The organism is Streptomyces sp. TAA040, from assembly GCF_000424845.1.
The window spans coordinates 1-56,069 of record NZ_KE384254.1 but is presented as its reverse complement, the minus strand read 5'-3'; the positions used below and the strand labels follow the sequence as shown (position 1 = coordinate 56,069).

Below are 56,069 nucleotides of genomic sequence, written 5' to 3'. Positions count from 1 at the left end.
GATCGGTGGCGGCATCCTGGGGACCTCGGTCGCCTGGCATGCCGCGCAGTCGGGACTGCGGGTGGCGATGGTGGACGCCGGCGACTTCGCCGGCGCCACCTCGTCCGCGTCCTCGAAGCTGGTTCACGGCGGTCTGCGCTACCTGCAGACCGGCTCCGTCAAGCTGGTCGCGGAGAACCACCACGAACGCCGGGTGCTGGCAAGGGACGTGGCACCGCACCTGGTCAACCCGCTCATCTTCCACCTGCCCGTCTACAAGGGCGGCCCGCACGGCGCGGCCAAGCTCGGCGCGGGCGTCTTCGCCTACTCGGCGCTCTCCGCGTTCGGGGACGGCGTCGGCAAGGTGATCTCCCCGGCCCGCGCGGCGGCCCAAAACCCCGGACTGCGGACCGAGAACCTCAAGTCGGTCGCGGTCTACGGCGACCACCAGATGAACGACTCCCGGGTCGCCGTGATGACGGTGCGCGCCGCGGTCGAGTCCGGAGCCGTGGTGCTCAACCACGCCGAGGTCACCGGCCTGCGGTTCACCCGGGGGCGGGTGACCGGCGCCGAGCTGGAGGACCGGCTGGGCGGCACCGCGTTCGGCGTGGACGCCCGGCTCGTCCTGAACGCCACCGGGCCCTGGGTAGACCACCTGCGCAAGCTGGAGGACCCCGGCGCCGACCCGAGCATCCGGCTCTCCAAGGGCGCCCACGTGGTGCTCCGGCGCAAGGCGCCCTGGCGGGCGGCCCTGGCCACCCCGATCGACAAGTACCGCATCACCTTCGCCCTCCCCTGGGAGGACCAGCTGATGCTCGGCACCACGGACGAGGTGTACGAGGGCGACCCGGCGAGGGTCGAGACGACCGAGTCCGATATCCGGCAGATCCTCGACGAGGCGGCGCTGTCGGTCCGGGACGAGCACCTCTCCCGCGACCTGATCACCTACGCGTTCGCGGGCCTGCGGGTACTGCCCGGCGGCCCCGGGGAAGTCGAGTCCGCGAAGCGGGAGACGGTCGTCTCCGAAGGCCGCGGCGGGATGCTGTCGGTGGCCGGCGGCAAGTGGACGACGTACCGGCACATCGGCCGGGCCGTCATGCACCGGCTGGCGAAGCTGCCCGGCGGACCCCTGAACGGGGACATGCAGCCGATCGCCCAACTCCCCCGCCGGGTGCCGCTGCCCGGGGTGGCCAACCCGAACGCCGTCGCGCACCGGCTCCTGGTCGACCAGGGCCCGGACGGGCCGGTCGGTCCCGAGACGGCCGCCCACCTCGCCTCGCACTACGGCTCGCTGTCCTTCGACATCGCGCGGCTCGTGCACGAGGATCCGTCACTCGGGGAGCGCATCCACCCCGACGGGCCGGAGATCCGGGCCCAGGTCGTGTACGCCCGGGACCACGAGTGGGCACGTACCGCGGACGACGTGCTGAGGCGCCGCACCACCCTGACGGTCCGGGGGCTCGACACCCCCGAGGTGCGCGCCTGGACCGAGGAGACGCTGGCGGGGCCGGAGGCCTGATCCGGCGGGGCCGGTCACTGCGGCGCGGCGGTCTTCCGGAGGCCGGCCCCCGGCCCTTCCACCCCGGCGCGCTCCTTCCGCCCGAACCTGGTCGTCCGAGTCACTCGAAGGAGTGATATTCGGAACGGGTGTGCACGGAGCGGGCCGCCCCCTGCCGGACGCGCACCGGCCCCTCCCCGGAAGGGGATGCCCCGTCAGGCGTGCGAGGGCTGCGGCGTGGGCACGGTCACGCCGTAGGCTGGGCCCGCACGCAAGACGAACGGCAGCCGGCGGGGCACAATCCCCGCGGGGCCTGGAAGGAGGCGCTGGGTGATCGAGCTCGAGGAGGTTCCCGAGCTGGTCGACCCGGTCATGGTGGCCGCGTTCGAAGGCTGGAACGACGCCGGCGACGCCGCCTCCGCCGCGGTCGCGCATCTGGACCGGGAATGGAAGGGAGAGGTCTTCGCCGCGCTGGACGCCGAGGACTACTACGACTTCCAGGTGAACCGGCCGCAGGTCTGGCTGGACGACGGAGTGCGCAAGGTCACCTGGCCCACGACCCGCTTGTCGGTGGTCAGAGTCGGCGGGGACAAACCGCGGGACCTGGTGCTGGTGCGCGGCACGGAACCGAGCATGCGCTGGCGCTCGTTCTGCAACGAGCTGCTGGGCTTCGCGCACGAGCTCGGGGTGGAGATGGTCGTGGTGCTCGGCGCGCTGCTCGGCGACACCCCGCACACCCGCCCGGTACCGGTCACCGGCATCACCTCGGACGCGGACCTCGCCCGGACGATGGGGCTGGAGGAGTCGCGCTACGAGGGCCCGACGGGCATCGTCGGCATCCTGCAGGAGGCCTGCGCCCACGCGGGGGTGCCGGCGGTGAGCCTGTGGGCCGCGGTGCCGCACTACGTCTCCCAGCCGCCGAATCCGAAGGCCACCCTCGCCCTGCTGAACCGGCTGGACGATCTGCTGGGAGTCCGTGTGCCCCTCGGGGAGCTGGCGGAGGACTCCCGGGCCTGGCAGGTCGGCGTGGACCAACTCGCGTCCGAGGACACCGAGGTGGCCGAGTACGTCCAGTCGCTGGAGGAGGCGAACGACACCGCCGAGCTCCCGGAGGCCTCCGGGGAGGCCATCGCCAAGGAGTTCGAACGCTATCTGCGGCGGCGAGATGTCCCCGGCGGCGGCGCGGCCGGCGGGAGTCACGCCACCGAGGGGCCGGTGGCCGGAGGCGGTCAGGATGCCGGCAACTACCTGCGGGAGACCGGCAGCGGCCGGACCCGCCCCCGGCGGCGCAAGCCGGGCAGCGGGGAGCACGGCAGCGCGGCCGGGCCACAGGAGACACCCGGGGAGCCCGGCGGCCCGGAGCGGCCGGAGGAACAGGGCCGCCGGGAGGGCCCGCCGGAGGAGACGGGCGGTTCCGAGGGCGGCGAGGCCTGACCGTCTCCCCGTGTGCGGGAAGCCGTCATGCGGGTGGTTGGCGACGGGAGGCGCGCTCCTGCCCGGCGGGCGGTGCGGGGGCGGCCGCCGCCCCCGCACCGCCCGCCGTCACAGAGCGATCCCCAGGAGGGCGTCGGCCGCCCGGGAAACTAGCCCGGGAGCGCCCTCGTCGGTGCCGCCCGCGGTGCGCTGGCGCTCCGCCCAGCGGTCGAGGGCGGCCAGCGCGGACGGCGTGTCGAGGTCGTCCGCCAGGGCGGCGCGCACCTCGTCGAGCATCTGCTCCGCGGGCGGCCCGTCCGGGCGGGAGACGGCGGCCCGCAACCGGGCCAGCCGCTCGGTGGCGGCGTCCAGATCGGCCGCGGTGTACTCCCAGTCCGCGCGGTAGTGGTGGGCCAGCAGGACGAGCCGGATCGCCGACGGGTCGACGCCGTCCCGGCGCAGCGCGGAGACGAAGACCAGATTGCCCTTGGACTTGGACATCTTCTCACCGTCGAGCCCGACCATGCCGGCGTGCACGTAGGCCTTGGCGAAGGAGTACTCCCCGGTGAGCGCCTGAGCGTGCGAGGCGCCCATCTCGTGGTGCGGGAAGGCCAGGTCCGACCCGCCGCCCTGGATGTCGAAGCCCATGCCCAGGTGCTCCAGCGCGATGGCCACGCACTCGATGTGCCAGCCGGGCCTCCCCGGGCCGAGGGAGCCCCCGTCCCAGTGCGGCTCGCCCTCGCGGGCGGCTGTCCAGAGCATCGGGTCGAGGGGGTTCTTCTTGCCGGGTCGCTCGGGATCGCCGCCGCGCTCCGCGGACAACTGCCGCATCGTTTCTGCGTCCAGCCCGGCGACGGCGCCGAAGTGCGGGTCGGCCTCGACGGAGAAATAGACGTCGCCGTCCAGTTCGTAGGCGGCGCCGGCGTCCCGCAGCCGCTCCACGAGCGGCACGATCCGGGGTATGGCCTCCACCGCGCCCACGTAGGCGCGCGGGGGCAGCATCCGCAGGGCGGTCATGTCCTCGCGGAACAGTGCGGTCTCCCGCTCGGCCAGGTCGGTCCACTTCTCGCCGGTGGCGGTGGCGCGCTCCAGCAGCGGATCGTCCACGTCGGTGACGTTCTGGACGTAGTGCACCTGCCGCTTGGTGTCGAGCCACACGCGCTGCACCAGGTCGAACGCGTTGTAGGTGGCCGCGTGCCCCAGATGGGTGGCGTCGTACGGCGTGATGCCGCAGACGTAGATACGGGCGACGGGACCGGGGGCGAGGGTCACGCGCTCGCCGGTCGCGGTGTCGTGAATCCTGAGGTCGCGGCCCTTGCCGGGCAGAGCGGGGACCTCGGAAGCGGGCCAGGCATGCATGACCACGAGCCTAACCGGACACGTGTTCCGGCCACGAACGGGACCTGGGCAGACGGCCGGATCAGCGCTCTTGCACGCCCGGCGGAACCGGAGTAAGGGACTCGCACGGAACGCTCCGGCGCAGTGGAGTCGCACGGGACGCTCGGGAGTCCGGCCGCCGGCCGGACCGGGGCAGCCTCGTGCGCGTCCTCCGCCCGAGCGGCGGAACAGGCCCGCCGGGCGGGAGCAGACCCGGGCCGGCCGGGCAGGACCAGTCAGACGGGCGGCCAGGGGATGGCGGGCCACTCGCCGCCCGGTGCCGGGTGCCGACCGGCAGCCAGCAGCGCTCCGGTGCGCCTGCGCAGCCCCGCCACCTCGGCCGAGGTCAGCAGCCCGGCCAGGCGGGCGGCCAGCGGCCCGCCCTCGATGAGGGCCGCGGCCAGCTCGCGCAGGGGCTCCAGCAGTGCGGCCGGGAGCTCCTCGCCGGCCCAGCCCCACAGCAGGGTGCGCAGCTTGTCGTCGGTGTGGAAAGTCACGCCGTGGTCGATCGCGTACAGCCGGCCGTCGGGCAGCGGCAGCAGGTGCCCGCCCTTGCGGTCGGCGTTGTTGATCACGGCGTCCAGCACCGCGACCCGGCGCAGCCGGGCGTCGTCGGCGTGCACCAGCAGCGCGGTCCGCTCGCCCGGGAAGTGCTCGTCCGCCTCGCCCTCGGTACGGCCACCGTCACCATCGCCGTCCGCGGACGCGCCGTCCGGCTCCTCCGCAGGGACAGCGACCAGCCCGACGGCCTTCCAACCGGGGCCGGGCTCCTCGGTCTCCACCACCGCCAGCAATCCGTCCGCAGCGGTGGGAGGCGGGGCGCCGGTGTCGGGAGTCGGCCCGACCCAGAGCTGGCACATCCCCTCGCCGTACGGGCCGTCGCGCAGCACGGTGGGCGGCACCAGGTCCCAGCCCAGCACACGGCAGACCTCGTACGCCGCCACCTCCCGCTCGGCCAGGGTGCCGTCGGGGAAGTCCCAGAGCGGTCGCTCCCCGGCGACGGGCTTGTACACGCAGGGCACGCTTTCGCCGCCCGCGCCGCCGACCGAGCCGTAGAGCACGGCGTTGGAGGCGCCGCCTATCCGGCCGAGGACCGCGAGCTCGCCGTGCGCGAGCAGTTCGGTGGGCTCGGCGGGTTTCACTCCGCCTCGCGGCGGTATCCGTTCTGGCGCGGACATACGTGTCCCTCCGGGTCGAGCGGCAGGCTGCACAGCGGGCAGGCCGGACGCCCGGCGTTCACGACCTCCATGGCCCGTTTGGCGAAGGCCCTCGCCATCGGCCCGGTCAGCCGCACGCGCAGCATCGGCGGCCCGTTCTCGTCGTCCTGGAGGAGCCGCTCCTCGGCCTCGGCGAGATCCTCGTCCGAATCCGCCTCGACCTCCACCAGGGCCTGCGCCTCGACGACCATCCGCTCGGTGTCGCCGTCCCAGGCCAGGGCCATCGTGCCGACCCGGAACTCCTCCTCGACCGGGCTCTCCAGCGCGTCGGCGTCGGTCAGCTCGGCCGGGGCGACCGCGGGGACGGGGGCGCTGCCCCCGGTGCGCCGGACGACCTCGTCGAGCAGTTCGTCGACCCGCTCGGCCAGCGCCTCGACCTGCGCCTTCTCCAGGGACACCGACGTGGTGCGGCTCCCCTCGGAGGCCTGGAGGTAGAAGGTCCGCCGTCCGGGCAGCCCGACCGTACCGGCGACGAATCGGTCCGGTGGGTCATAGAGGAAGACCTGACGGGACACGTCCTTGCTCCAACGGTTCGACGACGAAGGTCTATGGCACCTTACTGCCCGGACTGATCACCGCGCTCACGCGCCGCCCCCGACGGCGGCGTCCGCTCCTGCCGCCCTCCCCGGAACGGCAGCCGGATCGTTGCCCGGAGCCGCCAGCGCACGCAGGTCGCCGGTCTCTCCGAGCCGGAGCACGAAGGGGCGCAGCGGGGTGTAGCGGATGGCGGTGACGGAGCACGGCTCGACCGAGATCCGCTGGAAGAGGTCGAGGTGCATGCCCAGCGCGTCGGCCACCAGGGACTTGATCACGTCGCCGTGCGAGCACATCAGGTAGACGGCGTCCGGCCCGTGCTCGTCCTCGATACGGCCGTTCCAGTCCCGCACCGCCTCGACGGCCCGGTGCTGCATGTCCCGCATCGACTCGCCGCCGGGGAACCGGGCGGCGCTGGGGTGCTGCTGCACGGTGGCCATCAGCGGCTCGTCCCCGAGGTCGCCGAGCTTGCGCCCGGTCCACTCGCCGTAGTCGCACTCGTTGATGCGCTCCTCCACGACGAGGGGCAGCCCGGGCCTCATCCCCGCCAGCGGCGCCAGTGTACGGCGGCAGCGCAGGAGCGGACTGCGCACCGCGGCCGCCAGGGCGATCCCGTCCAGCCTGCCGGGCAGCGCCGCCGCCTGCGCGGCACCGTGCTCGTCCAGCTCCACGTGCGGGGTGCGGCCCGCGAGCAGGCCGGAGGTGTTGGCGAGGGAACGTCCGTGGCGGACCAGGAGCAGCGTCGGCATGCGGGCCAGCCTAGAGGCTGCGCGCCGACGGCCCGGAAGTGCTCCTCGATCCGGTTCCCCCGCGGGTTGGGGGTCGGGCGCGGCGGACGCGGGCACCGCGAGGCGTTCACCGGCCCCGGGGCAGACGCCCTCTCACCGCTGCACGGGCGGGCCGCACCAGGTGGCGAGGGCTGCCCGCAGCGCGGACGTGTCGGGCGCTCCGGCGGCGGCCCAGGCGACGTGCGGCGGCTGCCGCCACCTCGGCGTTGCCGCGCAGGTCGAGCAGGACGGGGCGAGCGGCGTGCAGAAGCGCGTGCCACACGGGTGGGGCCCCCGGACGCCTTCAGGGCGCCGTCGGGGACCCGACGGCCTGCCAGCACGTGGTCGTCCTCGACCGGGTACCGGATGTCCAACGCGGTGAGCATTCCGCGCAGGAACCGGTTGACGTCGTCGAACACCATGAGAGCACCGAACACCTCGCGCAGCGCATCCGTCTGCGGGCCGGGACGCACCAGGGCCGACTGTGCCCTGGTGTTCTGCAGTACGCGCTCGCCGACGGGGTGGCGCTCGGCGTGGTAGGTGTCCACCAGGCTCTCCGGCGCTCGTCCGCGTACCACCGAGGCGAGCTTCCAGCCGAGGTTGACCGCGTCCTGCACTCCCATGTTCAGCCCCTGCCCGCCGGCCGGGAAGTGGATGTGTGCCGCATCGCCCGCGAGCAGCACCCTGCCCTCCCGGTACCGGGAGGCCTGCCGAGCCGCGTCGTTGAACCGGGAGACCCACCGGGGGCTGTGCCTGCCGAAGTCGCTGCCCGCGACCCTGAGCAGCGAGTCCCGCAGCTGCTCGAACGTGACGGGCCGGTCGCGGTCCACCACCCGGTCGAACTCGGACACGATCACCCGGTACCAACCCGGCTCGAAGGCGATCGCCGAGTAGTCCCCGACCGGGGTGCGCCGCACCCAGACGTAGTCCTCCGGCAGATCGGGGAGTTCGACATCGCCGATCAGCGCGGTCATCGTCGCTTCGGTGCCGGGGAAGCCGATGCCCGCCAGCTTGCGCACCGTGCTCCGCCCGCCGTCGCAACCGACGAGGTAGCGGGCACGCAGCATCGCGGAGTCCGGCCCGGGCCGGCCCAGCTCGACCGTCACTCCGCCCTCGTCCTGGCGCACTCCGCCCACCTCGGACGATCTGAGCACGCGCACCCCGAGCTCGGATGCCCGTTCCTCCAGCAGCCGCTCGATGGCGGACTGCAGGATCATCAGCGGGTAGGGGTGTCGGGATTCGGACGCGTCGAAGTCGAGATAGAGCCCGGAGAAGTGGCCCACCGGCTGCAGTGCGCCCTCCGCCAGGAAGCGCTCCAGGATCCCGCGCTGGTCCAGCAACTCCAGCGTGCGGGAGTGGATTCCGCCGGCGCGCGACTCCCCGGAACGCTGCGCGAGCCGCTCGACCACCGTCACCTCGACACCCGCCAGCCGCAGTTCGCAAGCGAGCATCAGACCTGTCGGCCCGGCGCCCGCGATCACCATCTCCGCGTCCATGCCGGTGAACCCCACGTCGTACCTCCTCGTTGCCCTGCGCTTCCACGCCGGTCGGACCGTCGTCACGTTGGCGGGCCGCGCTCTCGCCGGTCAAGGAGCGCCGATATCGGGACGGGACAGGCCGCGCCGGGCTTGCCCCGTCCCGCCGGCGGGACGAACCTCGCAGGCGGCTCCCACCGGACGAAGCGGCCGCTCACCGGCCGGAAGCCGAACCGCGGCTGAGTCCTCCGGAGTCGAGAGCCGCCCCGCCGTCGGCGGCGGCAGGTTGCGGCGCCGCCCGAACGGGAGCCCTGCTCCTCGCACCGAACAGTGCCGCCCTGCGGGGCGGCGGGATGAATGATTCGGCCCGCCGAAGTTTCCGCTGCCCACGCTCGGCCTTCGTAGATTTGGACCCATGCCGTGATTACTGACCACCGAGAGGTGTGATGTCCGGGTGTTCGTTCCCACCCACTACCGCGAACCGGACGGTTCGTGGATGGCCGACCTGATGCGAGAAAATCCGCTGGCCCTGGCGGTGACCGACGGCGGCGCCGGTGACGGCCCCTTCGCCACGCATCTCCCCGTTGTCCCGGACCCCGGAACGACCGGTGACTGGCCCAACGGGCTGAAGGGCGCCACGCTGCTCGGGCACATGAACCGGGCCAATCCTCACTGGCGGGCCCTGGAGACGGGAGGCGTCGTGCTGCTGGCCTTCACCGGGCCCCACGCGTACGTCTCACCGACCGTGTACGAGGTGACACCGGCTGCACCGACATGGAACTTCACCTCGGTGCACGTACGCGGTGTCGTGGACAGGATCGACTCTCCCGAGGAGACGCTCGACGTCGTACGGACCACGGCACTGGTCTACGAGGCCCGGTTCGGCGCCGGCTGGGACCAGGCCGCATCGCTCGACTACTTCCGGCGGATCGTGCCCGCCGTCGGCGCGTTCCGGATCGCGGTGACCAGCGCCGAGGGCATGTTCAAACTCAGCCAGGAGCAGCCCGCCGAGGTCCGCGAACGGGTGCACAGGTCCTTCAGCGGTCGCGAGTGCGGCCGGCACCGTGACACCGCCGCGCTCATGGAACGGCTGCCGCGGACGGGGGCCGAACCACCGGTGGGGAGGTGAGGGGTCCCGACTGCCCGAACAGCCCGCTGCGGCCCGGCTCCGTTCGGAACCGGGCCGCAGGTCGAGCTCTCCTCACCCGATCACGCACTGCTGCCGACCGGCCCGGGCCAGGCCGCGGCCGGGTTGTTCCGTGATGTTCTCCAGGAGCACTCCGGCCGCGCTGTCAAGCGTGGCGAGTACCCACTGGTCGAGCTCGACCCCCGAGTGTGCAGCAGCCTCGTGCCACCACTGGAGCTGGTCAGCTGGGACGGCCAACTGCCGCGTCGCCTCGGCCCGGGGCGCCTCCTCCCCCTCGCGCGCCACGCGCATCGCCCTGCGCAGCTGCTTGGTGCTCCACCCCCGCTGCCCGGCCCGGTCGAGCCAGCGCTCCTGCTCCGCCACCGGGAGGGAGGCAAGTTCGGCGTGGTGCTGGAAGCTCAGCCCGGCCCGCCGCCGCGACACCTCGAACCGGCGGGACACCCAGGCGTAGTTCCGCAGCGTCTGGTAGCGGAGACCGACGGCGCGGACACCCCGCTCGTACCTGTCGCTGTAGTGGTCCTTCCCGTACACCAGCCAGTCCCCGAGCCACCAGGAGGAGGAGTTGACGATTCCGGAGAGCTGGCACCCGGCGGATTCCCAGCTCTCGAAGGACATCCGGGCCGGCAGCTGCAGACCGACCCGCGTGGTGAGCACCTGGCTCCGCCGACGCTCTTCGGTGGCGCCTCCGCCCTGCCGCGGAACCGTCTCCGCGCTTCTTCGGGAAATCCCGGAGTTCGTTGTGCCGGATCTCGACATGACCAGTCCATCCCCCGTCCGAATCGGCCCTGCTCCCGCTGATCAGCGGAAGCAGACGCCTTACCCGGTGTGATCCTCACGTCCGGTGACGTGATGTACCGGTTGGAGCCCGGCTGAGAGCCCCAAGGCCCCAGGACCCAGGACCCAGTCACTCGAACGGAGAAGGGACATGAGCGACATCGAAAGCCGTATCACTGCCACCATGCTGGCCAAACTGCGGGAGCGCGACCCGTCACTGGGGCCCGACGACCTCGCCCGGCCGCTCGCCGACCTCGACTCCCTCGACCTGGTCGAGCTGCATCAGCAGTTGGAGCGGGAGCTCCAGCTCAAGGGCGAGCTGTCGGACACGGCGGGCTTCGCGTTCCCGGCCGACTTCAGCAGCTACTTCGCGAAGCTGGCGAACCGGGAATGAGCGCGGGGATCGTCGACATCGCCACCGCGAAGCCGGGCCGGGCGATCGGCAACGACCACTTCGCGTCGATCGGCCTCACGGACGAGTGGATCCGGCGCCGCAGCGGCATCGCGTCGCGGACCTGGCTGTCCGACGAGACCCCGCTGGCGGAGGTCGCGGCGGAGGCCTGCGCACCGCTCGTGACCCGGATGGCCGACCCGTCCTCGATCGGCGCCCTGGTCGTCGTGAGCACTTCGGTGCGGCAGCGCGTCCCGGGCATCGCACAGAAGGTGGCACACCTCGTCGGGCTGGGCCCTGCGGTGCTGGCGTTCGACATGAACGCCGCCTGCTGCGGCTTCGTCTACGGGCTGGTCACCGGGCTCTCCCTCTGCGAGAGCGCGCAGGCGCGGTCGGTCCTGGTGTGCTCGGTGGAGGCCATGTCCCGGCTGGTGGACCGCACGGACCGGCAGACGGCGTGCCTCTTCGCCGACGGTTCCGCCGCCGTTCTACTGGAGGACCGCGCGGAGTTCGCGGGTTTCCGCCAGGTCGCGGGCTGCGACGGCTCGCAGGAGGGGCTCATGCAGGAGACCGGGACAGGTGGCATCAAACTCGACGGGGCACAGGTGTACGACCGTGCCGTACGCAGGATGTCGGAGTCGGCGCAGAGACTCTTCGATCACGGGCCCGCGCCGACCGTCCTGGTCGGCCATCAGGCGAACGGCCGCATTCTGGAGCAGGTCCGCGGCTTCACCGCCCCTCTCGACGTGCCCTTCGTGAACCGCATCGAGAACTCCGGCAACACCTCGTCCGCCTCCATCCCGCTGGCTTTCGCCGAGGAGTTGGACGCCTGTTCCCTCCCCGCCGCGGGCCGGCTCGGGGCCGTGGCATACGGCGCGGGCGAGGCGTGGGGCGGTGTCGCGGTGGACTACCGGGTGCCGTCCGGCACGACCCGCTGACCGCCCCGGTGAGCGGAACCGCACTCGATCGCAGGAGGTTGTCATCTACTCACCGGAAGCCTGGGTTCTGCACTCCGGTGCGAGGGCCGGACGGCACGAGGGCGGGCCCGGCGGCGCGCTGCGACGCGAGCGCTTCGCCTTCGGCCCTCTGGAGGAGGGCGAGGCGCTCGTCGAGCCGATCCTCGGCTCCTGGGAGGCCAACGTCGACCACGCGCTGGCGCGATCACCGATCGACGTGTGCAGCAGCCGCGGTGAGGACGCCGTGGTGCTCGGCAATCTGGGCGTGGTGCGTGTGCTCGCGGTGAACGGGAGGAACCACGACGTCCGCGTGCGGGAGGGGGATCTGTGCCTGCTCCTGCCGTTCGGCAGGACCGACCGCTTCGGCTACGCCGAGCTCGCCCACGCCTACGACGCTCCCGGCACCATCGGCCTGCTGGCCGGGCGGTCGAAGATGGACGCACGGCTGCTGCTGCCGGTGCCGGACGGCACGCCGCATGCGCTGGCCCAGTGGGCCACGTACGGTCGGTACTTCACGGCCTGGGACAACTGGCAGAAGGCGCACAGCTGTTGGCGGACGCAGGTCGCAGAGGACGATCCGGCGGACCATCTGGTGTTCGGGTGGGGCGGCGGCGTGGCGTTCGCCGAGCTGATGCTGGCCAGACGGGCCGGATTCCGGGTGGCCATGACGGCGGGCTCGGACGCACGTGTCGCCTTTCTCCGGGAGAACGGCATCACCGCGGTGGATCGCCGCCGGTTCCCCGGCCTCTCGCTGCCCACCCGGCGGGAACAGACCGACCGGGACCGCCATCAGCGGCGCCGGGCGTCGGTCGCGGCCTTCCGGAACGTGATCGACGACCTCAGCGGCGGTCACGGGGTGGCGGTCTTCGTGGACAACATCGGCGAGCCCCTGTACGACGTCACCCTGGCGTCCCTGGCCCGTGAGGGTGTGGTCACCACGTGCGGGTGGAAGGCAGGGATGCGCCTGGCCCACCTGCGCGGCACCGAGTGCATCAGCCGGCACATCCAGGTGAACACGCACGTGTGGCGGCTGCCGGACTCGCCGGGGATCCGGGATTTCCAGGAGGCCGAGGGCTGGATCGCGCCGGAGGGGTCGGAGGTGGTCTACGACTTCGACCGGGTGCCCGAACTGGCCGACGACTACGCGAACGGCAGGATCGGTTCGTACTTCCCGATGTACCGCGTGAACCCGCTCTGACCGCCCCGGCACGGTGTCGGCTTTGCGCCGCCCGCGAGCGGACGCCCGTCGGGCAGCGCCCCCGGACTACTTCGGATCGCGGTCGAACTGCGCCTTCGACCAGAGGTAGCCGAGCACGGTGAGTGCAAGGCACCAGCCGAGCGCGAACCACCCGTTGTGGCCGATCTCGGTGCCGAGGAGCAGGCCGCGCAGGGTCTCGATGGCCGGGGTGAACGGCTGGTACTCGGCGATCGGCTGGAACCAGCCCGGCATCGCGTCGATGGGGACGAAGGTGCTGGAGATGAGCGGCAGGAAGATCAACGGCATCGCGTTGTTGCTCGCGGCCTCGGCGTTCGGGCTCGCCAGGCCCATTCCGGCCGCGATCCAGGTGAGCGCGAGCGCGAACAGCGTGAGCAGCCCGAGGGCCGCGAGCCATTCCAGGGCCGAGGCGTCCGTGGAACGGAAGCCGATCGCCACGGCGATGGCGCCGACGAAGACGACGCTGATGATCGCCTGCAGCACGCTGCCGATCACGTGCCCGATCATCACCGAGCCGCGGTGGATCGCCATGGTGCGGAAGCGGGCGATGATGCCCTCCGCCATGTCGCCGGAGACGGACACCGCGGTGCCGATCGTGGTGCTGCCGATGGTCATCAGCAGGAGGCCCGGAACGAGGTAGGCGATGTACGCGGAACGGTCCGCTCCGCCACCGCCGATACCCGCGCTCATCGTGTCGCCGAAGATGTAGACGAAGAGCAGCAGCATGACCGGCGTGAGCAGCAGGTTCAGCGTGAGGGACGGGTAGCGTCGCGCGCGCAGCAGGTTGCGGCGCAGCATCGTGGACGAGTCGCGCACGGCGAGGGGCAGAGAGCTCATCGGACGGTCTCCTTGGACTGGTCGGTGCCGCCGGTGAGGCGAAGAACACGTCGTCGAGGTCGGGGGTGTGCACGGTGAGCTCGTCCGCCGCAACGCCGGTCGCGTCCAACCGGTCGAGAACGGAGCGCAGAGCACGCTGGGTGCCGTCGCTGGCGATCTGCAGCGTCAGCGCCTCGTCGTCGCGTGTGGTCTCGCGAAGCGCGGAGGCGGCCGACTGGTAGGCGGAAGGGTCGGAGAAGCGGAGCCGGACGTGCCCGCCCGGAATCAGCCGCTTCAGCTCCTCGGCGGTGCCGTTCGCGGCGATCCCGCCGTTGTGGAGGACGGCGATGCGGTCGGCGAGCTGGTCGGCCTCCTCCAGGTACTGGGTGGTGAGGAAGACGGTGACGCCGTCGGATACCAGTTCGCGGATGATCTGCCACATGTTGTGGCGGGAGCGCGGGTCGAGTCCGGTGGTGGGTTCGTCGAGAAAGATGATCCGCGGACTGCCGACGAGAGTCATGGCGATGTCCAGGCGGCGCTTCATACCCCCGGAGTAGCTCTGGGCGGGTTTCCCCGCAGCCTCCACCAGGTCGAGGCGGGCGAGCAGTTCGGCGGTGATCCGCTTTCCCTCCCGCTTGGACAAGTGGTTCAGGTCCGCCGTGAGGAGCATGTTCTCCTCACCGGTGATGAGTCCGTCGACTGCGGAGAACTGCCCGGTGACGCCGATCGCCGCCCGCACCCCGTCCGGCGCCGTGGCGACGTCGTGGCCCGCCACCCGGGCCTGTCCGCCGTCGGCGCCGATCAGCGTGGAGAGGATCTTGACGACAGTGGTCTTGCCGGCGCTGTTCGGCCCGAGAAGCGCGAAGACCGAGCCGGTCGGGATGCTCAGGTCGACGCCGTCGAGCACGGTCTTGTCGCCGAACGACTTGCGCAGGCCGACGGCGGAGACCGCGGTCTCCGGCAGTGGCTCCGCAGCCAGCCTGGGCGTGGGCATGACAGATGGGGGCATGGGGCTTCCCCTTTCGAGGGATGAGGCAGCTGAGGACCGAGGGAGTCGGAAGAGTCGGAGTTCAGGGCCGGGCGCGGCGCACGTCGATGTTGCCCCAGCGGGTGCGGGCGCGAACTTCGACGGCACCCTCGGCACTCCGAGGGGTGTCCGAGGCGGCGAGGGTGTTGCGCACCTGCCCGCACTCGGACCTCACGTCGAGCAGGGCGGCGGTGCCTTCCCGGATACCGACCTCGATGGCACCGTAGTCGGATTCGAGCTGGACGGTGCCGCGCGCGACCTCGGCGACGCGCAGGGCGCCGCGAGCGGTGGTGGCGGTGACCGACGCCTCGGCGCGCCGGATCTCGATGTCGCCGTTGGCGCCGCTGACCCGGAGGTCGCCGGTCGCCGCGCCGACGGTCGTGGTGCCGTGCGAGTTCTTCAGGACGGCGGAGCCGTCGACGAGGCCGACGCGCAGACTGCCGGAACTGGTGGTGATCTCCGCCGGCCCGTCGACCCGGTCCACGGTGATGGAGCCGTGGGAGGCGGTCAACCGCAGCGGCCCGGTGGCGTCGAGACGAACGCCGCCGGACGAAGTCTTCACGTGGACCTCGCCGAGCCGGCCCTCGCCGAGCACCTGCGCCCAGGCACCGGTCAGGTCGACCCGCGAACCCGCGGGCAGTTCGACCGTCACGTCGACAGCTCCGGAACGCCCGAAGAGGTGGCGCTGCTTGGGCGTCCTGAGCGTCAGTACGCCCCCCGCACAGGTGACCTCGGTCTGTTGGACCGCTCGCACGTCCTGGTCCTTCTTCGGGTCGCGAGGGCGCACCTCCACCACGGCGTCGAGGCGGTCGCCCGCGGTCAACCGGAGGGATCCCGCTTCCACGTGCGCCGTGACCACAACCGGTTCGGGTGTGTCGAAAGAAGGCATGGCCGTCCCGTCCTCATGGGTCCTTGGATCGCCCCGCCGACGGGGTCGCCGGGCGGGTGAAGTGGTACGAGCGGGCGGGCTGCGGCTAGCGCACCCAACCCGTGAAGCTCTGCCCGACGGTCCGGGCCCTCGCCGTCGCGCGCGGCACGCCACCACCCTCGGTCGCGGCCGACACGGCCCGCACCAGCCACGCGTTGACCGACATGCCCTCACGACTCGCCGCCTCCTCGGCGCGGGCCTTGAGGTGGGTCGGCAGGCGGAGGTTGACACGAGCGGTGCCGCCCTCCTCGCCGTCGGCCGAGGCCTGCGCCCTGAGCGGCGCGACGGGCGGCGCGGTCCCCGCGGGGCCCTCGGCGGGCGGCCGGGTCACCACGAAACCGGGGTCCAGCCCGCGCAGCCGCACATCGACCGAACCGGGTGCCAGCTCACGTGTGATCTCGTCCATCGCGGCGGAGAGAACGTTGAGCATCGCCAACCGGGTCGCCGACTCCAGCGGGGCGGTGAGCCGCCCGGCCAGCTCACGGGCGTCCTCCCCACCGGCCTCGGCAGCCACCGCCAGCTCACGGCGGAGGGTTTCGACGTACGGGGCGAGATCCATGACGCCACTACGGCACCATAGTGGCACACACGCAAGCCGAGCGGACGCGCACGCGGGTGCATTCCCCCAGGGGCCCGTTACACCTGGGGAAACGCGAGATCCTGCGTCCACGGCAAAGGCCGCTCCGCTACCTGCCTGAGGACTGGTGCCAGCTGGCGCCGGATGGCACCACCTGGCACCACGGGTTCGGCGGCCCCGAGTGGCACCACCGGCCGGGCCTCCGCTCCCCCGGACGGCACCATGCCCCGTCCGCGCGCCTCGGCGCGGGGGCGGACGGTCCGGCGCTGCACGCGGCAGGGATCACGGGCAAGACCCGTGACCCCTGCCGCGGTGCGGGCGTTGTTCCCCGTGACGGCCGTGGCGGGGAAGCCCCCGAGCCCCCACCACGGCCGCAGCCATGCGCCGTCGCAGCCGGGTACGGGAACCGCGGTCACGGCGCGCACCCGGACTTCGACGCCGGTCGCCGGTCGCCGGCTCGGCCCCGGGCCGTCGGATCAGGCGAGGCCGGCCCGCTCCAGGGCCGTGACTCCGGCACGCAGAGCGGCGATCCGCTCGTCCAGCGTGAAACCGGCCGGCGCGAGCGAGAGCGTGGTGACACCGGCCTCCGCGTAGGCGCGCATCCGGTCCGCAATCCGGTCCACCGGCCCGAGCAGTGTCGTCGAGTCGATCAGCTCGCGGGGCACGGCCGCGGCGGCGCCCTCCTTGTCCTTGGCGAGGTACCGGTCCTGGATCTCGGCGGCCTCCTTCTCGTACCCCATCCGGGCGGCGAGCCGGTTGTAGAAGTTCTGGCCGCGGCTGCCCATGCCACCCACGTACAGGGCCGTGTAGGGGCGGAAGGTGTCGGCGAGGGCGTCCACGTCGTCGCCGACGGCGAGCGGCACGGTCGGGCAGACGTCGAACCCGGAGAGGTCCTTGCCCGCCTTCTCCCGGCCGGCCCGCAACGCTCCCAGGGTGGTCTCCTCGGCGTGCTCGGGGGCGAAGAAGATCAGCAGCGCGCCGTCGGCGATCTCGCCGGTCTGCTCCAGGTTCTTCGGCCCGATCGCCGCGATGTAGAGCGGGACGTGCGGCCGTTGCGGGTGCACGGTGAGCTTGATCGGCTTGCCGGGGCCGTCCGGCAGCGGGAGGGTCCAGTGCGCGCCGTCGTGGGTGAGGCGCTCGCGGGACATCGCCTTGCGGACGATCTCCACGTACTCGCGGGTGCGCGCCAGCGGCTTGTCGAACTTGACGCCGTACCAGCCCTCGGAGACCTGCGGGCCGGAGACACCGAGGCCGAGCCGGAAGCGTCCGCCGGACAGCGAGTCGAGGGTGGCGGCGGTCATCGCCGTCATCGCGGGGGCGCGGGCCGGGATCTGGAAGATCGCCGAGCCGACGTCGATCCGCTCGGTCTGGGCCGCGACCCAGGAGAGGACGGTCGGGGCGTCGGAGCCGTAGGCCTCCGCCGCCCAGCAGACCGCGTAGCCGAGGCGATCGGCCTCCTGCGCGACCGCGAGGTTGTCCTGGTCCATCCCGGCACCCCAGTAGCCGAGGTTGATCCCGAGTCGCATCGCGCTCCCCTTACCGATCAGTAACGTCCCTGTCCCGGCGACTCTAACCCCTCCCCGAAGTACCCTCAACGCCCATGGAGCAAAGGCGGCTGGGCCGTACCGGCCTGCGCGTGTCCCGGATCGGGCTGGGCACCCTCGGCTGGGGCCGGCCGGACGCAGAGGCCTCACCGGCCGCCGGTCCGCCCGCAGCTGAGGCGGCGGCGCTGCTGAAGGCGTTCTGGGAGGCCGGCGGGAACCTCGTCGACACCGCCGACGTGTACGCCGACGGCGGCGCGGAGCACCTGCTCGGCCGGATGCTCGACGGGCTGGTGCCGCGCGCGGACCTGGTGATCGCCACGAAGGCGGGCAGCACCCCGGATCCGGACCGCCGCTTCGACTGCTCGCGGGGGCGGCTGCTCAGCGCCCTGGACGCCTCGCTCGACCGCCTGGGCACCGACTACGTGGACCTCTGGCAGGTGCACGCCTTCGACCCGCTCACGCCGCTGGACGAGACGCTGCACGCCCTGGACGTCGCAGTGAGCAGCGGACGGGTCCGCTACGCCGGGGTGTCGAACTACAGCGGCTGGCAGCTCGCGAAGGCCGCCACCTGGCAGCTCGCCGCCCCGGGGGGCCGGACCCGGCTCGCCAGCACCCAGATGGAGTACTCGCTGCTCCAGCGCGGAATCGAGCGCGAGGTGCTGCCTGCGGCCCTCGATCTGGGCGTCGGGCTGCTCCCGTCCTCCCCGCTGGGGCGCGGCGTCCTCACCGGCAAGTACCGGCACGGCGCCCGGCCCGCCGGTTCGCGCGGCGCCTCCGGCCCGTGGGCGGGCTTCGTGGGCCCGTATCTGGACGACACCGCCGAACGGGTGGTGGAGGCGGTCGCCACCGCGGCGGACGGACTCGCCGTCACGCCGCTCCAGGTGGCCCTGGCCTGGGTGCGGGACCGGACCGCCGTCGCCGCCCCGATCGTCGGGGCACGCACGGCCGCCCAGCTCGCGGAGGCGCTGTCGGTGGAAGCGCTTAGTCTTCCCTACGAGATCACCCGGGCGCTGGACGACGTGTCGGCTCCAGTGCACCGCTACCCCGATCAGGACTGGAGTGCACTGTGACGTCCCCCCAGGGGCCCCAGGGCCCGCAGCGCCCGGAGGACGCCGAGGGGCCGCGCGGCAAGGCGGCCGAGCTCCTCGCCGCGGTACGCGCGGTGGAGAGCGGCGAGCGCGAGGCGGCCGAGTTCTTCGCCGCGCCGAAACCGCCCCCCGCCTCCCGGCGCCCGGCGGCTCCCGCCGATCCCTCGGGCGCGCCCGGAGCGGCGCCGACCCCGCCGGGGGGCGCCCCGCAGTTGGCGCCTTCGGAGCTGCGGGCCCTGCTGGAGCGGGCCGGCGCGCCCGGCGAGCTGGCCGACGCCGTGGTGGCGCGCCTCGGAGCGCAGGCCGCCGAGGTGCTGCGCTCCGACCCCTGGCAGCTGCTGTCGGTGCCGGGAGTCGGGCCGGAGCAGGCGGACTCCTTCGCGCGGGCGCTGCCGGACGCCGGCTTCGGTCCGGACGAACCGCTGCGCAGCCGGGCCCTGGTGGAGTGGCTCCTGGAGCGGGCCGCCCGCGCGGGCCACACCGTGCTGGAAGCCCCGGAGCTGGCATCCGCACTCGCCCGGTACGCGGTGGACGCGCCCGACGAAGCGGTGCGGGACGCCGTGGAGTCGGGCGCCGCACTCGTCTTCCGTGAGCCGCCGGAAGCCCCCTCGGGCCCCTCGGCCCCGAACGGTGCGGCATCCGAGGCGGAGGGAGAGGACGCCGGGGAACCGACGCGGCTGCTGCTCGGGCTGGACCGCTGGGCCCTCGCCGAGGAGAGCCTCGCGGACGGCGTCCAGCGGCTCCTCGACACCCTCGGGACTGCCACGAGCGACGTCTCCTCCGGGCCCGGCGCGGAGGCGCCCGGCAGCGGAACGCCCGGGGGCGCCGGGGCGGCGGGCGAGAACGCCGGGGGCGGGGCCCCGGGGGCGGGGGCCGAGAACGCGCCCCCGGCATCTCCGGCGCCCCCGGCCTCCGCGGTGGACTGGGACGCGGCGGCAGAGGAGGCCGCCCGCAGCGTCTCGCCCTCCGCCGGAGAGCTGATCCGGGCTGCCGCGGCGAGCGGCGTGGTGGTGCACACCGGCGGCGAGCGCGCGCGGGCCGAGCCCGCGGCGCTGGTCGCCGCCGCGCGGGCCATGGGTCTGCGCGGTCTGCTGGCCGTGCACACCGAGGACGGGCTGCGCCGGGTCCCCGCACCGTCGGCCGGGGCCTCCGTACCCCCCGCTCCCAGCGGCGCCGATGCTCCCGACGGCACCGACACCATCGGCGCCGGGGGCTCCGTGCCCGCCGTCACGGTCGCCGGGCTGCTCAGCGGGCGCGAGGGCCCGGAACGCGACGCTGAGGGCGGCTGGCCGATCGACGTGCTGGCCGTACTCGACGCCCCGCAGCTCGACTCCGAGGCGGCCGCGGCCCTGGTCGAGTCGTTGCCGGACGGTGCCCGGCTCGTGCTGAGCGGCGATCCCCAGCTTCTCGGCGCGGCCGGGGCCGGCCAGGTACTGGCGGACCTCGCCGCGTCCGGGGTGTGCCCGCAGGTGGTGTCCCGGACCCCTGACCCGGGCCCGCTGGGCGAGTTGGTGTCGGGCGTGGCGGTCGGCGCGCTGCTCCAGGTGGAGGCGCCCGGGAAGGAGCTGGTGATCGTGCCGGTCCGCGAGGCCGAGGAGGCGGTGCACCGCGCGGTCCAGCTGGTCACGGACTCGGTTCCGCGCGCGTTCGGGGTGCCTCCCGAGGGCGCCCAGGTGATCACCCCGGGACACGCCGGAGCGGCGGGCACGCTCGCGCTGAACGCCGCGCTGAAGGAGCGGCTGAACCCGGGCCCGGGCCGGTTCGGCGGGTTCGACCTCGGGGACCGCGTCGTGCATTCCGCCGTGCCCGGCCGGTGCCTGCCCGGCACGGTCGCGGCGGCGGACGACTCCGGGCTGCGCGTGGAGTCGCCCGCAGGGGCGTTCACCGTGCCGCGGGACGCCGTCGCGGCCACCCTGCGCCACGGCTGGGCGCTGACGGCCCACCAGGCGGCCGGGCGGCGCTGGCCCGCCGTGGTGGCGGTGCTGCCGCCGGAGGCGGCCCGCGCCCTCGACCGCGCCTGGGTGCACACCGCCTTCAGTCGCGCGGAGCGCCACCTGTCGGTGGTGCAGGGCATCGACCAGGCGCTGCCCCGAGCCGTCGCCGAGCGCCCCGGAACGCCCCGCCGCACGCGGCTGCGGGAGTTGCTGCGCGAGCGCCGGCAGGGCACCGCGGGCGCCGGGCAAGACGCCTCCCGCTCCGAGGAGCGCGGAGCCGTTCCCCCTGTCTGAGGGCCGTTCCCCGGGGGTCGTCCCCGACCCCCGGGAACGGCTCAGCGCTCCGCCGGCTCGTCCCCGTAGAGCTCGTCGTCGAAGACGGAACTGACGTCGAACCGGCACAGAGTGCGCTCCGGGTCGGCGTTGTCGAACGGTGCGGAGAGCCACTCCCCCGGCTCCGAGGGCTCGTCCATGGCGACCACCCAGAGCGTGGAGTCGCCCTCCTCCAGGCCGAACTCCTTGTGCCGGCCGGAGATCTCGTCCGGCTCGAACTCGCCGAAGAGCACCCCGAGGGCGGCGTGCACGCTGCTGCCCGCGCTCTCGTCCTCGCCCGGGTCCAGGTCGGCCGCGTCGGGGTCCAGCTCGGCGATGCGCTGCGCCTGGGCGAGCAGCCTCAGCGGCTCGTCGACGGTGTAGTCCCGCCGCACCAGGACGCTCAGGGCGCTCGGTTCGTCGGGGCCCAGGTAGCCGGGCGCCGAGTCACCGCCGGGGATCTCGAAGGGGGTCACCTCGTCGTACCTGTCGTAGAGCAGCTCGTCGTACACTTCCCCGGCCGCGGCGAGTTCGTTGAACGCGGCGAAGACCTCCGCGTCGGCCTCGGTGGTCGGGGAACCGTCCGAAGCCCGTCGTTCGATGGCACCGAGGTGGCGGTCAAGAGCGGTCTTCAACGCCTCGACGGCGGCACGTACCTCGGCAGCGGTGGGCTGCTCAGCATCAGACATAGTGCAGACGCTATCCGTAGAAGGCCCCTACCCGCACAATAGATGCGATGCCGGAATACGAATTTCGTGATGTGTACGTCCCCCGGGGCGTTTCCCGCGGGGCGGCCACCCGACTCCTGACCGACCACGCCGAGTACGGCCACTGGGAACTCGACCGGTTGCGCCTCTTCCCGGACGGCAGCCGTAGGGTCCGGTTGCGGCGGCGGATCATCCGTCAGCTGCGCGCCACCTGGTGATCCGGGGGCTGCGGCGCCCCCGCCGCAGCCCCCGGACACGGACGGAGCGGGCCCCCGCCGACCGCGTGGACCCGCTCCGTCGTCTGCCGTGTTTCGCCAGGCTCAGTGCTGGGCGGCGCGCGAGCGCCGGTACAGCACGTAGCCTCCGAGCATCAGCGCGGCACCGGCCGGCACCGCGGTGCCGAGCATGGAGCCGCCGCCGGTCTGCGCGAGTTCACCCTGGGGCGCGACCTCGGACACCGCCTCGACGGACGAGTCCTCCGGCTTCTCCTCGTCCCGGGTTCCGGTGGAGTCCTCCTCGGGCTTCTCCTCCTCCGGCTTCTCCTCCCCGGGCTTCTCCTCGGTCGGCTGCTCCTCGTCCGGCTCCTCGGAACCGGGGTGCTCCGGCTCGTGGGGCGCCGGCGGCGCGGGGACGTCGCCGGTGTTGCCGCAGGAATTGCCGATCGCGGGGTTGAGCGCCCCGACGACCGTCACGCTGTTCCCACAGGCGTTCACCGGTACGTCCACGGGGGCCTGGACGTTGTTGCCGGAACCCACACCGGGCGAGCCGACGGCTTCGCCGTCCGCGTCCGCCCCGCCGTGGTGGCCGCCGCCGTGGCCGCCGCCCTGGTGGTCGTTGTCGTGCCCGCCACCCTGGTGACCGCCGTGGTGGCCGCCGCCCTTGTTGACACAGTTGTTGCCCATGGCCGGGTTCAGCAGTCCGATGCCGTTCACCGTGTTGCCGCACACGTTGACGGGCACGTTCACAGGAGCCTGGACGTTGTTTCCGGAAAGCACCCCGGGGGATCCCTGGGCGCTGCCGTCGGCGCCGGAGTACGCGTGGGCCGCGCCGCCCGAGAGGGCCAGCACACCGCCCGCGGCGGCTACCGAGATCAGGCCCTTCTTGGTGACCTGTCGCATGGTCGTTTCCTGCCTTCGTTGCTTGCGGAAGGCGAGCGGGGGCTTGGCAACCTGCCGGAGATCACCTGCTCGCCCGGGGAACCGAGAACCCCGGAGTGCATGGCGCGCACTCCGGGGTCACGGCGTCATTCCCTTACGGGGTCAGACGTGAGCAGCATCAGTCGTTGACGCAGGTGTTGCCGAAGGTGGGGTTCAGCAGACCGATCACGGAGACCGTGTTGCCGCAGACGTTCACCGGCACGTGCACGGGAACCTGAACAACGTTGCCGGACAGAACGCCCGGGGAGCCCACAGCGGCACCCTGCGCACCGGCGTCGGCGACGGCCACACCCGCGCCAGCGAGAACCAGACCACCGGTGGCTGCCGCAGCAGCGACGACCTTCTTGAGCATTGTTCCTCCTAGTTGGCAATGCGATCCCAGCCGCGGACCGCATCACCTGTAACGAGGAATCCGGGGCCGGGCTACGACCCCGCGGATGCATTCACCCGTCCTGACCAACGCCGTACACCTGGCCGATTCGGGCCGGGTGCGCCCCCGCGTTGCCCCCCGGGCCGGACCGGGCGGATCAGCCGGACCCGCCCGCACCGGGCAGCCGGAGACACGCTCAGCACTGGTCCAGGAAGCGGTCCAGCACGCGTACGCCGAACGTCAACCCGTCCACCGGCACCCGCTCGTCCACGCCGTGGAACATCCCGGCGAAGTCCAGCTCCGGCGGCAGCTTGAGCGGGGCGAACCCGAAACAGCGGATTCCGAGATCGTCGAAGTGCTTGGCGTCCGTTCCGCCGGAGAGCATGTACGGCACCGCGCGGGCCGCCGGGTCCTCGGCCTTCAGCGAGGACTGCATGGCGTCCACCAGCGCCCCGTCGAACGTCGTCTCCAGCGCTCGGTCGGCGTGGTCGTCCTCCCGGCGCACCCGCGGGCCGAGGACCCGGTCGAGGTCGGCCAGGAACTCCTCCTCGTATCCCGGCAGGAACCGCCCGTCCACGTGCGCGGTCGCCTGGCCCGGAATGACGTTGACCTTGTACCCCGCCCCCAGTTGGGTGGGCGCGGCGGTGTTCTGCAGGGTGGCACCGATGATCTTCGCGATGCCGCCGAGCTTGGCCAGGGTCTCCTCCATGTCCTCCGGGTCGAGTTCGGTGCCCAGCGCGTCGGAGAGCTCGTTCAGGAAGGAGCGGACGGTTTTCGTCATCCGGACCGGGAACTTGTGCCGTCCGAGCCGCGCCACCGCCTCGCACAGCTCGGTGATGGCGTTGTCCTTGTTCGTCATCGAGCCGTGGCCGGCGGTGCCGTCCACGGTCAGACGCATCCAGTGCATGCCCTTCTGCGCCGTCTCGATCAGGTAGAGCCGCAGGTTCTCGTTCACCGTGAAGGAGAACCCGCCGACCTCGCCGATCGCCTCGGTGACGCCCTCGAAGAGGTCCGGATGGTGGTCGACGAGGTGCCGGGCACCGTAGATGCCACCCGCCTCCTCGTCCGCCAGGAAGGCGAGCACGACGTCCCTCGGCGGCTTGCGGCCGCTACGGAGCCGGTCGCGGACCACCGCGAGCGTCATGGCGTCCATGTCCTTCATGTCGACGGCGCCGCGCCCCCAGAGGCAACCGTCGGCGATCTCACCCGCGAAGGGGTGGTGCGTCCAGTCCGCCGCGTTGGCCGGCACCACGTCGGTGTGGCCGTGGATGAGCAGGGCCGGGCGGCTGCGGTCGACGCCCTCGATACGGGCCACGGTCGAGGCCCGGCCCGGACTGGACTCGAAGATCCTCGGCTCCAGCCCGACCTCGGCGAGCTGCTCGGCCACGTACTCGGCGGCGGCACGTTCCCCCGTGCTCTCACCGCCGCCGTAGTTGCTGGTGTCGATCCTGATCAGATCGCGGCAGAGATCGACTACCTCGTCCTGGCCGGTCACCTTGCCGGCGGTCGGGCTCGACTCGCTCACACTGCCTCCTCGTTTGACTGGCTCCGCACCATCCTCCCGCTTTGCCGTCGCACACCCAAGGGCCGGGGTGATCGACCGACCCGGGGCCAGTGCTATGGTGGGCGGCGTCGTCAGCGGCGCAAGCCGCTCGCACCGGTCCGGGTGGCGGAATGGCAGACGCGCTAGCTTGAGGTGCTAGTGCCCTTTATCGGGCGTGGGGGTTCAAGTCCCCCCTCGGACACACGCAAGACGTTCGCAGATCGTCCCGAAGCCTTTACGAGATACGGGGCGCGTCGTGCGACTCACCGGCATCTCGTTCCTGGAAGCCGTCTCGATCGCACTGACCGGCGACAACACCCGTCGGCGCGACCCGGGCGCACCCCACGCCCTCCCGCACCTCGGCCGGCAACAGGGCGTGGCGACCTACCACCCCTCCCATGGCACTCGGCACCCGCGGGCCATCGGAGGCACGCCCTGTCCAGCGTTCTGAAGGACTGCCCCGGGGCCCGTAGGTCCGAGCCTGCGCTGACGGCGTAGGCGCAGGCTCGGTCGCATCCCCGTGATGTCCGGCGGGGTCCCCGGGGCGGTGCCCGGGGACCCCGCCGGAAAGCGGGCGCGCCCCGCCGTGTCAGCCCGGCGGACGCTCCGCAGCCGCGCGGCCGACCGACCCGGCCGCCTGCGGCACCGCTCGCGTGCGGGATGCGGCACCGGAGCCCAGCCGTCGGCGGACGCCCTCGACGAGCCGGCCCGCGGTGAAGCCGGCGCCGTGCACGAAGCGCATCGCGGGGCCGAAGGAGGGGGCGGTCAGCAGGCCGCCGAAGAACAGGCCGGGTCGGGACGATTCGAAGCAGCGGCCCAGCTCCGGCGCCCCGGTGCCCGGCACTCTGCGCAGCGTGCCGGTCAGTGAGAGGGCGAGGAGCCCGAGCCGGTCCAGCTCCGGGGTGAACCCCGTGGCAGCGACGACGTGGTCGGTGTGCAGGTTCCGCGCGGTGCCGTCGGCGAGCCGGACGTCCAACCGGACCCGTCCGCCGACCTGCTCCGCGGCGAGCAGCCGGTGGCCGAGCAGGACCGGAACCGCCTGTTCGAAACGTTCCCGCAGCCACCACGCCCCGGCAGGCCCCAGGGCGCTGCCCGCGATCGCGGCCCGGAGCCCGGCGGGGAGCCGGCGCACCGCGGACGGCCTCTCCGACCACAGCCAGCTCGACCAGCCGGTCCCCAGCCCGCAGTGCGGGTCCCGGAGGGACTTCCACAGCCCGCGCTCCAGGGGCTGCGGAGGCGTGTTCCAGTTGATCCGGTCGGCACGGGCGAGGACGCGGGCCCGCGCTCCGTGCTCGGTGAGTAGCGTGGCCGTCTCCAGAGCTGCCTGGCCCGCGCCGACGACGGTGACGTCCCGGCCGCGGAACCGTGCCAGGTCCCGGTGGTCGCTGCTGTGGGTGGCCAGCTCGGCCGGGAGCGCGGCGAGTGCCGAGGGGTGGTGCACGAAGGGCATCACCCCCACCGCGAGGGCCACGGTCCGGGTCGTGATCCGCTCGCCCTCGGCCGTCTCGACCCGGTAGCCGTCCCCGTGGGGCCGGACCGCGACGACGGTCCGCTCCTCCACCGGTGGCGCGGCGCGCCCGGCGAACCAGCAGCCGTAGTCCGTGAACACCTCGATGGGCAGCGGGTTTCCGTGTTCGGCGACCAGCCCCCTGGTGGCGCAGTAGGCGGCAAGGGTGTGCGCGCCCGCCGGGTCCGAGAGGTCGGACGACCAGGGCTCCGACTTGAGGTACATGCCCTGCGGCATGTGATCGCGCCAGGACGCCATCGGCGTACCGAGCACGCGCGGTTGCAGCCCCGCCGCGGCCGCGTGCGCGGCGATGGACAGTCCGTAGGGGCCTGCGCCCACCACTACCAGATCGTGCATGGCTGCCTCTCGTTTCTTCTTCTCGGTTCACGGTGCGGGCCGTGCGGGTGCGCCGGGGTTCCGGGGACGGTCCCGGGGGCCCGCGCCCGGGGCGCCGGACGGTGTCCCTGCGGGGGCGTCCGCGGATCGCGGCGCCTGCCCGGGGACGCCCCCGCAGGACTGCGCCGGACCGGTGCGGGCCGAGGGCCGCTCCTCCGGCTGCGTGCGCCGCCAGGGCCGCAGCAGCTGGCCGGCCCTGGCCACCGCACGGCCGAGCGAGACCGCCGCCATCCCGAGGAACGGCACGGGATCGTCGGAGGCGAACCACGCGCGTTCCCGGGATGCTTGGGGCCGGGGGCCCGCCGCGGACCGCCGGCTGCGCCGCCGCCCGCCGTCGGCGGGGACCGCCGCACCGGGCGGCGGGGCCGGTTCCGTCTTCCGGCGAAGGACTCCGGCCAGTCCGGCCAGGAGCGCGTAGTTCTCCACTCGCAGTTCCCGGCCCGGGACGTCCGGCTGGTGGGGTACCGGACGACCCGTCAGGTCGAGGTGCAGGGCCCGCACCACGTCGAGGCCGGCGGCGCCGGTGAACAGCCGGAACTGCGCGCCGGGGCGGGGGTTGAAGTCGAGCAGGTGGTAGCGGCCCGTGGTCGGCTCGAAGCGGAAGTCCAGATCCACGATCCCGCGGTAGCCAAGCGCTTCCGCGAGCCGGTGGGCCAGCCGGGAGACCTCGGCGTTGGGCTGCCAGCTGCCGACGGCGGTCAGCCCGGCGCCCGGGGGCCAGGAACGTTCCTTGCGTCCGGTCGCCCCGAGCAGGCAGCTTCCGTCACTGCCGAAGCAGCCGTGGAAGAACCAGTCGGCCCCGGGGGCACCGGGCAGCAGCCGCTGGAGCAGCAGGCCGCTGCCCGAATCCCGACCGCGGGCGAACAACCGCCCCGCCTCCTCAGCCCGGTGCAGCACACTGGTGCTCCGCAGGCCGCTGCCCTGGGGCAGCAACCAGGGGCGGCTCCACTTGGCGATCACCGGCAGACCGAGCGCACGGCAGGCCTCGGCCGCGGCCCCCGGGCTGTCCGGCAACCGGCTGTCCGGATGCGGTACGCCGATCTCCGCGCAGAGCGAGGCGAGTTCGGACTTGTCCGCGACCCGCTCCGCGAGCCCGACGGGCTGACGGGGCAGCAGATAGCGGTCACCGAGTTGCCCGGCCAGCCGGCCGGCGGCGATCGCGCCGAGATCGTCCAGTGGCAGCAGGACGGCCGGCCGCCCGATGACGTCGGCGATCTGACGCAGGGTCCGTAGCAGCGGTGCGCCGGCCCCCCGGGTGGCGGGTTGCGGGTGCGCGCGGTGCAGGTACCGGGATCGGCAGACCGGACCGCCGGCGGCCTCGACCATCGCGTGCACCTCGATTCCCGCTCGTCCGAGCGATCTGACGGCACCAAGAGTCCCGTGGTGCAGGGGATTCCGATCCAGCCGGAACACGAGCACGGGCACCCCGGTGTCGAACGACGGAACACCTGCCCGGTCTTCGGCCAACTGGGCCGACCGGGCGACTGATTTCGCGAATGGACCATCAATATGCATTCGGGCAGCCCATTAAGGAGATCTCCTGATTACTGTCAAGTGGTGAACGCACCGATCCAGGAGCGTCCCGGAAGGAGTCACCATGTCCCACCGCAATCGCTGGCTGGCGGGAACCTGTGTCGGAGCGGTCACGGCCGGCGTGCTCGTCGCCAGCGTCGCAACGCCCGATCAGGACGACGGCCGCGACCGCTCCGACGGCCGCAACGCAGCGGCCGCTCCCTCCCCTCCTCCGCGGCTCCCGGACCCGCCGGCCGCTCCCGACCGGGCCGAGCCGCCGGAGAAGCCCGGGCAGCCGAAGCCGCCGGCCACCGGAGCATTCCTCGACTCCGGGCCGGAGGGAGTGCGGCGGATCAACGAACTGGAAGCCTGGCTGGGCGGCAGCACCCAGCGCGTGGGGCACACCTACCTCCCTGGTGACCTGTGGTCGAACATCGAGGGCAGGCCCTCGTTCCTCCAACCCTGGGCGAAGTGGAAGCGCGCGTCGGACGACCGGATGTTCGTGCTCAACGTGCCGATGCTGGAGCGCAACGAGGAGGGCGTGCCGGACACCGAGGTGCGGCAGCTGCTGCGGGCGGGGGCGGAGGGGCGCTTCGACCGGCACTTCCGCATCCTGGCCGAGCGGATGGTGCGCATGGGCATCCCCGACACGATCGTGGTACTGGGCTGGGAGATGAACGGCACCACCTACACACACCGCTGCGGGCCCGACCCCGAGGCGTGGAAGACCTACTGGAACCGCATCGTCACCACCATGCGCGCGGTTCCGGGCCAGGAATTCCAGTTCGATTTCGCACCCAACCGCGGTGAGGACGCGATCGGCTGGACGAAGTGCTACCCCGGTGACGACGTGGTGGACATCATCGGAATGGACTCGTACGACCAGCCGCCCGGAAGTTCTTTCGACGACCAGATCACGCAGCCGTACGGACTCCAGCACCAGGTGGATTTCGCCGAGGCGCGCAACAAGCCCATTTCCTACCCGGAATGGGGCCTCTTCCGCAACGGGGACAACGCCGAGTACATGCGGCGCATGCTGGAGTGGATGGACGAGCACAAGCCGCTCTACCAGACCATTACCGACTACTGCCCGCACGGGGTGTGGCAGTGCGAGGAGAACCCGAAGTCCTCCGCGGTCTTCCGCAAGGCGATGTCGCAGCGGCCGGAGGCCACCCCGACGCCGACACCGAGCGAGCCCGGCTCCACACCCGCACCGAGTGAGACCGCGCCCCCCGGTTCCCCCTCGTGCACGCCGCTCGACCTGGGCGACTGGGTGGAGCGCTGGCTCGGCGGCCGACAGCTGTGCATGCGGCTGGACTGGTACCGGGACGGGGCGTCCCGGTAGCGGAACGCCCCGCTCGGTCGGACGGCGCGCGGAACAGGTCACTTCCGTGCGCCGTCCGACCGCAGGCTGTTCAGCCGGGACCGCCAGCGCAGCACGTACGGCATCCGGGTCCGGACCGCCGCCGCGGCCCGGGCCCGGGCGGACTGCCGCGCTGCGTGCAGCCGCAGCAGCGGCTCCAGCGACCGGCCGGCGAGCAGGAACCGCTGGTTGACGAGGGTCTCCGGCCGCCAGTGCTGCTTGTACGGCTCGGTGCCGCGCAGCATGCTGAGCACGCTGCAGCCGGTCTCGGTAACCTGGCGGGCGTCGTGCCGCAGCAGCATGGTGGTGATGTCCACCTTTCGCGCGCGCAGTTCGGGATGGGCGCCGTAGAGGTAGCCGCCGGCCAGGTCCGCCGACATCAGCGTCACGTCGGTGGCCATCACCTCTCCGTCGAGCCGGTACTCGGTGACCACCGCGTCCCCGGTGCCCACCATCTGGCGGGTGGCCCGGACCAGGTGCTCGGCGAACCGCGGGCGCAGGTGTTCCGGCGTGACGCCGCGCCCTCGCCACTGCAACCCGTGCAGCCGGAGCATGGTCGCCACCGCGCCGGGAACCTCCTCCGCCGGCACCACGCGTTCCTCGACGCCCAGTGCCTCCAGCTTGCGCACCTTCGCCCGGAACCGCCGCGCGTGCCGGGTCGGCAGCCGTTCGAGCAGTTCGGGCAGTGGCGCGGCGGGCAGTTCCAGGCAGACCGAGTCGTCCAGCCGGCGGCGCGCCCCCGGCCAGTTTCGGTAGAGCTGCTCGGCCGCGCCACCCGGCCGGACCTCGCGGAGGTCGACGACCGCTCCGCGGGCGGCGCGCAGCAGGCCGTCGGTGAGCGCGCCGCGCGCGCCGGCGCACGAGTCGTCCAGCAGCACGTCGGAGAAGTCCGAGATCTCGCCGCCGAGCGGGACCAGCAGCGGAAGCGGCCGGTGGACGAGCATCAGCGGGGCCGCGGCGACGAGCCGGTCGCACTGCTTCACCAGGACCAGCCGGAGCCGTCCGCGCCGGCCGTAGGACATCCACCAGGAGTAGAGCCAGGGGTGGCTCTGGAACGGGGTCGCGCCGCGGCTGCGCCGGTAGAGGTCGTGCCAGGCCGGGCCGAGGGCCGCGAAGGCGGCCGGGGCGCGGCACAGGGAGATCGTCAGGTCGGGGGCCGTGGTCATCGTCTTCATCGCACCGTCTCCTTCGTGGCGTGCCCCTTGGCTCCGGCGGACGCGCCGGCCTGCGCGCGTTCCTGCCGGGTGATGCTGCTCCGGGCGGCGGGTCCGGACGTCACGTGCGCCCCCGCCGGAGCGGTGCCCGAGCCCGGGGCGGCCTCCTCGGCGGCGCCTTGTTCGTCCGATCGGCCGGGGCGCGGCCGCACGAGGACCAGCAGGCCGCCGAGCAGGCCGCCGGCGCATCCGCCGACGCCCACGGAGAGCGGGGGGGACGGCGAGGCCGGCGCGGGCGGTGCGAGCGCCTCGGCGAAGAGCACCAGGCGGACTCCGGTGCTCTTCGCCGAGGCGTTGCCGGACTCGGTGAGGGCCTCGGCCACCGCGTTGGCAAGTTCGGCCGACCGGGCCGCTCCGGTCGCGGTCGCGGTGATCTCGATCATCGGCGCGTCCGGCGAGGTGGCGGACTCGACGCGCTTGCGCAGGGTGCTCAGAGGCGCGCCGGCGTCCGCGCGGGCCTCGCGCAGCACTCCCCCGCTGGTGGCCACCCGGCCGTAGGCCTGCGCGAAGCCGAGTGCGGTGGACGGGTCGGTGCCCCCGTCCGGCACGACGACCACGTACCCGGTGGCCGAGTACTGCTCGGTGGCGAGCAGACCGTGCGCCGCACCGCCCACCACCCCCAGGACGGTGCACAGTGCCGCGGGCCACCAGCGGGGCAACCGGGCGTGGCGCGCCCGCAGCACGGACCGGAGCAGGACGTGCAGGCTGCGACGCACTCCGGAGCGGAGGCCGGACGGGTCGGTGGGCCCGGTGGGCCCGGTGGGCCGCGGGTCGGGCGTCGGGGCGGGCTCAGCCGGCAATGTCTCGCTCATGGGAGGGCTCATCTCGGTGGGATCGACGGTTCGGGAGGGCGACGCGCCGGTAGACGCCCATCAGGCGTTCGGCGCTGCGGGCGATGTCGTAGCGGTCGACTGCCGCCGGGACCGGCAGTCGGGCGGCGCCCGCCTGCCGGAGGCGGACCAGCTCGGCGGTGAGTTCCGCCGGGTCGTCCGCCACCCGGCGCGCGCCGGGGGCGTCCGCGGCGGGGAGTTCCTCGACCGCAGGGCAGGCGGTGTGCCGGACGGGCAGACCGGCGGCCAGCGCTTCCAGCACGGCGAGCCCGAAGGCCTCCTCGGCCGAGGGGGAGACGAACACGTCCATCGCCGAGAGGAGCGCCGGCAGCGGCAGCGCCTCCTGCCCGACGCCGGCGTCGGGCCCGTCCGCGGTGCCCCGCTCCCCGCACAGCAGCACCCGGTCGGTGACGCCGAGCACAGCGGCGAGCCGCTCCAGCGCGGGGCGCTCCGGCCCGTCACCCACGAGCAGCAGCCACGTCCCCGGCGCCGCCGCGACCGCGCGCAGCAGCAGGTCGAAGCGCTTGCCGGGGACGAGCCGGCCGACTCCGCCGACCACGAAGGCGCCGGACGGGAGTCCCGCCGCGGAGCGGGCGTCGACGCGGGCCCGCGGGTCGTAGCGGAAACGACTCGCCTCGATGCCGTTGGGGATCGTCTCGATGCGCGGACCGGGCACGCCCCAGTCCCGCAGCCGTCCGGCGACCGTCTCCGAGACGGCGACCGTGGTGCTGCCCAGCCGTTCGCTGGCCAGGTAGAGCCCGCGCGCCGAGCGGGTCAGCGGCCGGCCCTCGATCTGCGCGTCGCCCAGCGAGTGCTCGGTGGCGACGACGGCCCGCACGCCCGCGGCCCGGGCGGCGAGCCGGCCGTAGACACAGGCCCGGTAGAGGTGGGTGTGCACCAGGTCGTAGCGGCCGCGCCGGATGAGGGAGACCAGCCGCGGCAGTGCGCCCAGGTCGCGGTTCCCGGCCATCCCGAGATGGACCACGGTGCGGCCGTCGGCCTCGATGCCGTCGGCCACCGGACCCGGGTTGGTCAGGGTCACCACGTCGCAGTCGGCGGGCAGCCGGCGCAGCAGCATGCGGAGCTGGAGCTCCGCGCCGCCGACGCCGAGGCCGGTGATGACGTGCAGCGCTCTCATCGGCCGCTCCCGGTAGCGTGCTCCTCTGCCGGGAGCGGGCTGCGGCGCAGCGGGTGCAGCGCGCGCTTGAGGCGCATCCGCAGCGCGGTGTCCCGGTCGCCCACGTGGGCCCGGGGCAGGGCGTGGCGGCCGGTGAGCGGACCGGGGTCGATGGCGCAGGCATAGTCGTAGCCCGCGTCCCGCACGGCGGCCGCGACCCGGGCATTCACCGCGCCGTAGGCATAGCAGTACCCCGCGGGCGCGGTCCCGGTGATCTCCTCCAGCACCTCGCGGCTGCGGACGGTCTCCTGCCGCAGGACGGTGTCGTCCGCCTCCGGCAGGTTCTCGTGGCGCATCCCGTGCGAGCCGACCTCCATGCCGGCCGCGGCGACGGTGCGGATGCCGTCCGCGGTGAGCAGGGGCTTGCGCGGCCCCTCCGGGTCCCAGGCATTGTCGCCGCCGAGCCGTCCGGGCAGGACGAAGACGGTGGCGGTGAAGCCGTGCCGCCGCAGCAGCGGCACGGCGTGGTCGAGGAAGTCGGCGTACCCGTCGTCGAAGGTGAGGCCGACGAGTCCGGCGTCACGGCCGGCCTCCCTGGCCGCCAGGAGTTCGGCGATGCCGACTCCGGTCAGGCCGCGGCGGGCGAGCCAGCCCAACTGGCGCCCGAGGTTCTCCGGGGTGACCGTCACCCGGTAGGGGTCTGCGGTGTACTCGGTGACCGAGTGGTACATCAGCAGCCACGGCGGAGCGTGGCGCCGCCCGGAGGAGGGCTGCGGGACGGTGGTTGCGGGAGCCTGGTCAGCGGTCATGGCGGATCTTCCCTTGGACGGCGGTGAGTCTTCCCTTGACGGCGTCGAGCAGTTGCGGCACCTCCGGTGCCCGGACGAGCAGGGCGGCCAGGAGGAAGACGGCGGGCACCAGCAGGCCGCCGACCGCGGCGGCGAGCAGGGCGTGCGGGATCAGCGGGGCGACGGCCCAGCCGGCGGCCGTGGCGGCCGCAGCCGCCACCGCCAGCCGGCCGAGGTCCCGTGCGACCCGGGCCACGTCGATGCCGATGACGCGGCTGCCGAGGCCGTGCAGGAGCAGCAGCGCGGCGGCGCTGATGCCGACGGCATTCGCGGCGGCGATGCCGTGCACCCCCCAGTGCGGTGCGCTCAGGGCGCCGGCGACCACGGTGATCAGCAGTCCGACGGCCATCGCGCCGGCCGGGTACCAGGTGGGGCGGGCGGCCGAGAAGAACGGCCGGACCAGCGCCCCGACCAGGCTGTGCCCGAGCAGGCCGAGCGCGTACACCCGCATCACCGAGGCGGTCGTCGCGGTGTCCTGCTGCTCGAACGCCCCTCGCTGGAAGAGGAGTTCGATGATCTGGGGTGCGTAGGCGGCGACGTACGCACCGCCGACCAGGACGACGAGCGCCGCCAGCGTGAGGTCCCGCTCCACCCGGCGGCGGGCCCGGTCCGCCTCGCCGTCGGCGATCGCCCGGGCGACGACCGGGAAGGTGACGGTGCAGATCATCAGCGACAGGATCATCGGCATCTGGGCGACCTTCTGCGCGTAGTTGAGATGCGAGATGGCGCCCGAGGGGAGGGTGGAACCCAGGAACCGCTCGGCCAGGACCTGGGACTGGCGGCTCAGCGCGAAGAGCACGACCGGGGCGAGCAGTCCGAAGCTGAGCAGGGCGGCCCTGCCCTCGGCCGGCGGCAGGGCCGCCGTCTCCGCCCGGAGGGCGGGGCCGGGCTCCCGACGCGCGACGCGTACCGGCATTCTGCGCAGGAACGCGGGCAGTTGCACGAGCACCATCAGCATGCCGCCGACCGCGACCCCGGCCGCTGCGGCGCGCACCCCCCACAGCGCGTGCAGACCGACCATCGTGGCGATGATGCCGATGTTGTAGGCCGCGTAGATCGCCGCCGGCGGGACGAAACTGCGGTGCGCACGCAGTGCGGCGCTGAAGTACCCGGCGACCCCGAAGGTGAGCACGGTCAGCGCGGTCAGCCGGGTGCAGTCCACCGCCAGGCCGGGGTCAGCGAGGCCGGGGGCGAGGGCCCCGACCAGCAGCGGTGCCGCCGCCGCGAGCAGACCGGCCGCCAGTACGAGGACCGCCAGCAGCCGGGGCAGGGTCCCTGCGAGCAGGTCGCGGACCGGGTCGCGTCCTGCCCGGCTCCGGCGCAGCGCAGCCCGGCGGGAGAGGGCGAGACTGAAGGCGGGGACCAGGACGAGCGCCATCGCGTCCTCGATGAGCAGGGTGGAGGCGACCTCCGGCAGCGTCCAGGCGACGAGGAAGGCGTCGGTCTCGCTGCCGGCGCCGAAGAGGTGGGCAATGGTCTGGTCCCGGACCAGACCGAGCAGCGCGCCGGCCGCCGTCAGCAGTGCGGTGAACGCCGCCGCCCTGGCGAGGAACCGTCCGAGCGGCGAGGGCGGCGGTTCCGCCGCCCCGCCGGGCTCCTCGCCGGCGGGGCGCCCTCGGGGCGGGGGCGGGGACGGCGGAGCCCCCGGCGGCGGGGCTCCCGGGACGCCTTCCCGTGGCGGGCCCGCAGTGGTCGTGTCTCTCATCGGACGCCCCCCGGCGACTCGGTCCGTGGCTGTGCTTCGGCGCCCTGCCGCGGATGCGGCGGGCGCGGTTGCCCGGCGGGCCGCGACCGTGGGTCAAGCGCCCACCGGACGGCCAGTCCGAGCATCACGGCGGTGAGCACCGTGGACGGTCCGCCGATGTCGGCGTAGGTGAAGTCGACCAGCTGCCAGACCAGCAGGCCGACGGCCGCCGCCCCGCAGTCGACCGGCCGGCCGGCGACGCGGTCGCGACGCAGCCGGCGGACGCCGAGGGCAAGCAGCGCCAGCCACCCCCCGGCCAACGCGGTCACCCCGACCAGCCCCTGCTCGCTCAACACCAGCAGGTACATGTTGTGCGGGGAGAGCAGGGGTTCGCGTGTGAACTCCCGGCCCGCTCCGGCCGTGTCGCTGCCGGAGGACAGGGCCACCGAGGCGTTGCCGTCGCGGTGGGCCGGAAAGCCCTTGAGACCGACGCCGGTCACCGGGTCGGAGCGCCAGATGCGGGTGGCCGCCTCCCACATGGTGTACCGGTCGGTGACGGACTGGTCGGGCGCCGCGGTGACCCGGGTGATGCTGCCGAGGCGTTCGCCGACGAGTTCACCCCCCACGCCGGCGCCGCCGACCAGCACCACCGCGGCCGCCGCCAGGACGGCCAGCGTGCGCAGGGCGAGCCGGAGCCCGGCCAGCAGGAGCACCGCGGCGACGGCCGCAGCGGTGGCGATCCACGCGCCCCGGCTGAAGGAGACCGCGAGCGGCACCAACAGGGCGGCGGCGCAGCCGAGTGCGGCCGGCCGGGTCCAGCGCGGAGCGCCGACGGGCGGGCGCAGTCCGACCGCGAGGGCGATCACCAGCGCGTAGGAGACCACCGTGGACATGCCCATGATGTCCAGCGGGCCGAAGGTGCCGACCGCTCTGATGTCCTGGCCCTGGTATGAGGCGCCGGTGCCGGTGAGGTACTGCTGGACCCCGATCGCCCCCTGGACCACCCCGATGAGCAGCACCGTGCCGAGGACGACCCGGAAGTCCGCGCGGTCGCGCAGCAGCAGGGCGACCGCGGCGGGGACGAGGACGAAGACCTGCACGTAGCGGACGAAGCCCGGGAGGCTCCCCGCGGGGTCGAAGGAGGTGGCCGTGGCGAGCGCGAAGGCGAGCGCGGGCGCGGCCAGCAGTAGCGCCGCCGTCCGGCTGAGGGGTCTGGCACCGCTACGGAGCAGCCGCACGGCGCAGAACAGCACGAGCACGCCGGAGGCGGCGTCGGCCGGCGAGGCGCGCGCGCCGTCGCCGCCGTCGCCGGTGGGGGCGCACAGCAGCAGGACCACGGCCGCGGTCGGCAGCACCGGAGCGAAGCGGCGGAGCAGCGCGGCCGCCCGGGACCGGTGGTGAGGCGGACGGCGGGGCATACGGGGAGCCGGGATCGCGCCGCCTTCGGGCGCCCGGACCGGCGGAGTGCCGGTGGGCGGAGTGCCGGTGGGCGGAGTGCCGTGCGCCGGCGCGGGTCCGCTCCCGCGTGACCGGGCCTCCCCGGGGCCGGGCATGTCAGCTCCCCCCGAGCCGGAAGACCGAGCCGGCGGTCCGCAGCAGGATCCGGACGTCCTGCCACACCGACCAGCTGTCGATGTAGTGGTTGTCGAAGCGGGCGCGGTCCTCGATGGAGGTGTCCCCGCGCAGTCCGTTGACCTGGGCGAGCCCGGTGATGCCGACGGGCATCCGGTGGCGGTGCGCGTAGCCCTCATGGCTCTGGCTGAACTGGTTGACGAAGTAAGGGCGTTCGGGACGCGGGCCGACGAGGCTCATGTCCCCGCGGAGCACGTTCCACAACTGCGGCAGCTCGTCGAGCGAGGTGCGGCGCAGGAACCGGCCCGCCGCACTCATCCGGCGGTCGTGCGCGACGTTCCACAGCGTCGCCGACTCGTACGCGTCGACCGGGCGCAGGGTGCGGAACTTGAGCAGCACGAAGGGGCGTCCGTCCCGGCCGATCCGCTCCTGGCGGAAGAGCACGCCCGGCCCGTCGGCGCAGCGCACGGCGAGGGCGCAGCCCAGCAGCAGCGGCGCCAGCAGCAGCAGTCCGGTGCCGGCGCCGACCAGGTCGAGCAGCCGTTTGGCCGGGTGGCCGCGCCCCTGCCGGGGCGGCTCCACCCGGCGGCAGCCGAAGCCCCACAGGTCACCGGCGGGCACACCCGGCCCGGTGGCGAAGGCGCCCGGTTCGGTGCCGAGCTGCCAGACCGTGCAGCCCTGCGCGGTGAGCAGGGACACCAACTCGGCTGAGCGCGGGTCGTGTTCGGTAAAGGAGGTGAACACCGCGTCCTGGACGGCGTTCTGGATGACCGCCCGGGTGATGTCCTCGGAGGAGGTGAGCCGGGGCAACGGCGGTTCGTCGGGCTGGGTCTCCTGGCCCGGACCGCACGGCACCAGACCGATAGGCCGCAGACCGTACTCGGGGTGGTCGTAGAGGGTCCTGGCCACCTTCTGCGGCGCCGGTCCCGAGCCGACGACGAGGGTGGAGCGGGGGCGCCGGCGGGCCGCCGCGCGTCCCGCGGTGTGCACCGCGCCGCGCGCCAGGGAGGCCGTCGCCGTGTGCAGGAGGACGAGGGCGGCGAGCGCCGCCCATCCGAGTGCCTCCCGCGGCAGGACGGCCGCGAGCACCGCGGCGGCGGTGCACCAGGCGAGGGCGGCGCTGCCGAGCAGGCCGGGCAGGTCGGTGAAGGCTGAGGCGGACATCACCGGCCGGTAGCGTCCGGCGTGGGCGTTCAGCAGCAGCGCCAGCAGCAGCCCGGGGACGAGCAGCAGCAGTGTCGCCGCGGTGTCGGTCAGCACGCCGACCGCCGCGGCCGAACCGGCCGCGGCCAGGCAGTCGGCCGTCAGCAGCAGCCCGCCGACCGGGGCGGGGCCGGGCGCGGGCCGACCCGCCGGGGCCGTTGGGCGGTCGGCGGATCTCGGCGGTGGGAAGGCGGGTGCCGCCGGTTCGGTGGTGCCCGCACGGGCCAGTACGCGGCCTCGGTCGGGCGCTCCTGCGCTCTCCGTCGTCATTGCCTGATGCGCTCCCTGCACTCGGGGTGCGGCAGGCCGAGCAGTTCGCGGTAGAGATCCGAAACCGCTGCCGCCGTGCGCCGCACGTCGTATGTCGTCCGAACGTGGTGCCGGGCACGGTCGCCCAGCGTGTCGCGGAGTTCTGCGTCGAGCAGCAGGCCGGTCAACGCCCGTGCGAGTGTGTGCGGGTCCTCCGGCGGTACCAGGCAGTGCCGCTCCTCCTGCGGGGGCAGGGACTCCCGGGCGCCGCCGACGTCGGTCAGAAGCACCGGGCAGCCACCGGCCATCGCCTCCAGCGGAGCCAGGGCCATGCCCTCCCACCGCGAGGGCTGCACCGCGAGGTCAGCGGCCCGGTACCAGGGGACGGGGTCGTCGGCGGCGCCGGCGAAGACAACGCCGGGGGGCGCCGAGCGGTGCAGCGCCGCTGCGTCCGGTCCGTCGCCGACGAGGGCGAGCCGGGCTCCGGGGACCTCCGCCACCACCCGCTGCCAGGCCTCCATCAGCAGGTCCTGGCCCTTCTGCCGGCACAGCCTGCCCACGCAGACGACGAGCGGTTCCCCGGCCGGGAGGCCCCACCGCTCGGCGAGGCGGGCGCGCGCCCGGGCCCGGTCGCCGGGTCCGTCGGCCGCGAACCGCCGGAGGTCCACGCCGTTGCGGACGACGGCCCAGTCGGCCCTGACGCCCGCCTCCGCGCCGAGGCGGCGCTCGTCCTCGCTCACGCACAGCAGCCGGGAGGTCCATCGGGTGGCGAACCGCTCCCACTCCAGGGCCAGTCGGGCCGTGCGTCCTTCCACGGCGTGGAAGGACCAGGCGTGCGGCTGGTGGACGGTGGGGAGTGCGCCGCGTACCGCCAGCCGTCCGGCGAGTCCGGCCTTGGCGCTGTGGGTGTGGACGAGGTCCGGCCGGACGCGTCGGACCAGCGCCGCCGCGGACCGCGTCTCGGCCGGCAGCGCCCGGCCCGGTTGCCGTCCCGCCTGCCAGCGGAGCACGGTGGCACCGGCGGAAGCCGCGGCGTCCGCCAGCGTGCCGTTCTCGGGGCATGCGACGGCCACCCGCACTCCGGCGTGCGCCTGGGCGCGAGCGAGATCGGCGACCACCCGTGCGACACCGCCCTCGACGGGCTGCGCGAGGTGCAGCACCGTGAGCACATCGTCGGATCGTGTGTGCGGTGACACGTGCCGTTCTCTCCCCTCGTACGTGGTGCGGGTTTCCTGTCGGACGACCCCGGCCGAACGGCGCCGGAGGCTGCCGAAATTCGGGCCCTGTTCGCGTCGGACGCGAGGTGCGCGCGTCGGCATCGCGTGGGTCTCTTCGTTTTCGCGTCGGATTCGGTTCTCTTCGCGCTCCGGCGGGCGGAAGGCGCCGAGGCGGCCGATCATCGCGGGAGGTGCGCCGTCCGGGGGCGTCGGGCAACCGTGCCGAAGGGCTCGGTGCCTGCCCGCGGGCCGGATGGGTGTGTCAGTCCGTTGCCTCCGCCTGAAGGAAGAGAACGCCTGTCTGATAACCCTCGGAGCGGGTGGAGAATCGGAAATTCATTCGTTCGGCACCTCGTTCGAGGGCGGGCTTGATGTCGAACACGTCCGAGTCGTATCCGAGCGTGTTCGCATAGGCCGGACTGCGCGCACCTGTGTGCTTGCCATGCGCGGAGATCGTGGAATTCAGCAGGTCGTCCGAGGGGTTCGCCGCGTCCCGCACCCGGTGCGCGGGGCCCGCGTCGGCCTGCACGGTGAGCGAGTCCCCGGTGCTCCCGCGGTCCCCGTTGTAGCCCACCAGGCCGAGGCTGCCCTCGGCCCCGGGGCGGACATCCAGGCCGTCCATGGAGACCCCGAGCGAGCGGCGGCCGGCGTGCAGTGCCTCGAAGCCGTCCCAGACTGCCAGCGTGCGCAGCGGCTCCCGTTCGTCCTCGTACGCGGCGACCAGGGTCCAGCCGCCCCACGCGCCCGCCGCGGAGTGTCCCCTCGCGACGTTCACCTGGGCCACCGTCCAGGAGCCCGAACCACTGCCCCGCACCAGGTCGGTGACGTCGGCGGACGCCTGGAAGGCGTCGGTGCTGCCGGTCGTGCGGTGCCCGACGACGGAGTCCGCGAGCACCTCCCTGTACCGGCCGCCCGGCTCGGCGACCAGCACCCGGCCGTTGTCCGCCGGCGGCTTCTGCTCGCCGACCCGCAGGTTCCCGCCCCAGTACAGCCGCGCCCAGCTCACCTCGGCCCCCTCGGGCATCCGGAGGTCCGCCCGGCTGGAGTTGTAGGTGTTCGAGTCGTCGTCGACATCGACGTAGAACATGTCGAAGTCGCCGTTGACCCCGGCCGACCGGCGCGCGCTTGGGCAGGAGCCCGCGCCGCGCGCGACGGGTTCGCGGCAGGTGATCGAGGAATTTGCCGCACGGACGATTCCGCCGTGTTGGACCGAATGATAACGCTCGCCGAAAACGATGCGTTCCGCTTCGGAGACCGTCGGAGCGGCGGCCGCCGACGGCGCGGTGACGGCCGCCGCCACAGAAACCAGCGTTACCAGGACACTTCGCCCGGCAGATCCCGTTGCCATTCTCATTACTCGCTCTCCGTATTCTTTCGGCCCAGGCAGGGGAGCACCTTGACAGAAAGCCAGTTGGAGATCACGCGAGACGCGCTGGACACACCGAATGATGGCACTGAACGTGCCTGATCCCGCCCCGAGTCGTTCTCCCCGCGGCAATCGTATTCGCCCGCCCGTGTCACCGGGGCGGCCATGAGCCCATCGAGTGACAGGGCGTATCCCTGAACCAATCCGCTCGTTGAGCGTCATGATTCATTCACCCACTGATAAGGAGATTGATGATGAAGCGCATCATCAAGGCCACCACCGTGGCCGCCGCCGGCTGTGCCGTCATGATCGGCGGCGCCGGGTCCGCGCTGGCTACCTCCAGCGGCTCGCACGCGGACGGCATCGCGGCACACTCCCCCGGCGTGCTGAGCGGCAACCTGATCCAGGTCCCGGTCTCGGTGCCGGTCAACCTCTGCGGCAACACCGTGAACGTGGTGGGCCTGCTGAACCCGACCTTCGGCAACACCTGCATCAACAGGTGAGCTGAACGGCGGGGGGTGCGGCCGGTACGCGACCCGGCAGCACCCCCCGCCGTACAGGGCCCGGCCCGCGGCTCAGCCGGGGCGCCTGGCCCGGCTGGGCTGCACCCGGGCGGGCTCGCCGGCCGTCTTGGGATGGTCCGGCGGGTAGGGCAGGTCCTCCAGCCCGTGGTCCCTCGCGTCACGTTCGGCGAGCTCCAGTACCGTGTCCAGCCGGAAGGCGTGCTCCGTCAGGTCGGCGTGCACATCCCCGGCGGCCGCCCAGCGCGCGGGCATGGTGGCGAGATCGAAGTCCTCGGGCCGGGCATCAGCCACCTCGTCCCAGCGAAGCGGGGCGGAGACCTGGGCGCGTGGTCCGGGTCGCACCGAGTAGGCGGAAGCGACCGTCCGGTCGCGCGCGGTCTGGTTGTAGTCCACGAAGATCCGCTCGCCCCGCTCCTCCTTCCACCAGGCCGTGGTCACCCGGTCCGGCGCACGCCGCTCCAGTTCCCGGCCGAGAGCGATCGCCGCCCGCCGCACGTCGACGAACGCCCGCTCCGCGACCAGCGGCACCAGGACGTGCACCCCGCGGCCGCCCGAGGTCTTGGGCCAGCCGCGCAACCCCAGTTCGGCGAGAAGATCGCGCAGTTCGGCGGCCACCCGGGCGGCGTCCGCGTAGTCCGTGCCGGGCTGCGGATCGAGGTCGATGCGCAACTCGTCCGGGTGGTCCAGGGCCCCCGACCGCACCGGCCACGGGTGGAAGGTCAGGCAGCCCAGGTTGGCGGCCCAGACCACCGCCGCGAGTTCGCGCGGGCAGATCTCGTCGGCGTGCCGCCCGCTCGGGAAGGTGATCCGTGCGGTGCCGATCCACTCCGGCAGGTTCCGCGGCGCCCGCTTCTGGTAGAAGGACTCCCCCGTGACGCCGTCCGGGTGGCGCTGCAACGTGGTGGGACGGTCCCACAGCGCGCGCACGATCCCGTCCCCCACGGTCAGGTAGTGGCGGGCCACATCCAGCTTTGTGAAGCCCCGCTCGGGGAAGTACACCTTGTCCGGGTGGGACAGGCGTACCGTCCGCTCCCCGACTGTCAGCTCCAGCGCGTCGGCCATGCCCTCACGGTAGGACGGTCGGCGGCCGCCCGCCGCCCGGCGCGCTCCCGGCAGGCGCGAGCGCGCCCGCCGACGGAGAATCGGGCCATGCAGCTTCCGCTGATGCCGCCCGTCAGACCGATGCTCGCCAAGGCGGCACCGGCCATCCCGCCCGGAATGCACTACGAGGCCAAGTGGGACGGCTTCCGAGCGCTGGTCTTCCGGGACGGCGACGAGGTCGAGCTCGGCAGCCGCTCCGCCAAACCGCTCACCCGCTACTTCCCGGAGCTGGTTCCGGCGCTCCGCTCCGCCCTGCCGCCGCGCTGCGTGGTGGACGGGGAGATCGTGGTCGCGGTCGACGGGCGGCTGGACTTCGACGCGCTCCAGGCGCGGGTGCACCCCGCGGACTCCCGGGTGCGGTCGCTCGCCGACCGCACCCCGGCCGGTTTCGTCGCGTTCGACCTCCTGGCGCTGGAGGACACCGTCCTGCTGGACGTGCCCTTCCGGCAGCGCCGCGAGCTGCTGGCCACCGCGCTCCGGTACGCGCCTCCCCCGGTGCACCTGGCGCCCGCGACCACCGACCGGGAGCTCGCCGAACGCTGGTTCGCGCAGTTCGAGGGGGCGGGACTGGACGGGGTGGTCGCCAAGGGACTCGACCTCCCCTACCGTCCCGATCAGCGCCTGATGACCAAGGTCAAGCACGAGCGCACCGCGGACTGCGTGGTGGCGGGCATCCGTCCGCACAAGAGCGGACCGGTCATCGGCTCGCTGCTGCTGGGCCTGCACGACGAAGCAGGACGGCTCCAGTACGTCGGGGCGTGCTCCTCGTTCACCCAGCGACGGCGCCGGGAGCTGATGGACGAGCTGGCACCGCTGCGCATCGATCCCGGCGCCCCGCAGGGGGCGGCCCACCCCTGGGCCGACTGGCGCAGCGAGGACGCCCACGCGAGTGACCGGCTGCCGGGTGCGCCGAGCCGCTGGTCCGGGACGAAGGACATGGCGTGGCTCGCGCTGCGCCCCGAGCGGGTGTGCGAGGTCGCCTACGACCACATGCAGGGCGACAGGTTCCGGCACACCACCCGCTTCCGCCGGTGGCGCACCGACCGCGCCCCGGGCTCCTGCACCTACGCCCAGCTCGCCGAACCGGTCGGTTACGACCTCGCGGAGGTGCTGGGCACCGGCTCGGCACCGTGAACGCGCAGGACCGCACCCGCGGGGGACACGAGCGGGCCGGTCAGCCGACGGCTTCGGCGGCGGCCCGTCCGGCGGTGCGGCCGGAGAAGATGCAGCCGCCGAGGAAGGTGCCCTCCAGCGAGCGGTAGCCGTGCACCCCGCCACCGCCGAAACCGGCCGCCTCGCCTGCCGCGTAGACGCCGGGCAGCGGATCGCCGCCTGCGGACAGCACGCGCGAGGAGAGGTCCGTCTCCAGGCCGCCGAGCGACTTGCGGGTGAGGATGTTGAGCCGGACGGCCACCAGCGGCCCGGCGGCGGGGTCCAGGATCCGGTGCGGCGGTGCCACCCGCATCAGCTTGTCACCGAGGAACCTGCGGGCCCCGCGTACTGCGGTGACCTGGAGGTCCTTGGTGAACGGGTGGGCGATCTCCCGGTCCCGTGAGGCGATCTCCCGCCGCAGTTCGGCGGCGTCCACGAGCCGGTCGCCGGTCAGTTCGTTCATCCGGCGGGCCAGCGCGGCCACGTCGCGCTCGACGACGAAGTCCGCTCCGCGCTCCATGAAGGCGCGGACCGGCCCCGGCGGACCGGGCCGGACACGCCCCAGCACCTGCTTGACGCTCCGGCCGGTGAGATCCGGGTTCTGCTCCGATCCGGAGAGGGCGAACTCCTTCTCGATGATCCGCTGGTTGAGGACGAACCAGGTGTAGTCGTAGCCGGTCTGCAGGATGTACTCCAGGGTGCCCAGCGCGTCGAAGCCGGGGAAGAGCGGCACCGGCAGCCGCTTGCCGGTGGCGTCGAGCCAGAGCGGGGAGGGCCCGGAGAGGATGCGGATGGCGTGCCCCGGCCAGACCGGGTCCCAGTTCGCCACGCCTTCCGGGTAGTGCCACATCCGGTCCTTGTTGATGTGCCGGGCGCCGGCCTTCTCGGCGATGCCCAGCATCGCCCCGTCCACGTGGGCCGGCACGCCGGTCAGCAGCCGGGCGGGCGGGCTGCCCATCCGCTCCGGCCAGTTGGCCCGGACGAGGTCGTGGTTGCCGCCGATGCCGCCGGTGGTGATCACCAGCGCCTGGGCGCGCAGCGAGAAGCGTCCGGCCACCTCGCGGCTGCTGGGGACGCCGCGCGGGACGTCGCTGGGGGCGAGGACCTCGCCGGTGACGGTGTCCACCGCGCCCGCGGTGCGGCCGAGCCCGGTCACCCGGTGCCGGAAGCGCAGTTCGACCAGGCCTCGGTCGACCGCGGCGGCGACCCGTCGGGCGAAGGGTTCGACCACACCGGGGCCGGTGCCCCAGGTGAGGTGGAATCGGGGCACCGAGTTTCCGTGCCCGGTGGCGTCGTAGCCGCCGCGCTCCGCCCAGCCGACCACCGGGAACAGCCGGAGCCCCTGTTGGTGCAGCCAGGGTCGCTTCTCCCCCGCGGCGAAGTCCACGAACGCCTCCGCCCACCGACGAGGCCAGTGGTCGTCGGCCCGGTCGAATCCCGCGGCGCCCTGCCAGTCCTGCCAGGCCAGATCGAAACTGTCGCGGATGCGCAGCCTCCGCTGCTCGGGCGAGTCGACGAAGAAGAGGCCGCCGAAGGACCAGTGCGCCTGGCCGCCGAGCGACTGCGCGGGTTCCTGATCGAGCAGGACCACCGTGCGCCCGGCGTCGGCCAGCTCGGCCGTGGCGACCAGTCCCGCCAGACCGGCACCGATCACGATGACATCTGCGTCATAGACCATGCCGGAAGGCATACCGGTCGGTAGTCGGGGCGTCAACCGTGCGGACACCGCAGGTGCATCGGGACGGCGTACGGCCCGGCAGGCCGTGGGCGGGTGCGCGGAAGCGGCGGGACGCGGGCGAGGGGCGGGCGAGCGCCGTCCGCCGGCACTCGCTAGGCTCTGATCATGATCGGACGTCTCATCGAGGCGGTACGTCTGTGGTTCGCGCCGCAGCGGGTGAGAGCGGAGGGCAGCACCCCGGACTACCGGTTCTCCCTCGCCAACGAGCGCACCTTCCTCGCCTGGATCCGCACTGCGCTGGCCCTGGTCGCCGGCGGGCTCGCGGTCGACCAGTTCCTCACGGGTCTCGACCGGGCCCCGCGGACGGCCGTCGCCGTCGCGCTGCTGCTCGGCGGCGCGGTGTGCGCGGTGCGCGCGGTGAACCACTGGGTGCGCTGCGAGCGGGCGATGCGGCGGGGCGAGGACCTGCCCGAGTCCCGCTTCCCCGCCCTGCTCGCCGCGGGGACGAGCCTCGCCGCGCTGCTGGTCGCCGCGGCGGTACTGGTCGGCCGAGTCTCCGGGTGAGCGCCGTCAGGGATCCGGGGGTCCAGCCGGAGCGGACCCGGCTCGCCTGGCGCCGTACCACCTTGGCCGCCACGGTGGCGGCGCTGCTGGCCGCCCGGCAGCTGGTGCTCTCTGGCCTGGGCCCGGCGGGTGCCGCGGTCGGGGCGGTGCCCGCTCTCGCCCTGCTGGCGCTGCTGCTCACCGCGCGCCGACGCAGCCGGTCGCTGGGGGTGCGCCGCCCGGCGACGCTGTCCACGACCTCCGCGGCGGTGACCGCCGGCTGCACCCTGCTGCTGGTGGCGGTCGGCCTGGCGCTGCTGGTCCTGGGCCGCTGAGCACGGGCGCCTGTCGCCGACCACCGGCCCTTCCTCGTCGACCTGCTCGTCGACGCGGACGTCCAGGTCTCCCGGGGAGCCCTCGCCACCCCGCCGGGGAACTGGCACAGCTCAGGGCCGTCCCACCACCCCGCTGAGCGAGGCCGCGGCCCAGGCACTGCCGCACTGACCGCGCCCGGTCGCCTCCGGCCCGGACGGGAACCGCACGATCGAGGGGACACTGCCCCTGGACGTCATACCGACTAGTCGGCATGATCGGTGACGGTCCCGTCCGTTCCGGCTGGAGGAACACGATGAGCAACGACAATCCGCCCGGTCTCGATCCGGAACGGCTGCGCGCGCACCTCGACCGGGAGCGGCCCGGGCTCGTCGCGGGGCCCCTGCGCGCGACCCTGATCGAGGGCGGGCGGTCGAACCTCACCTACCGGGTGGAGGACGGCTCCTCCGCGTGGGTGGTGCGCCGCCCGCCCCTGGGCCACGTACTCGCCACCGCGCACGACATGGCCCGCGAGCACCGGGTGATCAGTGCCCTGGGACCGACGGACGTCCCGGTGCCCGGCACCGTGCTGCTGTGCGAGGACCCCGAGGTGCTCGGCGCGCCGTTCTACGTCATGGAGCTGATGCCCGGAACCCCGTACCGCACCGCGGAGCAGTTGGCAGCCCTCGGCCCGGTGCGCACCCGGGACGTGGTGCTGGCCCTGCCGGACGTGCTGGTGGCGCTGCACGCCGTCGACCCGGCCGCCGTGGGGCTCGGCGACTTCGGACGGCCGGAGGGCTTCCTGGAACGTCAGATGCGCCGCTGGGGCAAGCAGCTCGCGGCCTCGCGCAGCCGGGAGCTGCCCGGCATGGACGAGTTGCAGGCCGCCCTGCTCGCGGGGGTGCCGCAGTCCCCGCCGCCGACCGTGGTGCACGGCGACTTCCGGCTGGACAACGTGCTCGTCACCGGGGACGGCCGGATCTCCGCAGTCCTGGACTGGGAGATGTCCACCCTGGGCGACCCGCTGACGGACCTCGGCCTGCTGGCCATGTACAGCCGTCAGCGGGACGTGCCGGGCACACCGATCAGCTCCACCCGGGACGCCCCCGGACACCCGGCGACCGAGGAGCTGATCGAGCACTACGCCGCGGGTTCCGGACGGGACGTCTCCCGGATCGCCTGGTACACCGCGTTCGCCTACTTCAAGCTCGCGGTGATCTGCGAGGGGATCCACTACCGCTTCACCCTCGGACGGACCGTCGGCGCCGGCTTCGACCGGATCGGCGCCCTGGTGCCGGTGCTCACCGACCAAGGCCTCACCACTCTGCAGAAGGGCTGATACCGCGATGGACTTCGCACGGGACGACCGCACCGAGGAACTCCGCACGCGCCTGCTGGCCTTCATGGAGGAGCACGTGCACCCGGCCGAGCGGGTCGCCGGGGAGCAGCGCGCCGCTCAGGAGTCGCCCTGGCTGACGCCGGCGGTGGTCACCGGTCTGAAGACGGAGGCCAGGCGGCAGGGGCTGTGGAACCTGTTCCTGCCGGACCGCACCTACGGTGCCGGACTCACCAACCTCCAGTACGCCCCGCTCGCCGAGATCACCGGCCGAAGTCCGCAGTTGGCCCCCACCGCACTGAACTGCGCGGCACCGGACACCGGGAACATGGAGCTGCTGACCGAGTTCGGCGATCCGGAGCAGCGCCGGCACTGGCTGGAGCCGCTGCTGACCGGCGAGATCCGCTCCGCCTTCGCGATGACCGAACCCGAGGTGGCGTCCTCCGACGCGCGCAACATCGAGACGCGCATCACCCGCGACGGCGACGAACTCGTGATCGACGGGCTGAAGTGGTACATCTCCGGGGCGATGAACCCGGATTGCCGGATCTTCATCGTGATGGGCAAGACCTCGCCGGACGAGCCCGATCCGCGACGCCAGCAGTCCATGGTGCTGGTGCCCAGGGACAGCCCGGGCGTGCGGGTGACACGGGCGATGCGGGTGTACGGCTACGAGGACCACCAGCACGGCGGGCACGCGGAGGTCCGCTTCGACGGCGTCCGGGTGCCGGCGGCGAACCTGATCGGCGAGGAGGGCAGCGGATTCGCCATCGCCCAGGCCCGGTTGGGCCCCGGACGGATTCACCACTGCATGCGCCTGATCGGGATGGCGGAGCGCGCCGTGGAACTGATGTGCCGCCGGGCGCTGGACCGGTCCGCCTTCGGCAAGCCGCTCGCCCGGCAGGGCGTGGTGCAGGAGTGGATCGCCGACGCACGCGTCGCGATCGAGCAGTTGCGCCTGCTGGTGCTCAAGACGGCCTGGTTGATGGACACCGTGGGCAACCGCGGTGCACACACCGAGATCCAGGCGATCAAGATCGCGGTGCCGCGGACGGTGGTGGGCATCCTGGACCGGGCCGTGCAGCTGCACGGCGCGGGCGGGGTGAGCCAGGACTACCCGCTGGCGGAGCTGTGGGCCTCGGCCCGCACCCTCCAGCTCGCGGACGGGCCGGACGAGGTGCACCAGCGGTCGCTGGCCCGCCGCGAGCTGAGGAAGTACGAGGGGCCCGCTTCCTGACGGGTCCGGAGCCGGCCCCGGGGGCCGCCGCACCACGTGGCGCGGCGGCCCCCGGCCCGTTCCGCGGGTCGGCCGGTCAGCCTGCGGCCGACCCGCCCTCCACGTCACCCGTACCACCGGGGAGCACGACGACCCGCCCGGTGGTGACGCCGTCGTAGACCCGCTGCACGGCCGAGGCGGCCTCGTCGAGGCTCACTCGCTCGCTGATCAGCGGCTTGATCGCGCCGCTCGCGGCGAGCGCCGTCAGCTCCGTGTGGCAGTCGCGCACCGCCTGCGGGTCCTTGCGCTGGTAGAGGCCCCAGTGGAGCCCGAGTATCGAGTAGTTCTTCACCAGCACGTGGTTGAGCCCCGGGGTGGGAACGGCGCCACTCGCGAAGCCGACCACCACGATGCGCCCCTCGAAGGCCACGCACTTGACCGACTTGGCGTAGGCGTCGCCACCGACCGGGTCGTAGACCACGTCGGCGCCCCGGCCGTCGGTCGCGTCCTTGACGGCCGCCACGAGGTCGTCCGTGCGGCGATCGACCACCAGGTCGCAGCCGAGCTTCCGCGCGGCCTCCGCCTTGGCCTCGCCGCCGACCACACCGATGACCCTCGCGCCCGCGGCCTTGCCGAGCTGAACGGCCGCGCTGCCCACGCCGCCCGCTGCGGCGTGCACGAGCAGGGTCTCCCCCGCCCGGATCCGCGCCCTGCGGTGCAGCCCGAACCAACCGGTCTGGTAGCCGATGTACAGCGCCGCGGCCTCCGCGTCGTCCAGCGACTCGGGAGCCGGCAGGGCGGTGTCCGCGGTGACCACCGTCCGTTCCGCGAAGGCGCCGCTCGGCAGCACAGGTTGCGCCACCACCCGCGTCCCGGCCTCGGCACCCTCACCGGCCAGCACCACGCCGCACAGCTCCACCCCCGGGGTGAAGGGCAGCGGCGGCCGCACCTGGTAACGGCCCAGGCACAGCAGGGCGTCGGGGAAGTTGATGTTCGCGGCCCGCACCTCGACCAGCAGTTCGCCGGGCCCCGGTTCGGGCTCGGGGACGTCCTGGAGCCGCATCACCTTGCCGGGCTCGCCGGTCTCGTGAACTCGCCATGCCTTCATAGGTTCCTCACCCGGTCTCGCTCGTCGCTCTGCCTTTCCGGCCGGAACGCCGGACTGCCGGACTCCCGTACCGCCCGCTGCCTCCGTGCCGGCCCACCACCCTCTCTCACGGCCGCAGCGCGCGCAGCAGCAGATCCGCGAGTTGGTCCGCGAGTTCCCGTGCGCCGAGTGGGCCGTCGGGGCGGTACCAGGTGCCGAGGTGGTGGACCGAACCGAAGTGGTAGTCCACCACGAGGTCGGCGGACGGCACGGAGCTGAACACGCCGGACTGCTGCCCTTCCTCCACCAGGGCGCGGAACCGCTCGTGGTAGCGCCGACGCTGGGCCCGTACCTGCTGCTGCTTCTCCGGCCCGAGGTGGTGCATCGAACGGAAGAAGATCACCGCGTCGTCGAGGTTCTCCACCGAGGTGACGATCACGTCGGCGGCGGCGGCGCGCAACCGCTCCTCGACGGGCCCGCCGGAGTCGGCGCACGCGTCCAGCCGCTCCTGCTGGAGGCGCAGCAGGCGCGAGTAGACCTCGTACAGCAGGTCGTCCTTGGAGCCGAAGTAGTGGTAGAGCGCGCCCTTGGTCACGCCGGCCGCCTCCACGATCTCCTGGACGGAGGTGCGGTCGAAGCCGCGGTCCGCGAAGAGCCGGGTGGCGGTGGCGAGGAGCCGCTGCGGAACCGGCAGCGGCCCGGCGGGCGCGCTGCCGCCGTCCGCACCGGCGTCGCCTGTCTTCTCCACGCTGTGGACCCTTCTCCTCGCGAACTGCCCGGGAAGCGCAGACTAACCGGTCGGTATGTGTCGGGGAAAGGCGGTGACGAGAGTGGATCCGATTCGGCCCCGGCTACGTCACATCGACGATGAGACGAGGTTCGCCCCATCGGAGGTGCATCACCTTGGCCGGTTTCAGAGCACTCGCCGCGCAGGTGCGCGACGTCGACCGCACGCCGTCCCAGCGGCGCCAGGCCCTGCGCAAGTGCCTCGAGCGCTTTGCTCCCTATGGGCACCGCGCGACCTGGCACCACCTGTGCGAGCGGGCGGGCATCGCCCCGGAGGACCGGGCGCCCGATCCGGCGCTGCTGGTCGCCGCGCTGGAGGAGTTGGAGGAGGCCCGCGACGTCTGGCTCGACTACGAGCGGGAGTTCGCGCGCCGCCGGCGGCGGCAGAAGTGCGTGGGAATCCGGCAGCCCACGGCCCTGGACGACTGGCACCGCCGCACCTGGGGCGGCCGGGCACTGCTGCCCACCGAGAACCCGTCCGACCCGCCGCCCGGGCCGCTCGCCCTGGTGCTGCGACGGCTGATCTCGGCGATGGACGCGGCCGACGGCGAGGGCATGCGCGCGGTGGTGGCAGTGCGCTGAGCAGCGCGCCGGGCGGCCGAGCACCGCGCACCGGGAGGCGGCGGGCCCCCGCCCGCGCGCACGGGCTCCCGAAACGGGTGGCGCGTCGGCGGGTCCGGCGCGTTGACAGCCGGCGGCGCACCCCCCAGCATGCCGAGCAAGCGCTTGTTCTGTTCGAATGGGAGGCAGTGGCGATGACGGAACCCCGGGTGTTCTCCTCGGTGGACGAACTGCGGACGGCGGTGGGCGAGGAACTGGGCCCCGGCGACTGGCTGGAGGTCGACCAGCGGCGGATCGACCTGTTCGCGGAGGCGACCGGCGACCACCAGTGGATTCACGTCGACCCGCAGCGCGCCGAGCAGGGCCCGTTCGGCACGACCATCGCCCACGGATACCTCACCCTTTCGCTGCTGCCCGTCCTCGTGCCGCAGGTCCTCCAGGTGCGGGGGGTGGCCATGGGCGTCAACTACGGCACCAACAAGGTGCGGTTTCCCGCCCCGGTACCGGTCGGCTCCCGGGTGCGGGCCCGCGTACGGGTCGCCGAGGTCGCCGAGGTCGACGGCGACGGCGTGCAGCTCACCCTCCGGGTGACGGTGGAGCGGGAGGGCGGCGACAAGCCGGTCTGCGTCGCGGAGAGCGTCAGCCGCTACTACCGATGAGCTCCTCCGGCGGCTGCGCGCCGACCATGCGCAGGGCGAGACCGGCGTAGAAGGCCCCGATCTCGTCGGGCGTGCGGCGGCCCTCCGGGCTGAACCACCGGGCGACGTCGATGCAGAGCGAAAGCAGGGCGAGCGCGGTGGCGCGCACGTCCGAGACGGTGAACTCGCCGGAGGCGACCCCGCCCGCGAGCACCTCGCGCATGATCTCCTCGCTGCGGCGGCGCAGCACGGCGATCTCCGCGTAGTGCTCCTCGGCCAGCGCGCTGAGTTCGTACTGCACCACCCGTGCCGTGGTGTGCTGCTCGGCGTGCCAGCGGACGAAGGTGCGCACCGCGGCGGCCAGCCGTTCCGCCGCGGTGCCCCCGCGACCTGCGGCCTCCCCGAGGATGCGGACCGAACGCTCGTGGCCGACCCGGCTGATCTGGTGGAGCAGGTCCTCCTTGGTCCGGTAGTGGATGTAGAGGGCGGCCGGGCTCATCCCCGCCCGCCCGGCGATGTCCCGGGTGGTGGTGGCGTGGAACCCGCGCTCGGCGAAGGCGGCGACCGCCGCGAGGAGCAACCGCCTCGCGGCCTCCGGGGCCACGCCCCGGAAGGAGTCGTCCCCCTCGCGCACGGGGTCGTCCCCGGTGTCCGTCTCGGCTGCTTCCGCCGCCATGGTGCTCGCCCCGCTTCCGTCGGCCGGGCGAACACCATACAACGAGCTCTGAGCAGCCGCTTAGGCCCGTTTCGCCCGCGTGGCACGGGTGCGCCGACCCCGACCCGGCAACGGACAGGCCCGGAAACCTGCCGACCACTGCACCTCTCTGCCGCTCCCCACCGCTGACAGGATGCCGACATGACGGTGGAACGCGGGCCGGCCTGCCGCCCCAGGGTGGCGACGCACGCAGGAAACCGCCACGGAGCCGGGCAAGCCCAAGGCCCACGATCGTCAGGTCGGCTGCCTCAGCGCACCGACTCCCCGGCCGCCCAGGTCGTTGAGCGCCACGCGTCGTCCCATCATTGCGAGAAGCAGTGAAAGCGCAGGTCCGGTCACTTCCAGACCATCGCCAATCGACACATCGGCATCGGTCGCCGTGAGGCGGAGAGGGGCCACGAGTTCCTTAGCGCCGCCGAAAGACGCCGGGATGCGAGCCTGCAAGCGAAGCGCCCCGACGACGGCATCCCGGGGGTAGCGGCGGGTGAGTCCCAACGGGCGGCGGATGTCCTCACCGTGGACGACCTCCTCGACGATCCGGCTGTCGAGGGGCGCCGGAGGGGTCGACTTCCGCGAGGCCACCTGACGAAGCCGCGCCAACGTCTCCAGCGGTGAGGCACCGTGCTCGCGCGCCACACCGTGAGCGTTCTGGCGGTGGAAGTCGAACCGTGCCCGGGCGAGGCCGACCACGAAACCGAGACGCGTCGTGCGAGCTGAGTCGACCAGGTGGGCAGCGACGTCATGGACCGTCCACTCCTCGCAAAGTGACGGCTGCTCCCACTGCTTGTCACTGAGACTCTCAAGGTCGTGGATCAGCGCCGCACGCTCCGCGTGCACGAGCGGCCAGACATCCCTGGCACGCTCCGGATTTCCCATGGCCATCGTCTCTCCTCGATGATCGGCTTGTTGCCCTCGAAGAGACACAGACTCACGGTCGCCGCAGAACTCATCGCGAAGAGCACTCCTCCACCTGCGCCACCGTGTCCCTCGCCGCCTCCCGCCTGATCTCCACAGGATCGTGCCACGGCGGCCGACACGCACCTCAGCCGTCAGAACCGTCGGTCGAAACGGGCGCTCAGAAGGCCGAGACGCCGGTCAGCGAGCGGCCGATGAGCAGCCGCTGGATCTGGCTGGTGCCCTCGTACAGGGTCATCACCCGTGCGTCCCGCAGCAGTTTGCCGACCGGGAACTCGTCCGTGTACCCGTAGCCGCCGAAGACCTGGACGGCGCGGTCGGCGGAGCGCACGGCAGCCTCGGAGGCGAACAGCTTCGCGACCGACGACTCGGTGGTGAACGGGATTCCGCGGTCGACGTGGTCGGCGACCTGCCAGGTGAGCAGGCGGGCCGCGGACACGTCCACCGCGATGTCGGAGAGGAGTTCCTGCACCGACTGGTCGCGGGCGATGGGCCCTCCGAACTGCTCCCGCTGGCCCGCGTACCCCACGGCGGCGTCCAGGGCGGCCTGGGCGAGTCCGACGCAGCCGGCGGCCACCGACATCCGGCCCTTGGCCAGGGCCGACATGGCCACCGAGAAGCCCTTGCCCTCCGGGCCGAGGCGGGCCGCGTCCGGCACCCGCACCCCGTCGAGCAGCAGTTCGGCGGTGGCCTGGCCGCGCAGTCCGAGCTTGCCGTGGATCTCCCGCCGCTCCAGCACCGGGGAGTCGGTGGGCACCAGGAAGGCGGAGACGCCCCGGTGGCCGGACTCCTCGCCGCTGCGGGCGAAGAGCAGCACCACATCGGCCCAGGTGCCGTTGGTGATGAACGTCTTCGAGCCGTCGAGGACCCAGTCGTCCCCGTCGCGGCGTGCCCTGGTGGTCAGGTTCGCCGCGTCGGACCCGGTGCCGGGCTCGGTGAGCCCGAAGCATCCCAGCGCCTCGCCGGAGCAGAGCGCGGGCAGCCAGCGCCGGCGCTGCTCCGGGCTGCCCCAGGCGGCGATGCTCTTGGCCACCAGCCCCAGCGAGACGGACAGCATGCCACACCCCGCCGAGTCGCCCCGGCCGAGCTCCTCGGTGACCAGGCAGCACGTCAGGTGGTCGCCGCCCGAGCCGCCCTCCTCCTCCGGCACGGTGAGCCCGAGGAAGCCGAGGTCTCCGAGCCGGCCGACGATCTTCCGGTCGACCGCGGTGGAACCGGTGAAGGAGACCATGTCGACGCCCTCGTGCGCCGCGAGCGCGGCACCGGCCTCCGCGCCGAGACCGGTCACCAGGTCGAACACCCCGGCGGGGAAGCCGGCTTCGTGCACCGCCTCGGCGAACAACTGCGCCACCAGCGGGGTGTCCTCGGCGGGCTTGAGCACCACGGTGCAACCGGCGGCGAGGGCCGCCGCGACCTTGGCGACGATCTGGTGCAGCGGGTAGTTCCACGGTGTGACGGCCCCGACCACGCCGACCGGCTCGTGGAGCACCCGGGAGTTACCGATGCGCTCCTCGAACGCGTGGTCGGCCGCGAGTGCGGCGTACGAACCGGCCACCGCGATCGGCACGTCCGTGTGCACCGCCCGGGCGATCCGCAGCGGCGCACCGAGCTCGGAGCAGACCGTGTCGGCGATCTCCTCCCGCCTGCGGGTCAGGCCGTCACGGAGCGCGGCGAGCCGGGCGGCGCGGTCCGCCGGGGCGGTCGCGGCCCAGCCGGGCAGCGCCGTCCGGGCGGCCCGGACGGCGGCGTCCACGTCCTGCGCGGTACCGGCCGGGACCCGGCCGATCACCTGCTCGTCGGCCGGGTTGCGGACCTCGATGGTCGCGGTGCCGGCTGCCGGGCGCCAGTCACCGCCGATGTACACAGCCTCATGTCCCTGCATCCACCCGAACTAGCGCCGCTAGACGAGTCTTTCCGAATACGGTCAGTGGTCGTAGGCGGTCAGTGAGCGGCTGACCGCCTGGCCGGTCTGGAAGTTGTGCCAGACCGCGGCGGCCAGGGCCAGCACGCGCTGAGCGACGCGGACAGCGACGCCCTCGACGGTGCGTCCGCCGTGTTGTTCCAGGTCGAGCTGGCCCTTGAGGGTGTCGTTCACGGACTCGATCAGCTGACGGACCTTCTTGAGCATCGGCTCCCCAGGCCGCAGGATCTCCTTCTTCCGTGACGGCCGCAGCAGCGTGATGCCGTGTTCGGACAGTGACCGCTCGAAGGGTTTCGAGGCGAAGCCCTTGTCGCTGATCAGCAGCAGGCCCTGCCGCTCGCGCACCACTTCGGCATCGGCCTCCAGCATCGCGGCCAGCACCTCGCGCTCGCCGAGCTTGGGGTCGGCCAGCGCCCACAGGATCGGCATCCCGGCCGGGGTACACACCAGGTACAGCCGCAGCCCCCAGAAGAACCGCGAATGCGACGCGCAGTAGCCGTAGTTCGCCCAGCCTGCCAGTTCCGAGCGCTTGACCGTGGGGCGGGACATCCCGCACGGCACCGGGGTCGAGTCCGTGATCCACACCGTGTCGTGCCAGAAGTCGGTATCCCTGGCGAGCACCCGTATCACGCGTTTGATCTGCGGAAGTGCGGCACGCAGCCGCTTGTTGTAGCCGGCGTCCTGCGGGACGAAGGGAAACATGTCCTGCAGGTGTGCGCGCACGTACCGCAGCCAGCGGGCTTCGCAGTGATGGCCGAG

General features: G+C 73.3%; 50 protein-coding genes, 1 tRNA gene and 2 pseudogenes (1 of these 53 running past the window's edge). 19 read left to right on the top strand and 34 right to left on the bottom strand.

Annotated features, from left to right (window positions below; translation table 11 throughout):
- Both H300_RS0122010 and H300_RS28655 read left to right on the top strand, forming a co-directional pair.
- Window positions 1–1,498 carry the 3' portion of a glycerol-3-phosphate dehydrogenase/oxidase gene (locus H300_RS0122010; protein WP_028429101.1) on the top strand. Its footprint begins 113 nt before the window's first position, so the window shows 1,498 of its 1,611 coding nt (coding positions 114–1,611); its start codon lies off the left edge, out of view; it ends in the stop codon at window positions 1,496–1,498.
- Between the two features lie 309 nt (window positions 1,499–1,807).
- Complete coding sequence (locus H300_RS28655) at window positions 1,808–2,911, top strand: PAC2 family protein (protein ID WP_078516227.1); 1,104 nt, start codon at window positions 1,808–1,810, stop codon at window positions 2,909–2,911.
- Between the two features lie 108 nt (window positions 2,912–3,019).
- On the opposite strand, the gene mshC is transcribed toward H300_RS28655, so the two are convergent.
- From mshC to H300_RS32770, 5 genes and pseudogenes are all read right to left on the bottom strand, one after another.
- Window positions 3,020–4,249, bottom strand: coding sequence for a cysteine--1-D-myo-inosityl 2-amino-2-deoxy-alpha-D-glucopyranoside ligase (gene mshC / locus H300_RS0122000; protein WP_028429100.1), 1,230 nt, complete (start codon window positions 4,247–4,249; stop codon window positions 3,020–3,022).
- A 254-nt stretch (window positions 4,250–4,503) separates the two neighbouring features.
- Window positions 4,504–5,445 (bottom strand): SCO1664 family protein, encoded by a 942-nt coding sequence (locus H300_RS0121995; protein ID WP_028429099.1) that lies wholly within the window; start codon window positions 5,443–5,445, stop codon window positions 4,504–4,506.
- On the bottom strand, window positions 5,406–5,999 hold the full coding sequence (locus H300_RS0121990) for a DUF3090 domain-containing protein (RefSeq protein ID WP_028429098.1): 594 nt from the start codon (window positions 5,997–5,999) through the stop codon (window positions 5,406–5,408). Before H300_RS0121990 ends, H300_RS0121995 begins: the two co-directional genes overlap by 40 nt.
- 66 nt (window positions 6,000–6,065) lie before the next feature.
- Window positions 6,066–6,767, bottom strand: coding sequence for a histidine phosphatase family protein (locus tag H300_RS0121985; protein WP_028429097.1), 702 nt, complete (start codon window positions 6,765–6,767; stop codon window positions 6,066–6,068).
- Window positions 6,768–7,336: 569 nt separating this feature from the next.
- Window positions 7,337–8,236 (bottom strand): annotated as a pseudogene (locus tag H300_RS32770) (FAD-dependent monooxygenase); the annotation flags it as partial.
- 478 nt (window positions 8,237–8,714) lie between these two features.
- Between H300_RS32770 and H300_RS0121975 the strand changes: the two are divergent.
- Window positions 8,715–9,389, top strand: a complete 675-nt coding sequence (locus tag H300_RS0121975) for an FMN-binding negative transcriptional regulator (RefSeq protein WP_028429096.1) — start codon at window positions 8,715–8,717, stop codon at window positions 9,387–9,389.
- A gap of 72 nt (window positions 9,390–9,461) precedes the next feature.
- Here H300_RS0121975 and H300_RS29585 read toward each other — a convergent pair whose 3' ends face one another.
- The gene (locus H300_RS29585; protein WP_199779243.1) at window positions 9,462–10,061 is read right to left on the bottom strand and encodes an LmbU family transcriptional regulator; all 600 of its coding nucleotides are present in this window, start codon (window positions 10,059–10,061) and stop codon (window positions 9,462–9,464) included.
- Window positions 10,062–10,332: 271 nt separating this feature from the next.
- On the opposite strand from H300_RS29585, the gene H300_RS0121965 reads away from it, so the two are divergent.
- From H300_RS0121965 to H300_RS0121955, 3 genes are read left to right on the top strand one after another with little or no spacing between them, the layout of a single operon-like run.
- Entirely contained in the window at window positions 10,333–10,575 is a 243-nt protein-coding gene (locus tag H300_RS0121965; protein WP_028429094.1) for an acyl carrier protein, read from the top strand.
- Window positions 10,572–11,510 carry a ketoacyl-ACP synthase III gene (locus H300_RS0121960; protein WP_028429093.1) on the top strand — a complete coding sequence of 313 codons (939 nt, stop codon included), beginning with the start codon at window positions 10,572–10,574 and terminating at the stop codon, window positions 11,508–11,510. Before H300_RS0121965 ends, H300_RS0121960 begins: the two co-directional genes overlap by 4 nt.
- On the top strand, window positions 11,467–12,726 hold the full coding sequence (locus H300_RS0121955; RefSeq protein ID WP_486584006.1) for a zinc-binding alcohol dehydrogenase family protein: 1,260 nt from the start codon (window positions 11,467–11,469) through the stop codon (window positions 12,724–12,726). The genes H300_RS0121960 and H300_RS0121955 overlap by 44 nt, the downstream gene beginning before the upstream one ends.
- Window positions 12,727–12,792: 66 nt before the next feature.
- On the opposite strand, the gene H300_RS0121950 is transcribed toward H300_RS0121955, so the two are convergent.
- The 5 genes and pseudogenes from H300_RS0121950 to H300_RS0121930 form a co-directional block, all read right to left on the bottom strand.
- A complete protein-coding gene (locus tag H300_RS0121950; RefSeq protein WP_028429091.1) occupies window positions 12,793–13,581 on the bottom strand; it encodes an ABC transporter permease in 789 nt (262 codons plus the stop codon).
- Window positions 13,580–14,554: pseudogene (locus tag H300_RS30740) on the bottom strand (ATP-binding cassette domain-containing protein); the annotation flags it as partial. The gene H300_RS0121950 and the pseudogene H300_RS30740, both read right to left, overlap by 2 nt.
- 76 nt (window positions 14,555–14,630) lie before the next feature.
- Window positions 14,631–15,476 (bottom strand): DUF4097 family beta strand repeat-containing protein, encoded by an 846-nt coding sequence (locus H300_RS0121940; RefSeq protein ID WP_028429089.1) that lies wholly within the window; start codon window positions 15,474–15,476, stop codon window positions 14,631–14,633.
- Between the two features lie 85 nt (window positions 15,477–15,561).
- Window positions 15,562–16,074, bottom strand: a complete 513-nt coding sequence (locus H300_RS0121935; protein WP_028429088.1) for a toxin-antitoxin system HicB family antitoxin — start codon at window positions 16,072–16,074, stop codon at window positions 15,562–15,564.
- A gap of 494 nt (window positions 16,075–16,568) precedes the next feature.
- Complete coding sequence (locus H300_RS0121930; protein ID WP_028429087.1) at window positions 16,569–17,618, bottom strand: LLM class F420-dependent oxidoreductase; 1,050 nt, start codon at window positions 17,616–17,618, stop codon at window positions 16,569–16,571.
- Window positions 17,619–17,692: 74 nt separating this feature from the next.
- On the opposite strand from H300_RS0121930, the gene H300_RS0121925 reads away from it, so the two are divergent.
- Together H300_RS0121925 and H300_RS28640 are read left to right on the top strand one after the other, a co-directional pair.
- A complete protein-coding gene (locus H300_RS0121925; protein ID WP_028429086.1) occupies window positions 17,693–18,706 on the top strand; it encodes an aldo/keto reductase in 1,014 nt (337 codons plus the stop codon).
- Window positions 18,703–20,952, top strand: a complete 2,250-nt coding sequence (locus tag H300_RS28640; protein WP_486584005.1) for a helix-hairpin-helix domain-containing protein — start codon at window positions 18,703–18,705, stop codon at window positions 20,950–20,952. The genes H300_RS0121925 and H300_RS28640 overlap by 4 nt, the downstream gene beginning before the upstream one ends.
- 41 nt (window positions 20,953–20,993) lie before the next feature.
- On the opposite strand, the gene H300_RS0121915 is transcribed toward H300_RS28640, so the two are convergent.
- Entirely contained in the window at window positions 20,994–21,659 is a 666-nt protein-coding gene (locus H300_RS0121915; RefSeq protein ID WP_028429085.1) for a hypothetical protein, read from the bottom strand.
- Window positions 21,660–21,706: 47 nt separating this feature from the next.
- Between H300_RS0121915 and H300_RS0121910 the strand changes: the two genes are divergently transcribed.
- Window positions 21,707–21,895, top strand: coding sequence for a DUF5703 family protein (locus tag H300_RS0121910; protein WP_028429084.1), 189 nt, complete (start codon window positions 21,707–21,709; stop codon window positions 21,893–21,895).
- A 102-nt stretch (window positions 21,896–21,997) separates the two neighbouring features.
- On the opposite strand, the gene H300_RS0121905 is transcribed toward H300_RS0121910, so the two are convergent.
- The 3 genes from H300_RS0121905 to H300_RS0121895 all read right to left on the bottom strand — a co-directional run bounded on the left by H300_RS0121905 (window position 21,998) and on the right by H300_RS0121895 (window position 24,729).
- Window positions 21,998–22,795: a chaplin gene (locus H300_RS0121905; protein ID WP_028429083.1), complete on the bottom strand. Its 798-nt coding sequence runs from the start codon at window positions 22,793–22,795 to the stop codon at window positions 21,998–22,000.
- A 157-nt stretch (window positions 22,796–22,952) separates the two neighbouring features.
- On the bottom strand, window positions 22,953–23,186 hold the full coding sequence (chpH, locus tag H300_RS0121900) for a chaplin ChpH (RefSeq protein ID WP_028429082.1): 234 nt from the start codon (window positions 23,184–23,186) through the stop codon (window positions 22,953–22,955).
- A 214-nt stretch (window positions 23,187–23,400) separates the two neighbouring features.
- Window positions 23,401–24,729 (bottom strand): M20/M25/M40 family metallo-hydrolase, encoded by a 1,329-nt coding sequence (locus H300_RS0121895; protein ID WP_028429081.1) that lies wholly within the window; start codon window positions 24,727–24,729, stop codon window positions 23,401–23,403.
- Window positions 24,730–24,864: 135 nt separating this feature from the next.
- On the opposite strand from H300_RS0121895, the gene H300_RS0121890 reads away from it, so the two are divergent.
- Window positions 24,865–24,949 (top strand) — tRNA-Leu (locus tag H300_RS0121890).
- Between the two features lie 387 nt (window positions 24,950–25,336).
- Here the strand turns inward: H300_RS0121890 and H300_RS0121880 are convergent.
- Both H300_RS0121880 and H300_RS28635 read right to left on the bottom strand, forming a co-directional pair.
- The gene (locus H300_RS0121880) at window positions 25,337–26,611 is read right to left on the bottom strand and encodes an NAD(P)-binding domain-containing protein (RefSeq protein ID WP_028429079.1); all 1,275 of its coding nucleotides are present in this window, start codon (window positions 26,609–26,611) and stop codon (window positions 25,337–25,339) included.
- A gap of 27 nt (window positions 26,612–26,638) precedes the next feature.
- On the bottom strand, window positions 26,639–27,976 hold the full coding sequence (locus tag H300_RS28635) for an ATP-grasp domain-containing protein (RefSeq protein WP_199779242.1): 1,338 nt from the start codon (window positions 27,974–27,976) through the stop codon (window positions 26,639–26,641).
- Between the two features lie 271 nt (window positions 27,977–28,247).
- On the opposite strand from H300_RS28635, the gene H300_RS0121870 reads away from it, so the two are divergent.
- The gene (locus H300_RS0121870; protein WP_028429078.1) at window positions 28,248–29,507 is read left to right on the top strand and encodes a glycosyl hydrolase; all 1,260 of its coding nucleotides are present in this window, start codon (window positions 28,248–28,250) and stop codon (window positions 29,505–29,507) included.
- Window positions 29,508–29,545: 38 nt separating this feature from the next.
- Here the strand turns inward: H300_RS0121870 and H300_RS0121865 are convergent, their stop codons facing one another.
- The 9 genes from H300_RS0121865 to H300_RS0121825 form a co-directional block, all read right to left on the bottom strand.
- Window positions 29,546–30,700: a GNAT family N-acetyltransferase gene (locus H300_RS0121865; RefSeq protein WP_486584004.1), complete on the bottom strand. Its 1,155-nt coding sequence runs from the start codon at window positions 30,698–30,700 to the stop codon at window positions 29,546–29,548.
- Window positions 30,697–31,551, bottom strand: a complete 855-nt coding sequence (locus H300_RS28630; protein ID WP_199779241.1) for a lipopolysaccharide biosynthesis protein — start codon at window positions 31,549–31,551, stop codon at window positions 30,697–30,699. Before H300_RS28630 ends, H300_RS0121865 begins: the two co-directional genes overlap by 4 nt.
- Window positions 31,529–32,707, bottom strand: a complete 1,179-nt coding sequence (locus H300_RS0121855) for a glycosyltransferase (RefSeq protein WP_028429076.1) — start codon at window positions 32,705–32,707, stop codon at window positions 31,529–31,531. Before H300_RS0121855 ends, H300_RS28630 begins: the two co-directional genes overlap by 23 nt.
- Complete coding sequence (locus H300_RS28625; protein ID WP_486584003.1) at window positions 32,704–33,495, bottom strand: polysaccharide deacetylase family protein; 792 nt, start codon at window positions 33,493–33,495, stop codon at window positions 32,704–32,706. The genes H300_RS0121855 and H300_RS28625 overlap by 4 nt, the downstream gene beginning before the upstream one ends.
- Window positions 33,485–35,239, bottom strand: coding sequence for a lipid II flippase MurJ (murJ, locus tag H300_RS0121845; protein WP_028429075.1), 1,755 nt, complete (start codon window positions 35,237–35,239; stop codon window positions 33,485–33,487). Before murJ ends, H300_RS28625 begins: the two co-directional genes overlap by 11 nt.
- Window positions 35,236–36,636 carry an O-antigen ligase family protein gene (locus tag H300_RS28620; protein WP_078516249.1) on the bottom strand — a complete coding sequence of 467 codons (1,401 nt, stop codon included), beginning with the start codon at window positions 36,634–36,636 and terminating at the stop codon, window positions 35,236–35,238. Before H300_RS28620 ends, murJ begins: the two co-directional genes overlap by 4 nt.
- Window positions 36,637–36,772: 136 nt before the next feature.
- Window positions 36,773–38,263, bottom strand: coding sequence for an exopolysaccharide biosynthesis polyprenyl glycosylphosphotransferase (locus H300_RS0121835; protein WP_028429074.1), 1,491 nt, complete (start codon window positions 38,261–38,263; stop codon window positions 36,773–36,775).
- On the bottom strand, window positions 38,260–39,438 hold the full coding sequence (locus H300_RS0121830; protein WP_037981543.1) for a glycosyltransferase family 4 protein: 1,179 nt from the start codon (window positions 39,436–39,438) through the stop codon (window positions 38,260–38,262). The genes H300_RS0121835 and H300_RS0121830 overlap by 4 nt, the downstream gene beginning before the upstream one ends.
- A 283-nt stretch (window positions 39,439–39,721) precedes the next feature.
- A complete protein-coding gene (locus tag H300_RS0121825; RefSeq protein WP_486584002.1) occupies window positions 39,722–40,546 on the bottom strand; it encodes a DUF3344 domain-containing protein in 825 nt (274 codons plus the stop codon).
- Window positions 40,547–41,076: 530 nt separating this feature from the next.
- Between H300_RS0121825 and H300_RS0121820 the strand changes: the two genes are divergently transcribed.
- On the top strand, window positions 41,077–41,328 hold the full coding sequence (locus H300_RS0121820; RefSeq protein ID WP_486584001.1) for a chaplin: 252 nt from the start codon (window positions 41,077–41,079) through the stop codon (window positions 41,326–41,328).
- Window positions 41,329–41,400: 72 nt separating this feature from the next.
- On the opposite strand, the gene ligD is transcribed toward H300_RS0121820, so the two are convergent.
- On the bottom strand, window positions 41,401–42,411 hold the full coding sequence (gene ligD, locus H300_RS0121815; protein WP_028429070.1) for a non-homologous end-joining DNA ligase: 1,011 nt from the start codon (window positions 42,409–42,411) through the stop codon (window positions 41,401–41,403).
- An 87-nt stretch (window positions 42,412–42,498) separates the two neighbouring features.
- Between ligD and H300_RS0121810 the strand changes: the two genes are divergently transcribed.
- Complete coding sequence (locus tag H300_RS0121810; RefSeq protein WP_028429069.1) at window positions 42,499–43,584, top strand: ATP-dependent DNA ligase; 1,086 nt, start codon at window positions 42,499–42,501, stop codon at window positions 43,582–43,584.
- Between the two features lie 40 nt (window positions 43,585–43,624).
- Here the strand turns inward: H300_RS0121810 and H300_RS0121805 are convergent, their stop codons facing one another.
- A complete protein-coding gene (locus H300_RS0121805; RefSeq protein ID WP_028429068.1) occupies window positions 43,625–45,280 on the bottom strand; it encodes an FAD-binding dehydrogenase in 1,656 nt (551 codons plus the stop codon).
- 165 nt (window positions 45,281–45,445) lie between these two features.
- Here H300_RS0121805 and H300_RS0121800 point away from each other — a divergent pair, with 165 nt between their 5' ends.
- The 4 genes from H300_RS0121800 to H300_RS0121785 all read left to right on the top strand — a co-directional run bounded on the left by H300_RS0121800 (window position 45,446) and on the right by H300_RS0121785 (window position 48,708).
- Window positions 45,446–45,844: a DUF202 domain-containing protein gene (locus H300_RS0121800; protein WP_028429067.1), complete on the top strand. Its 399-nt coding sequence runs from the start codon at window positions 45,446–45,448 to the stop codon at window positions 45,842–45,844.
- Entirely contained in the window at window positions 45,841–46,158 is a 318-nt protein-coding gene (locus tag H300_RS0121795) for a DUF202 domain-containing protein (protein WP_028429066.1), read from the top strand. Before H300_RS0121800 ends, H300_RS0121795 begins: the two co-directional genes overlap by 4 nt.
- 293 nt (window positions 46,159–46,451) lie before the next feature.
- Window positions 46,452–47,474, top strand: coding sequence for a phosphotransferase family protein (locus H300_RS0121790; RefSeq protein WP_028429065.1), 1,023 nt, complete (start codon window positions 46,452–46,454; stop codon window positions 47,472–47,474).
- A gap of 7 nt (window positions 47,475–47,481) precedes the next feature.
- Window positions 47,482–48,708 (top strand): acyl-CoA dehydrogenase family protein, encoded by a 1,227-nt coding sequence (locus H300_RS0121785; protein ID WP_028429064.1) that lies wholly within the window; start codon window positions 47,482–47,484, stop codon window positions 48,706–48,708.
- 76 nt (window positions 48,709–48,784) lie between these two features.
- Here the strand turns inward: H300_RS0121785 and H300_RS0121780 are convergent, their stop codons facing one another.
- Together H300_RS0121780 and H300_RS0121775 are read right to left on the bottom strand one after the other, a co-directional pair.
- A complete protein-coding gene (locus tag H300_RS0121780; RefSeq protein WP_028429063.1) occupies window positions 48,785–49,795 on the bottom strand; it encodes an NADPH:quinone oxidoreductase family protein in 1,011 nt (336 codons plus the stop codon).
- Between the two features lie 106 nt (window positions 49,796–49,901).
- The gene (locus tag H300_RS0121775) at window positions 49,902–50,468 is read right to left on the bottom strand and encodes a TetR-type transcription factor C-terminal domain-containing protein (protein WP_028429062.1); all 567 of its coding nucleotides are present in this window, start codon (window positions 50,466–50,468) and stop codon (window positions 49,902–49,904) included.
- 209 nt (window positions 50,469–50,677) lie between these two features.
- Here H300_RS0121775 and H300_RS28615 point away from each other — a divergent pair, with 209 nt between their 5' ends.
- Window positions 50,678–51,142, top strand: a complete 465-nt coding sequence (locus H300_RS28615) for a hypothetical protein (RefSeq protein WP_051270282.1) — start codon at window positions 50,678–50,680, stop codon at window positions 51,140–51,142.
- 173 nt (window positions 51,143–51,315) lie between these two features.
- Window positions 51,316–51,780 carry a MaoC family dehydratase gene (locus tag H300_RS0121765; RefSeq protein ID WP_028429061.1) on the top strand — a complete coding sequence of 155 codons (465 nt, stop codon included), beginning with the start codon at window positions 51,316–51,318 and terminating at the stop codon, window positions 51,778–51,780.
- On the opposite strand, the gene H300_RS0121760 is transcribed toward H300_RS0121765, so the two are convergent.
- From H300_RS0121760 to H300_RS0121745, 4 genes are all read right to left on the bottom strand, one after another.
- A complete protein-coding gene (locus tag H300_RS0121760; protein WP_037981541.1) occupies window positions 51,761–52,435 on the bottom strand; it encodes a TetR-type transcription factor C-terminal domain-containing protein in 675 nt (224 codons plus the stop codon). The two genes, H300_RS0121765 and H300_RS0121760, sit on opposite strands and share 20 nt — an antisense overlap.
- Window positions 52,436–52,708: 273 nt before the next feature.
- The gene (locus H300_RS0121755) at window positions 52,709–53,356 is read right to left on the bottom strand and encodes a maleylpyruvate isomerase family mycothiol-dependent enzyme (protein ID WP_028429059.1); all 648 of its coding nucleotides are present in this window, start codon (window positions 53,354–53,356) and stop codon (window positions 52,709–52,711) included.
- A 193-nt stretch (window positions 53,357–53,549) separates the two neighbouring features.
- On the bottom strand, window positions 53,550–55,271 hold the full coding sequence (locus tag H300_RS28610; RefSeq protein WP_078516223.1) for an aldehyde dehydrogenase family protein: 1,722 nt from the start codon (window positions 55,269–55,271) through the stop codon (window positions 53,550–53,552).
- Window positions 55,272–55,313: 42 nt separating this feature from the next.
- The coding region (locus H300_RS0121745; protein WP_028429058.1) for an IS982 family transposase at window positions 55,314–56,069 on the bottom strand (756 nt) is incomplete at its 5' end.

Bases quoted from the DNA above. Each gene is read 5' to 3' on its own strand.
- mshC (WP_028429100.1), bottom strand. From the start codon at position 4,249: ATGCATGCCTGGCCCGCTTCCGAGGTCCCCGCTCTGCCCGGCAAGGGC.
- H300_RS0121995 (WP_028429099.1), bottom strand. From the start codon at position 5,445: ATGTCCGCGCCAGAACGGATACCGCCGCGAGGCGGAGTGAAACCCGCC.
- H300_RS0121985 (WP_028429097.1), bottom strand. From the start codon at position 6,767: ATGCCGACGCTGCTCCTGGTCCGCCACGGACGTTCCCTCGCCAACACC.
- H300_RS0121965 (WP_028429094.1), top strand. From the start codon at position 10,333: ATGAGCGACATCGAAAGCCGTATCACTGCCACCATGCTGGCCAAACTG.
- H300_RS0121960 (WP_028429093.1), top strand. From the start codon at position 10,572: ATGAGCGCGGGGATCGTCGACATCGCCACCGCGAAGCCGGGCCGGGCG.
- H300_RS0121950 (WP_028429091.1), bottom strand. From the start codon at position 13,581: ATGAGCTCTCTGCCCCTCGCCGTGCGCGACTCGTCCACGATGCTGCGC.
- H300_RS0121940 (WP_028429089.1), bottom strand. From the start codon at position 15,476: ATGCCTTCTTTCGACACACCCGAACCGGTTGTGGTCACGGCGCACGTG.
- H300_RS0121935 (WP_028429088.1), bottom strand. From the start codon at position 16,074: ATGGATCTCGCCCCGTACGTCGAAACCCTCCGCCGTGAGCTGGCGGTG.
- H300_RS0121930 (WP_028429087.1), bottom strand. From the start codon at position 17,618: ATGCGACTCGGGATCAACCTCGGCTACTGGGGTGCCGGGATGGACCAG.
- H300_RS0121925 (WP_028429086.1), top strand. From the start codon at position 17,693: ATGGAGCAAAGGCGGCTGGGCCGTACCGGCCTGCGCGTGTCCCGGATC.
- H300_RS0121915 (WP_028429085.1), bottom strand. From the start codon at position 21,659: ATGTCTGATGCTGAGCAGCCCACCGCTGCCGAGGTACGTGCCGCCGTC.
- H300_RS0121910 (WP_028429084.1), top strand. From the start codon at position 21,707: ATGCCGGAATACGAATTTCGTGATGTGTACGTCCCCCGGGGCGTTTCC.
- H300_RS0121905 (WP_028429083.1), bottom strand. From the start codon at position 22,795: ATGCGACAGGTCACCAAGAAGGGCCTGATCTCGGTAGCCGCCGCGGGC.
- chpH (WP_028429082.1), bottom strand. From the start codon at position 23,186: ATGCTCAAGAAGGTCGTCGCTGCTGCGGCAGCCACCGGTGGTCTGGTT.
- H300_RS0121880 (WP_028429079.1), bottom strand. From the start codon at position 26,611: ATGCACGATCTGGTAGTGGTGGGCGCAGGCCCCTACGGACTGTCCATC.
- H300_RS28635 (WP_199779242.1), bottom strand. From the start codon at position 27,976: ATGGTCGAGGCCGCCGGCGGTCCGGTCTGCCGATCCCGGTACCTGCAC.
- H300_RS0121870 (WP_028429078.1), top strand. From the start codon at position 28,248: ATGTCCCACCGCAATCGCTGGCTGGCGGGAACCTGTGTCGGAGCGGTC.
- H300_RS0121865 (WP_486584004.1), bottom strand. From the start codon at position 30,700: ATGAAGACGATGACCACGGCCCCCGACCTGACGATCTCCCTGTGCCGC.
- H300_RS28630 (WP_199779241.1), bottom strand. From the start codon at position 31,551: ATGAGCGAGACATTGCCGGCTGAGCCCGCCCCGACGCCCGACCCGCGG.
- H300_RS0121855 (WP_028429076.1), bottom strand. From the start codon at position 32,707: ATGAGAGCGCTGCACGTCATCACCGGCCTCGGCGTCGGCGGCGCGGAG.
- H300_RS28625 (WP_486584003.1), bottom strand. From the start codon at position 33,495: ATGACCGCTGACCAGGCTCCCGCAACCACCGTCCCGCAGCCCTCCTCC.
- murJ (WP_028429075.1), bottom strand. From the start codon at position 35,239: ATGAGAGACACGACCACTGCGGGCCCGCCACGGGAAGGCGTCCCGGGA.
- H300_RS28620 (WP_078516249.1), bottom strand. From the start codon at position 36,636: ATGCCCCGCCGTCCGCCTCACCACCGGTCCCGGGCGGCCGCGCTGCTC.
- H300_RS0121835 (WP_028429074.1), bottom strand. From the start codon at position 38,263: ATGACGACGGAGAGCGCAGGAGCGCCCGACCGAGGCCGCGTACTGGCC.
- H300_RS0121825 (WP_486584002.1), bottom strand. From the start codon at position 40,546: ATGTTCTACGTCGATGTCGACGACGACTCGAACACCTACAACTCCAGC.
- H300_RS0121820 (WP_486584001.1), top strand. From the start codon at position 41,077: ATGATGAAGCGCATCATCAAGGCCACCACCGTGGCCGCCGCCGGCTGT.
- ligD (WP_028429070.1), bottom strand. From the start codon at position 42,411: ATGGCCGACGCGCTGGAGCTGACAGTCGGGGAGCGGACGGTACGCCTG.
- H300_RS0121810 (WP_028429069.1), top strand. From the start codon at position 42,499: ATGCAGCTTCCGCTGATGCCGCCCGTCAGACCGATGCTCGCCAAGGCG.
- H300_RS0121805 (WP_028429068.1), bottom strand. From the start codon at position 45,280: ATGGTCTATGACGCAGATGTCATCGTGATCGGTGCCGGTCTGGCGGGA.
- H300_RS0121800 (WP_028429067.1), top strand. From the start codon at position 45,446: ATGATCGGACGTCTCATCGAGGCGGTACGTCTGTGGTTCGCGCCGCAG.
- H300_RS0121790 (WP_028429065.1), top strand. From the start codon at position 46,452: ATGAGCAACGACAATCCGCCCGGTCTCGATCCGGAACGGCTGCGCGCG.
- H300_RS0121785 (WP_028429064.1), top strand. From the start codon at position 47,482: ATGGACTTCGCACGGGACGACCGCACCGAGGAACTCCGCACGCGCCTG.
- H300_RS0121780 (WP_028429063.1), bottom strand. From the start codon at position 49,795: ATGAAGGCATGGCGAGTTCACGAGACCGGCGAGCCCGGCAAGGTGATG.
- H300_RS0121765 (WP_028429061.1), top strand. From the start codon at position 51,316: ATGACGGAACCCCGGGTGTTCTCCTCGGTGGACGAACTGCGGACGGCG.
- H300_RS0121760 (WP_037981541.1), bottom strand. From the start codon at position 52,435: ATGGCGGCGGAAGCAGCCGAGACGGACACCGGGGACGACCCCGTGCGC.
- H300_RS0121755 (WP_028429059.1), bottom strand. From the start codon at position 53,356: ATGGCCATGGGAAATCCGGAGCGTGCCAGGGATGTCTGGCCGCTCGTG.
- H300_RS28610 (WP_078516223.1), bottom strand. From the start codon at position 55,271: ATGCAGGGACATGAGGCTGTGTACATCGGCGGTGACTGGCGCCCGGCA.